Origin of the sequence: Nostoc sp. (genome assembly GCF_036917415.1) — a bacterium.
Taxonomy (GTDB): Bacteria; Cyanobacteriota; Cyanobacteriia; order Cyanobacteriales; family Nostocaceae; genus Nostoc.
In genome coordinates this window covers 1-40917 of record NZ_JBALDJ010000072.1, presented here as the reverse complement: position 1 = coordinate 40917, position 40917 = coordinate 1, and the positions used below count along the sequence as shown (strand labels likewise).

34 protein-coding genes and 1 tRNA gene are annotated in these 40917 nt (G+C 42.0%); 21 read left to right on the top strand and 14 right to left on the bottom strand.

From position 1 onward, the window contains the following. On the bottom strand, nt 1–292 hold a 292-nt coding region (locus V7K41_RS14355), incomplete at its 3' end, for a hypothetical protein (RefSeq protein WP_334849117.1). Between the two features lie 17 nt (nt 293–309). Here V7K41_RS14355 and V7K41_RS14350 point away from each other — a divergent pair. The 4 genes from V7K41_RS14350 to V7K41_RS14335 all read left to right on the top strand — a co-directional run bounded on the left by V7K41_RS14350 (nt 310) and on the right by V7K41_RS14335 (nt 3938). Beyond that, on the top strand, nt 310–525 hold the full coding sequence (locus V7K41_RS14350) for a hypothetical protein (RefSeq protein WP_334849116.1): 216 nt from the start codon (nt 310–312) through the stop codon (nt 523–525). A 41-nt stretch (nt 526–566) separates the two neighbouring features. After that, the gene (gene gor / locus V7K41_RS14345; RefSeq protein ID WP_334849114.1) at nt 567–1943 is read left to right on the top strand and encodes a glutathione-disulfide reductase; all 1377 of its coding nucleotides are present in this window, start codon (nt 567–569) and stop codon (nt 1941–1943) included. A gap of 112 nt (nt 1944–2055) precedes the next feature. Next, entirely contained in the window at nt 2056–2691 is a 636-nt protein-coding gene (locus V7K41_RS14340; protein WP_334849112.1) for a YqiA/YcfP family alpha/beta fold hydrolase, read from the top strand. A 98-nt stretch (nt 2692–2789) separates the two neighbouring features. Next, the gene (locus tag V7K41_RS14335) at nt 2790–3938 is read left to right on the top strand and encodes a histidinol-phosphate transaminase (RefSeq protein WP_334849121.1); all 1149 of its coding nucleotides are present in this window, start codon (nt 2790–2792) and stop codon (nt 3936–3938) included. A gap of 8 nt (nt 3939–3946) precedes the next feature. On the opposite strand, the gene V7K41_RS14330 is transcribed toward V7K41_RS14335, so the two are convergent. Both V7K41_RS14330 and V7K41_RS14325 read right to left on the bottom strand, forming a co-directional pair. After that, nucleotides 3947–4501 carry a hypothetical protein gene (locus V7K41_RS14330; protein ID WP_334849110.1) on the bottom strand — a complete coding sequence of 185 codons (555 nt, stop codon included), beginning with the start codon at nt 4499–4501 and terminating at the stop codon, nt 3947–3949. An 893-nt stretch (nt 4502–5394) separates the two neighbouring features. After that, entirely contained in the window at nt 5395–6033 is a 639-nt protein-coding gene (locus tag V7K41_RS14325; protein ID WP_334849109.1) for a GNAT family N-acetyltransferase, read from the bottom strand. A 1029-nt stretch (nt 6034–7062) separates the two neighbouring features. Between V7K41_RS14325 and V7K41_RS14320 the strand changes: the two genes are divergently transcribed. The 3 genes from V7K41_RS14320 (at nt 7063) to V7K41_RS14310 (ending at nt 11943) form a co-directional block, all read left to right on the top strand. Next, a complete protein-coding gene (locus tag V7K41_RS14320; RefSeq protein WP_334849108.1) occupies nt 7063–10611 on the top strand; it encodes a response regulator in 3549 nt (1182 codons plus the stop codon). Nucleotides 10612–10679: 68 nt separating this feature from the next. Beyond that, nucleotides 10680–11822, top strand: coding sequence for a hypothetical protein (locus V7K41_RS14315; RefSeq protein WP_334849106.1), 1143 nt, complete (start codon nt 10680–10682; stop codon nt 11820–11822). A gap of 50 nt (nt 11823–11872) precedes the next feature. Further along, nucleotides 11873–11943, top strand: a tRNA-Gly gene (locus tag V7K41_RS14310). Nucleotides 11944–12207: 264 nt separating this feature from the next. On the opposite strand, the gene V7K41_RS14305 is transcribed toward V7K41_RS14310, so the two are convergent. Together V7K41_RS14305 and V7K41_RS14300 are read right to left on the bottom strand one after the other, a co-directional pair. Further along, nucleotides 12208–13254, bottom strand: a complete 1047-nt coding sequence (locus V7K41_RS14305) for an ABC transporter permease (RefSeq protein WP_334849104.1) — start codon at nt 13252–13254, stop codon at nt 12208–12210. Nucleotides 13255–13348: 94 nt separating this feature from the next. Beyond that, nucleotides 13349–13867 carry an adenine phosphoribosyltransferase gene (locus V7K41_RS14300; RefSeq protein ID WP_334849103.1) on the bottom strand — a complete coding sequence of 173 codons (519 nt, stop codon included), beginning with the start codon at nt 13865–13867 and terminating at the stop codon, nt 13349–13351. A gap of 427 nt (nt 13868–14294) precedes the next feature. On the opposite strand from V7K41_RS14300, the gene V7K41_RS14295 reads away from it, so the two are divergent. The 3 genes from V7K41_RS14295 (at nt 14295) to V7K41_RS14285 (ending at nt 16737) form a co-directional block, all read left to right on the top strand. Beyond that, nucleotides 14295–14921, top strand: coding sequence for a DUF3038 domain-containing protein (locus V7K41_RS14295; protein ID WP_334849102.1), 627 nt, complete (start codon nt 14295–14297; stop codon nt 14919–14921). Next, nucleotides 14918–16348, top strand: a complete 1431-nt coding sequence (locus tag V7K41_RS14290) for a DUF4335 domain-containing protein (protein WP_334849101.1) — start codon at nt 14918–14920, stop codon at nt 16346–16348. The genes V7K41_RS14295 and V7K41_RS14290 overlap by 4 nt, the downstream gene beginning before the upstream one ends. A gap of 92 nt (nt 16349–16440) precedes the next feature. Beyond that, the gene (locus tag V7K41_RS14285) at nt 16441–16737 is read left to right on the top strand and encodes a tetratricopeptide repeat protein (RefSeq protein WP_334849119.1); all 297 of its coding nucleotides are present in this window, start codon (nt 16441–16443) and stop codon (nt 16735–16737) included. A 28-nt stretch (nt 16738–16765) separates the two neighbouring features. Here the strand turns inward: V7K41_RS14285 and V7K41_RS14280 are convergent, their stop codons facing one another. Continuing rightward, complete coding sequence (locus V7K41_RS14280) at nt 16766–19036, bottom strand: transglycosylase domain-containing protein (RefSeq protein WP_334849100.1); 2271 nt, start codon at nt 19034–19036, stop codon at nt 16766–16768. Nucleotides 19037–19474: 438 nt separating this feature from the next. Here V7K41_RS14280 and V7K41_RS14275 point away from each other — a divergent pair, with 438 nt between their 5' ends. Beyond that, entirely contained in the window at nt 19475–20182 is a 708-nt protein-coding gene (locus V7K41_RS14275) for a hypothetical protein (RefSeq protein WP_334849098.1), read from the top strand. Between the two features lie 208 nt (nt 20183–20390). Here V7K41_RS14275 and lspA read toward each other — a convergent pair whose 3' ends face one another. Then, nucleotides 20391–20867, bottom strand: coding sequence for a signal peptidase II (gene lspA, locus V7K41_RS14270; RefSeq protein WP_334849097.1), 477 nt, complete (start codon nt 20865–20867; stop codon nt 20391–20393). Nucleotides 20868–20968: 101 nt separating this feature from the next. Next, the gene (locus V7K41_RS14265) at nt 20969–21556 is read right to left on the bottom strand and encodes a biotin transporter BioY (protein ID WP_334849096.1); all 588 of its coding nucleotides are present in this window, start codon (nt 21554–21556) and stop codon (nt 20969–20971) included. Between the two features lie 593 nt (nt 21557–22149). Here V7K41_RS14265 and pstS point away from each other — a divergent pair. From pstS to V7K41_RS14240, 5 genes are all read left to right on the top strand, one after another. Beyond that, nucleotides 22150–23331, top strand: coding sequence for a phosphate ABC transporter substrate-binding protein PstS (pstS, locus tag V7K41_RS14260; protein WP_334849094.1), 1182 nt, complete (start codon nt 22150–22152; stop codon nt 23329–23331). A 142-nt stretch (nt 23332–23473) separates the two neighbouring features. Beyond that, nucleotides 23474–24424: a phosphate ABC transporter permease subunit PstC gene (gene pstC / locus V7K41_RS14255; protein ID WP_334849092.1), complete on the top strand. Its 951-nt coding sequence runs from the start codon at nt 23474–23476 to the stop codon at nt 24422–24424. A gap of 19 nt (nt 24425–24443) precedes the next feature. After that, nucleotides 24444–25325 (top strand): phosphate ABC transporter permease PstA, encoded by an 882-nt coding sequence (gene pstA / locus V7K41_RS14250; protein WP_104909557.1) that lies wholly within the window; start codon nt 24444–24446, stop codon nt 25323–25325. Nucleotides 25326–25382: 57 nt separating this feature from the next. Continuing rightward, a complete protein-coding gene (pstB, locus tag V7K41_RS14245) occupies nt 25383–26189 on the top strand; it encodes a phosphate ABC transporter ATP-binding protein PstB (RefSeq protein ID WP_104909556.1) in 807 nt (268 codons plus the stop codon). A 120-nt stretch (nt 26190–26309) separates the two neighbouring features. Beyond that, complete coding sequence (locus V7K41_RS14240) at nt 26310–26591, top strand: hypothetical protein (protein ID WP_292774530.1); 282 nt, start codon at nt 26310–26312, stop codon at nt 26589–26591. Nucleotides 26592–26760: 169 nt separating this feature from the next. On the opposite strand, the gene V7K41_RS14235 is transcribed toward V7K41_RS14240, so the two are convergent. Continuing rightward, on the bottom strand, nt 26761–27357 hold the full coding sequence (locus tag V7K41_RS14235) for a glyoxalase-like domain protein (protein ID WP_334849089.1): 597 nt from the start codon (nt 27355–27357) through the stop codon (nt 26761–26763). A 196-nt stretch (nt 27358–27553) separates the two neighbouring features. On the opposite strand from V7K41_RS14235, the gene V7K41_RS14230 reads away from it, so the two are divergent. Together V7K41_RS14230 and V7K41_RS14225 are read left to right on the top strand one after the other, a co-directional pair. Next, nucleotides 27554–28189, top strand: coding sequence for a sigma-70 family RNA polymerase sigma factor (locus V7K41_RS14230; RefSeq protein ID WP_334849087.1), 636 nt, complete (start codon nt 27554–27556; stop codon nt 28187–28189). A 92-nt stretch (nt 28190–28281) separates the two neighbouring features. Beyond that, complete coding sequence (locus tag V7K41_RS14225) at nt 28282–29361, top strand: tetratricopeptide repeat protein (protein ID WP_334849085.1); 1080 nt, start codon at nt 28282–28284, stop codon at nt 29359–29361. Between the two features lie 269 nt (nt 29362–29630). On the opposite strand, the gene V7K41_RS14220 is transcribed toward V7K41_RS14225, so the two are convergent. The 3 genes from V7K41_RS14220 to hisG form a co-directional block, all read right to left on the bottom strand. Beyond that, a complete protein-coding gene (locus V7K41_RS14220) occupies nt 29631–30332 on the bottom strand; it encodes a hypothetical protein (RefSeq protein WP_334849083.1) in 702 nt (233 codons plus the stop codon). 338 nt (nt 30333–30670) lie between these two features. Beyond that, entirely contained in the window at nt 30671–32125 is a 1455-nt protein-coding gene (locus V7K41_RS14215) for a sensor histidine kinase (protein ID WP_334849081.1), read from the bottom strand. Nucleotides 32126–32481: 356 nt separating this feature from the next. Next, a complete protein-coding gene (hisG, locus tag V7K41_RS14210; protein WP_334849078.1) occupies nt 32482–33126 on the bottom strand; it encodes an ATP phosphoribosyltransferase in 645 nt (214 codons plus the stop codon). 76 nt (nt 33127–33202) lie between these two features. On the opposite strand from hisG, the gene rppA reads away from it, so the two are divergent. Beyond that, on the top strand, nt 33203–33901 hold the full coding sequence (rppA, locus tag V7K41_RS14205; RefSeq protein WP_292864580.1) for a two-component system response regulator RppA: 699 nt from the start codon (nt 33203–33205) through the stop codon (nt 33899–33901). Nucleotides 33902–34468: 567 nt separating this feature from the next. Here the strand turns inward: rppA and V7K41_RS14200 are convergent. Continuing rightward, nucleotides 34469–35500, bottom strand: a complete 1032-nt coding sequence (locus V7K41_RS14200) for a 1-acyl-sn-glycerol-3-phosphate acyltransferase (RefSeq protein WP_334849074.1) — start codon at nt 35498–35500, stop codon at nt 34469–34471. A gap of 693 nt (nt 35501–36193) precedes the next feature. Between V7K41_RS14200 and V7K41_RS14195 the strand changes: the two genes are divergently transcribed. Then, on the top strand, nt 36194–36448 hold the full coding sequence (locus V7K41_RS14195) for a helix-turn-helix domain-containing protein (protein WP_334849072.1): 255 nt from the start codon (nt 36194–36196) through the stop codon (nt 36446–36448). Between the two features lies 1 nt (nt 36449). Beyond that, nucleotides 36450–40235, top strand: a complete 3786-nt coding sequence (locus V7K41_RS14190; protein ID WP_334849070.1) for a PAS domain S-box protein — start codon at nt 36450–36452, stop codon at nt 40233–40235. A gap of 57 nt (nt 40236–40292) precedes the next feature. Here the strand turns inward: V7K41_RS14190 and V7K41_RS14185 are convergent, their stop codons facing one another. Beyond that, nucleotides 40293–40544 carry a hypothetical protein gene (locus V7K41_RS14185; RefSeq protein WP_334849068.1) on the bottom strand — a complete coding sequence of 84 codons (252 nt, stop codon included), beginning with the start codon at nt 40542–40544 and terminating at the stop codon, nt 40293–40295. Between the last annotated feature and the right edge of the window lie 373 nt (nt 40545–40917).

The following is a 40917-nucleotide window of genomic DNA, read 5'->3' as shown; positions in this document are numbered from 1 at the left end:
GTAACACCCGTAACTCCAACACCTGTAACCTCAACAGAACCAACACCCATAACGCCAACAGATCCAACGCCCGTAACACCCGTAACACCCGTAACACCCGTAACACCCGTAACACCTGTAACTCCAACACCCGTAACACCTGTAACTCCAACACCCGTAACACCTGTAACTCCAACACCCGTAACACCTGTAACTCCAACACCTGTAACCCCAACTGACTCTCCAAGTACATAAAAATTGCTAATGGGGGTAAAAATGCTATGCGAAAGCCGAAGACAGTACGTTTTGTCATAATTTTGCGTAATTCCTGTGGAACTTAGCTGCTCCAATGCGGTAGCACAGACTTATGCTCGATTAGGGGCAGAACTATCACAACTGTTAACTACTGCCTTTACTGCCGCCAAAGCAAAAAGTGATATTCCCTACGACCAGATAGCATCTGCTAACGCTAGATTAAATCAAGGACAGGACTTACACAGCGTTCACCGGATATCCTTATATAGTTCAATCACGTTCTGTGTGTAAGTTCCCAGGAATTAACTTGTTGCGAAAGAGAACATAAACTTATGACTTTTGATTACGACCTGTTTGTAATTGGTGCGGGTTCTGGAGGTTTGGCGGCTTCCAAACGAGCGGCTAGCTACGGCGCAAAAGTGGCGATCGCTGAATATGATTTAGTTGGTGGCACTTGTGTGATTCGCGGTTGTGTTCCCAAAAAACTCATGGTCTATGGCTCTCACTTTCCTGCACTGTTCAGTGAAGCTTCAGGCTATGGCTGGAAAGTGGGTAATGCTGAGTTTGACTGGGAATATTTCATTACATCTATAGATAAGGAAGTTCGACGACTATCACAACTACACATCAGCTTGTTAGAAAAAGCTGGAGTAGAACTATTTTCCGGTCGCGCCACATTGGTAGACCCCCACACTGTAGAAGTTGATGGACGTAAAGTTACAGCAGACAAAATTTTAATTGCTGTTGGTGGACGTCCCATCAAGCCAGATTTACCAGGGATGGAACATGGCATTACCTCTAACGAAATCTTTCATCTAAAAGAACAACCGAAACACATCGTCATTCTTGGCGCTGGTTATATTGGCACAGAATTTGCCTGTATCATGCGCGGTTTGGGTTCTGAGGTGACACAAATTACCAGAGGTGAAAAGATTTTAAATGGGTTTGATGAAGATGTCCGCACAGAAATTGAAGAGGGTATGACAAACCACGGAATTCGGCTGATTAAGAATCATGTGGTGAAAGCAATTGAACGTGTACCAGAAGGGTTTAAACTGACTTTATCAGGGGAAGACCAAGAACCACTAATTGCCGACGTGTTTTTAGTGGCGACTGGTCGAACTCCCAATATAGATGGACTAGGTTTAGAAAACGCTGGGGTTGATGTTGCCGCTACTTCTATAGAAGGGCCTGGGTATGCTACCACAAATGCGATCGCAGTCAATGAATATAGTCAAACTAGTCAACCGAATATTTTTGCTGTTGGCGATGTCACAGACCGAATCAATTTAACTCCCGTAGCTATTGGCGAAGGTCGCGCCTTTGCTGATAGTGAATTTGGGGATAATCGCCGCGAATTCAGTCACGAAACTGTGCCCACAGCCATATTTTCTAACCCAGAAGCCGCGACAGTCGGCTGCACAGAAGTCGAAGCACGGGAAAAACTCGGTGATGCCGTCAAAATTTTTCACACTCGCTTCCGCCCCATGTACCACAGTTTGACTGGTAAGCAAGAGAAGACAATGATGAAGTTGGTAGTTGATAGCAACACCGACAAAGTTCTGGGCGCTCACATGGTAGGTGAAAATGCCGCTGAGATTATCCAAGGTGTGGCGATCGCACTCAAGATGGGCGCAACTAAAAAAGACTTTGATGCCACTGTGGGTATCCATCCCTCAACCGCAGAGGAATTTGTCACAATGCGGTAATAAAACTTAGGAGTAAAAAGTTGTGAGTTATGAATTATAAGTGAGCCACAACAAATGATAAATCTTTATTTATCAACACTCAATAATTTTTAACTCCTAACTATTTACAACCTTGGACTACATATATCTTCACGGATTTGCTTCCAGCCCTAAATCTGCCAAAGCGCGGGATATAGGCGATCGCTTTACCCAAATTCAGACAAAGCTAAAAATCCCTGATCTCAATGCTGGCGATTTTTCTCAATTGACAATCACTCGTCAGCTTACTCAAGTTGCCGCAGAATTCAACAATAATTCTACGCCAGTAACGCTCATTGGCTCAAGTTTGGGTGGTTTGACTGCTGCCCACTTGGGACAACAAAATTTGCAAGTACAACGCTTAGTTTTGCTAGCACCAGCTTTTGGGTTTTTATCCCATTGGTTGCCTAAGCTAGGAGATGAAGAAGTACAGCGTTGGCAGCAAGAAAAATATATTATGGTCTACCACTATGGAGAGCAGCGATCGCTTTCCTTAAGTTACGATTTTGTGACAGATGCTGCCCAATATCAAGAAAAGCTTTTGCAACGCCCTATCTCCACACTGATTTTGCATGGTAAAAAGGATGAAGTCATTCCGATCAAAGCTAGTCGTGACTTTGCACGTTCGCGTCCTTGGGTGGAGTTAGTCGAACTCGACAGTGACCACACTTTGGGTAATGTTATAGAAGAAATTTGGCAGGCAATTCGCCTCTTTTGCCAATTACCTTAAGGCTGTAAAATATTAAACTTACACATAATTAATATCCTTAGTCATTTGTCCTTTGTTAGTTACCAATGACCAATGACCAATGACCAATGACCAAAACTATGCTTCCCTTCATCCGGTCAGATTTAGCCCAATTTACCGCGTATAAACCTCATCCTAGCAGCGATACAGCCGATTCTGTCGCCACACAGTTTGATCGGTTAGATACAAATGAAAGCCCCTACGATTTACCACCTGAGTTAAAAGAGAAGCTGGCGTGGACGTATCAGCAAGTAATTGAAACAAATCGTTATCCTGATGGCGGGCATGAAACACTTAAGGATGCGATCGCCGAGTACGTCAATCAATCAGCCGCCCTCTCATCATCCTTATTTACTGCTGCCAATATTTCTGTTGGTAATGGTTCAGATGAAATTATCCGCTCTTTATTAATCGCCACCTGTCTAGGAGGAGAAGGGTCAATTCTCGTTGCCAATCCTACTTTCTCAATGTACGGGATTTTGGCGCAAACTTTAGGGATTCCTGTAGTGGCGGTGGGTAGAAATGAAACAAATTTTGAAATTGACATAAGCGCCGCACAGTCTGCGATCGAACAAACTCAAAATCCCCCGATTCGCGTAGTTTTCGTAGTACATCCCAATTCGCCGACTGCCAACAGTTTAACTGGCGCAGAGTTAGCCTGGTTAAGAAGTTTGCCACAGCATATTTTGGTAGTAATTGATGAAGCTTACTTTGAATTCAGTCAAACTACTTTAGTGGGTGAATTAGCACAACGTCCTAATTGGGTAATATTACGTACTTTTTCTAAAGCTTTCCGATTAGCATCTCTCCGTATTGGTTATTGCGTCGCTCATCCCGAAGCGATCGCCATTTTAGAAAAAGTTCGCTTACCCTACAATCTCCCCAGTTTTTCCATAGCAGCAGCATTAGTTGGTTTACAAAATCGTACACTCTTGCTGGAATCAATTTCTCAAACCCTGAGTGAACGAGCCAAACTCATCGAAATTTTATCCCAGCAATCAGAACTACAAATTACTCCAAGCGCTGCCAACTTTATTTACCTGCGTCTTAAACCAAATGGCTTTAATTCACAAGAAACTGCTTTAAAAACTTTCCACCAGAAACTTAGAACACTGGGCACTCTGGTGCGATACATTAGCGGAGGATTGCGAATTACTGTCGGAACGATAGAGGAAAACGCCCGCACCGTTAATCGAGTAAAAGCTGCTTTGGCCAATTTGTCATCTTAGCAATTTACTCAATAATTAAACCTGCTATTTACCTCACTACCCAAACGGCGTACTATTCCCACTGTTTGTGGCAGCACACCCACTAAAAGAGCAAAAGCAACATCTGGCAAAAGAGCCACTATTTCTGGTGGAAAGTATTGTTCAAATTGATCGAGAATCTTTTGGACTCGCTGCCCAGGCAGTGGGTTTTCTGTAATTTGTTTGATCAATCGAATCCACTGTCGCCTAATCAAGTAAGCCTTCTGGCGTTCTTCATTAGATTCAGGAGTTAATAAAGAAAGATTACCTATAGGCAATGCCCTTTGGCAATCACAATCGTAATCCCCACCCACAGCAGCCCCAGGCCCAGCAAACTCTGCATGGTAGCGTTTAAACAGTATTAATCCATTTCGCCTACGACTATTGACGATGAAAACTTCTCCACTGTGCAAACGTGTAAGGATATCCGAGCCTTGCGATTGCTCAGTTCCGTCGGACATGACAACAGAGTCAAGGAAAGTTGTTTCAGGGTAATAAGTTGATACCATAGAGGTTTGATAGCGTTGATGCTGTTCGCTATCCATGTTTTTTAAACTTTTAATGAATGTTGTTGTAGTATGCACTTCAAAACGGAATTAGCTGTTATACCAAATCAAGTTTTTGAATTCTTTTATTATCAAGATTTTCTGGTCAATCTAACTAAAAATAGCAATATAAAGGCATTGTTTCAGTAATTGAGTGATTATATTTTAAGAGATATAACTAGATTTGTCTGTAAACTATACTAATGTTTTCTTAAAGTTTTTATAAAGATAAATATATAAATTACAAAGTTATTATGAGGAAATAATGATTTCTTTCAACGCGATTTCGTGTATGTTCCCATTATAGTCCATTTTCATCTATATCGAATCCTTTAAAAAAATTGTTAACCATAAATCCCAAAAGATAAATTTAACATTTTTTAATATTAAAACTATTTACCAAAAAGATAATTTGTTTATACGGACGAGGGGATTTTTTGTGAAAATTTTAAATCAAATATTCTTTTGATAAAAAATTATCAAAAGCTATTTACTCGTTTCGGAGATTAACAAATATGTTTTAGTTTTGATCTATAGGACTCTTATTTGATTGTGTGAAAAAACTCAGTATAACTGAAAGAACCTTCTTTATCGTTAGCTCTTGCGTGCTAAACCAAGTAAGTCCTCCAAATTAAAGCGGATTTACATGGAGATTTAGCTAAGATTGGCTAGATTTATCATTAAACCTCGTCTATTTGAAAACCTAGAGTTCTTAAAAAAAGTATATTATTTAGTCTTGGTTTGAGTTTTGAGCTTTCTCTAAGTCAAAAGAACTATAATTCTCAAGGTAGACGTGGTTTAACTTAGTTTGTGTTTGATTACCGCTATAAGTTATAGATTTTATCGAATTAATTGGAATGGAACACAAAACTTGACAATTGCCAAAACAAAATTCAGATAATGGAATCAGCACTCAGGTGCTTGTGCAATAACATCTGGCTTGACCGTCTTAGAAGAAATGTATTCCAATCAGATTCGACTTTATGCACTCGATATCCCAGCTTGAAATAAAGCTGTCGTGCTTGATGGTTATTTTCTAAAACATGGAGATATAAGTCTTGAAATCCCCACTCGCGAGAGATTTTTTCACAGCTAGTAAGCAATCCTGAAGCCACACCATGTCTACGGTATTTTGGGTGAACCGCTAAATTAGATAAGTAAGGAAAACCTACATTAACTTGGCTCCATGAATCACTACTATAACGTATACCCAGTTCCACACTTCCCATTAAGTTATTAGCCTCACCAGTAGTAGATTCAAGGGCAACTAAGCAAATATGACGGGGCGTGGGTGATGCCAGCCGATGCCTTAAGTCTTCGTAAATACCCAGACGTAGCAACGGGAAAGCCCATCCCCATATACCGTTGTGGGAGTGAAAGCTTTCAGTAATAATTTGGGCAACATCAATCAAATCAGCCGATGTAGCTGTACGAATTTGGAATTGGTAGGAAGCTGGATCGATTGGCTGTTGGTGGTATGGGTGAAAAAACCGATATTTCAAGGCTAGTTTAGTATTGATTTTATTCAACAAAAATTTTCTCAAATATCCTAAAACAAGATTTAAACTAAATCAGAACTTTAGAGTTGCCCAGGAGATTTAACTGAACCAGTATTGCTAATTCACTTTTACTTGTCGATTAAACAAATTTTTACACTTTAGTTTGGAGTTTTATGACCTGCATTTATGAAAGAGTATTAGGAGTTACAACTTCATAAATCTATAACCTTAAATTCAGTAGATTCATTGCATCCCTTGTTTTAGGTAGCCAGAATATCAAACTGATTGCCCCAAAAGCATCTGTAAAGTGATAGAGCTTTGAATGAGTGGGCAGAGGAATAGCATAACTTGTCCGTAAGTAGCATCTTTGAAATTGTTAAGTAAGTACACTATTGGCAAACTCTGGTTTCAAACCACCCTTGCTTGCAGTACTGAACTTGTTTTTGCAGTTGCCGCTACACTGACACTACTTTGCTACCAAGTCATCCAAATAGGCTGTACAGTTACTGTGACAAGAATCTGCAAGGTTCTCTAATCGCTAATCTCTAACTCCTCAACGACTACCACTTGTCTTAATGATAGTTCTGATTGCTAAATTAGAAAGAGGTATTTGTCTAATAGTATACTTTGGCTTTAAATCTTATTGTTTTAATTTGGCTGACTCTACCATGACTACCATAAATAAAATTTACCTGCAAGTGTTATTACAACAGCTGCAAAGGGAAAACTTAATATGCAGCTTTATCTGGATTTTTCAGCTGGCTATGAGCGCTGTATGTATTATCAGACATTGCTCACAGGAGGTGAAAAAAGATTTGGCAAGCAAGCGTCGACTCTGTAAAACTAAAACTGATAATGAAAGCAATTACACTGCACCAACGCAAACGGTAATCGGTACAAGCAATTGAGACGAATTACTGTGAGTAAACGCTTCTACACTCAGCAGTCATGTAGCCAAACAGCCTTATTGGTCGAAATGCTCTGCTCTTACCTGACTCAGAAAAATCCTTACCTGATCAGATTATTCTTTATCCGACTGCCGTTGCAGCAGGAAAGCGGTGCATGAAATCCCAAGCAAACAGTAAGCCTAAAATTTTGGTTGTCGATGATGAACCAGACAACCTTGACTTGCTTTACCGCACTTTCTATCGCGATTATAAGGTGCTAAGGGCAACCTCTGGCCCTGCGGCCCTCGATCTGCTGGCTCAAGAAGGAGAGGTCGCGGTGATCATCTCCGATCAGCGGATGCCAATGATGAGCGGTACAGAATTTTTGAGCCTGACAGCAACTCAATATCCAGATATTATCCGGATTATTTTAACTGGCTACACCGATGTCGAAGACCTGGTGGAAGCAATCAACGCTGGTAAGGTCTTTAAATATGTCACTAAACCGTGGGAAGCGGAGGAACTCAAAGCAGTGGTACGCCAAGCTTTGGATACCCACAATGTTCTCAAAGCCAGAACCCGCGAACTTACCCGCACACTCCGTCAAGAATCGCTGCTGAATACCGTTACCAATACGATTCGCAGTGCTTTAGACTACAGACAAATTTTGCAAGCAATTGTAGATACAGTCGGTCATATGTTGGAAGTGGATGTCTGTCTGTTGCGTCCCTTCCAAGATGAGCAGTTGGCGGATAAAGGGTTTATTTATCAGAAGCCTCCTTCTGAAGAAGTAGAGGTGCAGCAGAACGCAGGGGAACTAGCAGTAGGTCTTTCATCTCTACCCGCCTCCTCTGCTCCGCCTCTGTCTCTTTTGGCTCAGACGGTGTGGGAAACCCGCGAAGTTCAGGTGATTCACGATGCGATCGACGATCGGCGCATTCACGGTAACACTCCCGAACTGCGCGAACGTGGGCAAGCTTTTGCTGCTGCTAACATTTGTTCTAGTTTAGTTGTGCCATTGATCTGCCAACAAGAACTGATGGCAGTGCTAGCACTGCACCAGTGTTCTCTGCCTCGCTTTTGGGGAGATGATGAGGTGCAGTTAGTGTTGATGGTAGCGGATCAGGCAGCCTTAGCTTTGTCTCAAGCTTATGCTTACGAACAAGTACGTGCCCTTGCCAAGCGAGAGAGCTTGATTAATACGATTACTAGCGCAATTCGCTCTAGCTTAGATCCTCAAGATATTTTTGCGGCAATTACCCAGCAATTAGGACAAGCTTTACAAGTCGATGGCTGCGTCTTGTCTTTATGGACAGAGGAAGATGAGTTTGTTGAGTGTGTGGGCTTGTATGACAGTTTTCAACATCTAGAAAGTTTCAGTAGGCACAGCCCGCCGCAGGCATCGCCAGCCCTAGAAAATAGATTAAGTAGCAATAATCACCTACCAACTCAGAGATTACCCTATTCTCAAGCATCTATTCAGGAAAATCCCATCCTCCAACAAATGCTACAGACACATGAACCTGTGGTAATTGGTAATGTGAGTCATTCTCCCTCTGATGTGCAGGGTTTTGATTTGCCTTTAAAAATGCCAGCGCGATCGCTAATGTTTGTGCCATTATTAGCTGATGGTAAATGTATTGGTAGTATTACCTTGCATGAAGGTAAAAAAGTACGCCAATGGTTGCCATCTGATATTGATTTGGCCAAAGCAGTCGCAGCGCAAGCAGCGATCGCTGTGCAGCAGTCACATTTGTATCAAAAAACTCGCCAACAAGCTGAACGTTTACTGGAATTAGACAAACAAAAAACCGAATTTTTCCAAAATATTTCCCATGAGTTTCGCACACCGATCACCTTGATTCAAGGGCCTTTAGAGTCGGCTGTGGCAGCTGGTGAAGGATTATCTTACTCCCAAAGTGCGATCGCCCTACGTAACTCCCGCCGTCTGCTGCGACTGGTAAATCAACTTCTGGATTTACAACGCCTGAATGCCGGGAGAATGCAGCCTAGCTTCCATCCCTGCGATTTAGTCGAATTTGTCAGCCAAATAGTGGAATCTTTTCGTCCCTACTGCGAGAAAAAGAGACTGCATCTCGTTACCCAGCTAGATGAATGTTCGACGGTGTACTTAGACATGGAAAAATTTGACAAGGTGGTTTATAACCTCTTGTCAAATGCCATGAAGTTTACTCCTGAAGGTGGCACGATTGGTGTTCGACTAAAATCTGAGCGCGATCATTGCATCTTGCAAGTACAAGATACTGGAATTGGCATTGTTAAAGAACAAATTCCTCACCTATTTGAGCGCTTTCGCCAAGCTGAAGGTTCAGCAAATCGCTCCTATGAAGGCAGTGGTTTGGGTTTAGCTTTAGTTAAAGAATTAGTAGAATTACATGGTGGTCAAGTCACTGTGGAATCAGTTTATGGTGAAGGTACTACCTTTAGTTTATGGCTGGTGACTGGAAATGCTCATTTACCTGCACAGCAAATACTAGAAACGCCTATCGAACTAAATACCAGCCGCGCTAGCGTAGAATTGGCTGATTTAGAACTAGTAGAGTCAACAACAGACAATATTGAAGATATTACAATAAATCTTTCTTCCAGTGTTGAGACTAAAGACTCAGCACTTAAGACTCAGCACTCAATTTTAGTTGTAGATGACAATCCCGATTTGCGAACCTATGTATCTGAGATTTTCCGCCGTAACGGCTATCATGTACAGACAGCTCGTAATGGTCATGAAGGGCACAGTAAAGCTAAGGAAATTATACCCAGCTTGATTGTGACTGACTTAATGATGCCCTTAGTCAGCGGACTTGAGATGATTCAGATAATCCGCAATGAGGAGACGTTGAAGGGAACACCAATCATTTTGCTGACAGCGAAAGTAGATGAAGAAACCCGCATCGAAGGTACAGAACATGGCGCGGACGCTTATTTAGCAAAACCATTCAACGATCGGGAACTTTTGGCGGAAGTTCGCAATCTTTTAGCGTTGAAAGAAAATGAACGGCGAATTGTGGAGTTAAATACTTATTTAACGGAATCGGTGCTAAAGCGCTTTTTGCCTGCTGTGTTGGTGCAAAAAGCCGCAACCGGAGATTTAACGTTAGATTTGCGCCCAGAACCACGCTTAATTACAGTTTTGTTTAGCGACATTGTGGGTTTTACACAGCTAGCCAATACTCTCAGATCCCGACGAGTCGCAGAGTTGCTAAATGAATATTTAGAAGCCATGACTAAAGTTGTCTTTAGCAATGGTGGCACTGTAGATAAATTTATGGGAGATGCTATCTTAGCTTTATATGGAGCGCCAGAAGAACTAACTCCTAATGAACAAGTACGTCGTGCCATTAATACAGCAAGAGCAATGCACCGCTCACTGGCTGACTTAAACCAGCGCTGGCGAGAGCAAGGTGTATTCGATAGCGACAAACTTACTAGCGTACAGTTCCGGTGCGGTATTCACCAAGGTACTGCTGTTGTGGGGATGTTTGGTAGCGCTGAACGTGCCGATTATACAGCTATTGGCCCAAGTGTGAATATTGCTGCAAGGTTGCAAGCTGCCGCTGTTCCCGGTACAATCCTGGTTTCTGCTGCCGTAGCAGATTATTTGCAGGAAGGAGAAATTACTAAAGGTAGGCCACTAGAACTTAAAGGAGTAGATGAAACAGTTTTGACTTTCGCTGTTACACCAGAGGTAATGGTTAATCGCTAAAATTTAGACTGGTATTTTAAAGCATTACCAATGAGTAAAAGTGCATAATCATATCCAGTTTATATAATATGACACCATCGGTTGCAGATAAAACTCCAATTCCAGCCAAGGTCTGGAGGCGACACGTTGACCCACCAGGTTTGTGGATTTCCGTCGTGGTAGGTTCAGTCTCTCTGCACTTGCTGGCGTTCTGGCTGATGCGCTCATCTAATGCATTTAGTCTGTGGTTTCCCCAGCACAATCAATCTGTTGTTCCCATTGAATTGATAGACATTGCTCCTAAAACAAAATCAATAGTCAAATCAAAATCAATAGCCAAAATAGTTTCGTCAAAGCCACTATCCTCAACTCAAAAGTCTGTACCAACACGTTCATCACAAACAGCACGAACTACGCCTAAAAATGAAGATTTTGGCGCAATAAATTCCCCTGATAATCTCCAGAAAAACAGCCGAATTTACGCCTCTCAACCTAATAGTCAACCCTCTAGACAACAGATAGTCCCCACGCCAACACCGAAACCTACACCTAAAGCCACACCGAAACCTATAGCTAAAGCCACACCGAAACCTACACCTAAAGCCACACCAAAACCTATAGCTAAAGTCATACCGACACCTACAGTTCCAGTCGTGAATTTACCTTGGAAGCGTCGTCAAGAAATTAAACTGGGAAAGGGAACGCAACTACCAACAGGTATTCCATCAAATCGACCAGTTTCAGAACCTGAAAATAGAGAAACTCCAGCAACTTCAACTAGAGAAACTCCAGCAACTTCGACTAGGGAAACTCCAGCAACTTCAACTGGGGGAGCATCGGTAGCAATAGTAGCTCCCTTATCTAGGGATGAAGTGATTAGCTTGATTCAATCAAAAGGATTTCGACAAGATGCTTTACCCGACGTTATTGCTTTATACAGAGGAAGCAACACAAAACAATTAGACCCAAGTTTTCTTGTCCACAATTCGGGACTTGAGCCAGCACAACTCTTGGCTAGTTTAATAATCGATAACAATGGTAATTTTAAACAAGCTGTAGTTCTAGAAATAGAACCAGCAGCACTGCAAAGTGAAAAAAGCATATACGAGCAAGTCCTCAATGAAGTTTTCAAAACAGAAAACTTTATTGCTGCCCACAATAACGATCGCACAAAACCAGAATTAAGCAATCTGTATGTCAGGATCAAAATCCAACCTGCCAATTCCAACTAAATACTTGAATTTTGGCAGAAACTGTGTTAAGTTTATAGGGTTGGAAATTTGCGGGCGTAGTTTAGTGGTAAAACTATAGCCTTCCAAGCTATTAATGCGGGTTCGATTCCCGCCGCCCGCTTAGAAAAAAACTATTAAATATAGAAGTGCGAAAACTAAGTCTGAATCTTGGTAAAATAACTAGTTAAACAGCGATTCTAAATTTTGCAGTATGCAGAAGTAGCTTGACACTGAGAGTAACCAAATTCAAGAAGGGATGAGGAATCAGGAACACTTTCTTCAACGACATCTGCACTCTAGCTACCTACTTATTGTTTGTTTTATAGTTGGCAGTACTCTGGAAACCGCCCAATACGTTTTGATTTTTTGGATTTTTGAATTGCTGCTAATTGAGATTTTCTAAGCGAATGCGTGGATCGGCTGCTTTGAGCATCAAGTCGGCGATTAAATTGCCAACAATCAACAGTACTGCGCCCATTACCAAGCTTGCCATTAATAAATATAAATCTTGAGCTTGTAAAGCCTGTAGAGTCAACCTCCCTAAACCGGGCCAGTTGAAGAAAAATTCGGCGATGAAGGCACCATTTAATAAACCAGCTAATTCAAAACCTAATAAGGTGATTAAGGGATTTATGGCGTTGCGGAGTGCATGAACGTAGATGACCCGGTTTTCTGGCAAACCTTTGGCACGAGCCGTTTGGATATAATCTTGACGCAGAACATCCAATAATTCGCCGCGAGTGATGCGTTGCAAACCAGCAAAACTAGTAATTGAGAGTGCGATTGTGGGTAAAATCATGTGCCAGCCGATATCTAAGATTCTGCCAAACCACGACAGTTCTGAGTGATTGATGCTAGTCATGCTACCCACTGGGAACAGCGGCGAGGTGATTTGGGCTAAAACCAGCAGCGCTAAGGCAGTGATGAAACTGGGAAAGCCTTGTCCAGCGTAACTAATTACCTGTAAAATCCGGTCTGCTGGCTTATTTTGTTTAACAGCGGCAAAGATCCCTAAAGGGATGGCGATCGCCCATGTGACAATTAAAGATGCGATCGCTAATAGCAAGGTCGCTGGTACTCGTTCCCATAACAGCGATGCCACTGAACGTTGATAAATAAAACTCGTGCCAAAATCCCCTTTTGTCAAGATTCGCCATAGCCACAGCCCAAATTGCTCTGGCCAAGACTTATCCAGACCAAACTGCCGCTTGATTTCCTCAATTCTTTCTGGAGATATCTTCGGGTTTTGCCGTAGCGTATCTACATAATCACCGGGAGCGAGTTGAATAATGAAAAACGACAACGCTGACGCCAACAACAAAGTTAGTAGTGCCTGCAATAGCCGCTTTGCCACATAAACAAAAGTTTCACTCGTGACTAACGTTATTAGCCAATCCCGACCTGTCTCAAAGGGAATTTTCGTAGATGTCATTTGTCTTTTGTCCTTTGTCCTTTGTCATCTGTCCTTAGTTATTTGTCATTTGTTGTTTGCTAATGACCAATGACCAATGACCAATGACAAATAACTAATATTCAATTAGGGAGACAATCGGCACGTCCGGCAAATGTGTACGCCCTTGTAAATCCCGTAGCTCGATAATAAACCCAAAACCTACTAGTTCGCAGCCAATTTTCTGCACCAATTTGGCTGTGGCACTTGCAGTTCCACCTGTGGCAATCAAATCGTCCACAATCAAAACTCGGCTACCTTGATGTAAAGCGTCTTGATGCACTTCTAGGCAGTCTGTACCATACTCTAGTTGATATTCAATTGAGTGAACAGCTGCTGGTAACTTCCCTTTTTTGCGGATGGGAATAAAACCAGCTCCTAATTTATAAGCTAGAAGTGAACCAAAAATGAATCCTCTCGACTCCATACCAATGACATAATCAGCTGTTATTCCAGCTTCATTGCATTTTTGTGTTAAAAAGTCAATAGTATAGCGCAGTCCCTCTGGATCGCGCAGTAACGTAGTAATATCCCGAAATAAAATTCCGGGTTTCGGGAAATCTGGAATGTCGCGAACGAGAGACTTTAAATCCATAAAATGGGGAATAGGGAGTAGGGAATGGGGAATGGGGCATGGGGAATGAGGGAGATAAATTAATAAGCAATGCCCAATGCCCAATGCTCAATGCCCAATTTCAGATACCTGAAAAATCGTACACTATAATGTCATACGCTGGGGGTCTAATGGGGGTAAAGGCTGAAGCTTCGCCCTTCATTGACGATAATTAGAATCTAAACCAAGCTAGACAAGGTATCGCACTAATAAATGAGGTTAAATGAGGTGAATTTAGTTATGTTTTAAAATTTTGATTTTAATATAGGGAAAACTTTGAGTAGAAAGAGTTAAGTAATGTATATCTCAGGTAGTCATGCTAGTGCCACAAGTCTAGCGCTCAAGTCTTGGCTACCGAGCTTAAATTTGTTTTATCTAGTCTGTTGGAACCGCACAAGGTATTTATAGAATGAATGTTTCAGCAAGTTTAACGCCGTTCAACAGTCCAACCCAAGACTCACTGCCGATGATTTTGGACACTTTACCAGATCCTGCGATCGCTTCCAAAACGTGTCCTCGCAGAACCAGGCTGCAAATTGACCTGATTTTACTGGCAATTGAAGCTTTAGAACTTGGTGGTTCGGAAGCAATTCTGGCTTTTGCTCAAGAGTTGGATCTTAAAGGAATTGTTAAAGACAGGGTGAATTTATGGCGGATGCGTAGCTCTAACCCGCTACGAAGAGCGCATATACGCCGTCCCTTAACTATTATGGAAGCAAAAGCTCTGGTGGTCATTGCTTGCTACATAGCACGGCGCTTAACTGTTGTCATCCGCCAGTTATTAATGATATGTCAACAAATGGAAGAAAAACAGATTCCATTAGAACAGAATTTGCGGTTATCTAATTACCTAGAGCGGTTTAGAGCGCATTTTAAAAGCCGGATGAATGCTCGACGTTCTGGCATACTAGCATTAACTTCTGATGAAAAATTAGATGCGCTAGCGATAAATTTGTTAGGACAATTACTCTTTTGTACTGGTACTGCTGGAATGCAGCGGTTCTGGATTAGTCTTTTTGACGGTGAAGTGGAATGAATATTCAACGTAAGTACAGTCTACCTAATTGTACTCTTCTTTTAGAAGGGTTAAGTGATGTTACTAGGGCTGCACAGTTCCAGGAAATGCGCCCAGAATTATCAATATTGGTAAATGCAGAATGCTATTTATCTGGTTACAATCAACCCCTAACCGGAGGGCGGGAATTTTTTGAAAGTTTGGTGAGGGCTGTTAGTGGTTACGCCCAAGAATTTTTGAGTAGTGTACCCAATCCGCAAGCACACAACCAGGAATCCGAGCTAGTAGAGTTTCAAAAAATTGACGGCAACCTCCACAGGTTAATCATACATTCAGAAAGTGCTCCAGAGGGGTTCGATCGCTCTAATAATTCTAAACGTCCGCCGATTGAAATAGATTTGAATACGGTGCAGCTGTTTGATTTAGTAGAAGCAGTGGATCAGTTTTTTGCTGATACCCAGACTTTACCAGAATTATCCCTAGAACTACAACCAGTTACTAGACGCTATGGCGGTGCTAGTCAGGCTGTAATCAGGCAGGCTGTTCCTGCTGCCGTGGGAGTATCGAGTTTAGCAGTAGCAGCGATCGCATTTAACTTGATTCCACCTCCTCAAATTCGTCCAGTGCAGCCTAAGCCAGATGAGCAAACTAGCTCTACAACAAAAAACCTTACTCCTCCAGCATCAGCGGCTGCAACACCTATTGCAGCTTCAACACCAACACCACCACCCACAGCTAATCCAAAGCCAGTAGTTAAAGATTTAGAAGCACTTTTAAATACAGTTCCAGAAATTACCGATCCATCCCAGTTGCGTGCATTGAATCGTCAAGTGTATAACCAAGTTCATCCAGCTTGGACTAAACGCTCAGGATTGCAACAAGATTTGATCTATCGTTTGGGTGTAGCTGCGGATGGCGCGATCGTTGGTTATAAAGCGGTGAATAAAGAGGCCAATCAAGGAGTCGGGCAAACTCCTCTGCCTAACCTACTTTACAATCCTGCTAACCGCGCTCCCATTTCCAATGAACCAATTGCTCAATTCCGAATAGTGTTTACTACAAATGGTGTGCTGCAAGTTAGCCCTTGGCGAGGATATGCTAAGACACCAGAGGTAATCGGTGCAAAAATTACTGACTCTAATATCACTAAAGGTTTAAATCAAAAGCTTTATAATACAGTTCGCCAAACCTGGAGTGGCACTCCTACCTTTACACGAGATTTGAAATATCGGGTAGCAGTCAACAAAGATGGTGTAATTGCTGACTATGAACCACTCAATCAAGTCGCCTTTGATTATTTCCGAGAAACACCTCTTCCTAAGATGTTCAACGCTATCTATGGTTCTAATGTAGCTCCTCCCAATGACAAAGAACCTCTAGCCCACTTCCAAGTGATATTCAAGCCTAACGGCAAGCTCGAAGTCACTCCTTGGAAGGGTTATCAGTAATTGGGCATTGGGCATTGGGAAGAGAATTAAGTTACTATTCCCCATTCCCTATTTCCTATAGCTTTGAGATAAGCATTAAGCTTGAATAGTTCATCAAGAATTGGTTTAAATCTGTTTACCTGTTCATTTGCGACCAAGCACTAAAAATTAACTCAGATGATTACTATGCTTGGAAGAGTCGGGGTATTACATTGGAAAAATTGGGTAGATATGAAGAAGCGATCGCATCCTATGACCAAGCACTAAAAATTAAACCTGATGACTACGAGGTTTGGAATGACCGGGGCAATGCGCTATCTAATTTAGGACGCAATGAAGAAGCGATCGCATCCTTCGATAAGGCACTGGCAATTCAACCTGATTTCACTCGTGAGAAAATTGATCAATAGTTCCCAATCCGCAATGCCCAATGCTCAATTACCGTGTAATTCTCCGCATATAATTCCCCCATAATTGAGCTGCTTGAGCACTGCTGCCAGATGTGGGGGAATTATTGTCGTTTCCCAGCCAAACGCCAGTTACAAGTCGCTGACTGGGGATAAAACCAATAAACCACAAGTCAACGTTTTTATCAGTCGTACCAGTTTTTCCAGCTTCCCCTAGTCCAATGGCAGCACTACGACCAGTACCTCTTGCGATTACACCGCGCATCAAACCAGTCATTTCATCAGCGACATCATCTGTCAGCACCCGTTTGTTAGCACCTGGATCTTGATCGAAAGAGTAGATCACACGGCAGGTTTTGATATCCTTGCGATCGCGACAATCACCACTGTCTAAAATTCGGTTAATCGCATGGGGAGGATTCGACACACCGCGATTGCCAATAGCGCCAAAAGCACCAGTCATTTCCAAAACATTGACTACGCTTTGACCCAGTACTAAGCCAGGAACCGGATCGAGGTTTGATTTTATCCCCAAACGCTGCGCCATTGCTACTACTTTATCCAGCCCGACTTCTTTAGCAACTCGCAAGGCGATAGGATTTTCTGAAAGCGCCAGCCCGGTGGCAATATCGAAGCTAGTGTCAGCACCAGCACGACAGGGTTTATAAGTAAAGCCTTGCCAAGTTAAAGGGGCGCAGGAATAACTCTTGGATGGCGAAATTCCCTGTTGAATGGCGGCAGTGTAAGCAAAGATTTTGAAGGTGGAACCTGGTTGTCTTTTGGCTTGAACAGCACGATTGAACTGACTTTTTTTGTAATCAGTCCCGCCTACCATTGCGAGGATACTGCCTGTACTAGAGTCAAGAGTGACTAATGCCCCTTGAGAAAAATTAAAAGTTCTACCAGAGTTGTTGACCGAATTACTTAATGCTGCTTCTGCTTGTTTCTGTATGCCTAGATCGAGCTTGGTTTCAATGATATAGTTTCCCTCTCTTGCAGCTCCCTCCCCCAAAATTGATTCGAGTTCAGAGAAGACGTAACTGTAAAAATAAGGTGCGATCGTTTTAGCTTGCTGTTCGCAGACTTTAGGACTAATTTGGACAGTCGAGCGTCTAGCTCGATTCGCATCCTCTGGTTTAATTTTGCCCATCTCCAGCAACCGCTTAATTACGCGATTACGGTATTCAGCCGCTTCTAGCTTATTTGGTCCATCACCACAAAAATCGAAAGCGTTGGGAGCAGGTAAAATTCCTACCAATGTGGCTGCTTCTGCCAAAGTTAATTCTTTAGCCGGTTTCTCAAAATAATACCGGGCTGCATCCTCAAAGCCAGAGGTATCTCCTCCCAAAAAAACCCGATTTAAGTACATCAGCAAAATATCATCTTTGCTGTAAAAGGTTTCGAGCTTTAGGGCGACAACTGCCTCCCGCAACTTGCGGCCAAGGGTATCTTGTCTACCTACATACTCACGGAACAAACTGCGGGCAACTTGCTGGGTTACAGTGCTGGCTCCTTGTTGCACATCTCCGGTGCGACTATTAATCAACACAGCTCGTAAAATCCCCAGAGGATCAACTCCAAAGTGCCAGTAATAACGACTATCTTCTGAAGCCACTACCGCAGCAGGCAAATAAGGGCCAAATTCCTCTAATCGCTTCATGTCAACATGAGAGATTGTCCGAGGTTCTCTCAGGGGAGTGGCTCCATCACGCGCGTAAACAACTACTGGGGCGCGTGTCGCTGTCGGTAGAGGTTTGACTGTAAATTTCAGCCATTCGACACCAATCACTAATGTTAACAGGGCACTGACACCACCAACTCCATAAGCTGTCCAACTTGCAGCTTTGACATACCATGCTGGTGGATCGACATATTGCAACCGCACAGAAGCGGCGAGTTCTGGAGGGCCCAGAGTCAGAATATCGCCGTGACGCAGTTCTAGGGAGCTAACACGACGCTTACCCCGATAAATGCCATTGGTGGAGTTTTCGTCTTTGATCGTGAAAACTGGTGTGCGCTGAGTAGAATTCCGCGATAGTGACAGGTGAATTTGACTGACAACAGGGTTACGGATGACGATATCGCTGGATTTGGAGCTACGACCGAGAATATAGCGATCGCCCAACAGTGGATATACCTCTGCTTTATCCGCCCCCGCATCCTGCACCCAAAGTTCCGGTACTTTGGCATTAGGCTTGAGCGCCAATTTAGAAAAATCGACCCTAGCTTGAATCGTATGTACTGCTTGAGTCAGTTGACCTAGTAACGTTTGTGGCTTGTGAGGGGGTTGGGGAGAACTCATCGGCTATTCACATCACAGTTTTTAATGAAGAATCGGGCGAATTACAATTAATGTCAGATGTTAGTCTTTCATCATTTTACTCATAAGCCAAAGCATAAATTGACTATACGGAACTTTTTGATCTAATTTATACTTTAATTTATATTAAAGCTAGAATTATTTTGTGATTTTAATCACCTATTCTATATTAAGTAAAGATTTTTAATCTATTCTCAAAGGCTCATCTAAGTTAGCGTTACTAGTTCAATAACTACAACTATAATTTTCCCTTTTGTCTTTTTAAACACTAGTTTTCAATAAATAACTGATTTAATTTTTACCAATTTTACATATCCACATATTCCGAAACAAACCTAAATATCTTCATTTAGGAGGATTTTCTAAATCTTAATTATCTGCTTTAATAGGGCGAGTATTCCGTTGAGGTTAATTACAGTAATGTTGGGAAAATCTCTGACCCTGATTGGTACAGCTTTATCTTTGGCACTTACCACTAATATTGCTGTAGCCGAATCCAGTAAATCCCCCATAGCCCAGTCTAGTAGCGACTCCACTAGCACACCAACGGAAATCAAGATGTCGCCAGAAGGTATGAAAATTCTGTGCGATCATTTTCCGCTAAACTCCCGCTGTTCCGGCGGCACAGCAACCACCCCTAGTGCTCCTGCGCCTAGCGCTCCTGATAGCACTACAGCACCAGCACAAACAACGCCAGATAGGACCAGCACTCCTGATAGTACAACTACACCAGGAATCACCCCTCCTGAATCTGGCACTCCCGAAACAACTCCAGCACCAGGAAGCGTTACTCCAACCACACCTGAAGGCGCACCTAGCAACTTAACTCCAGCACCAGGAAGCGTTACTCCAACCACACCTGAAGGCGCACCTAGCAACTTAACTCCAGCACCAGGAAGCTCTACCACTCCTGAGGGCGCACCTAGCAACTTAACTCCAGCACCAGGAAGCGTTACTCCAACCACACCCGAACAACCTGGCACTCCTGGCAGCACTACCGAACCAGGTAGCTCTACCACGCCTGCACAACCTGGCACTCCTGGCACTCCTGGCAGCAGTATCGAACCAGGTAGCTCTCCCAGTACTCCTGGCTCTAGTTTGCCAAAAACTCCTACCACAGGTAATTAAATAAAAAGCTGCGGCATAATCTAAATACTAGTTTGCCATCAGCGATCGTTGGTGCATCTTTCTTGAACTCTTGCACCAGTTATGCAAACTGGTGTCAGATGACAAATAAAAATTGATAAAACCTTATACGTAAAGTCTTCGTATATAAGACTGAGCAAGGGTTTCACTAAGTTAATAGCCTGGGGTTAATCATCCCAGGCTTAATAGTTTAATGGGATCTGCCAGTTGGAGTTGGTGTTTTTTGCAAAGAAGCAATTAACAGGCAAACAATACCGATACTAATAAATGAATCTGCCACATTAAATACAGCAAAATTAATTAAGCGAAAATCAAGAAAATCAACAACGTAGCCTAAAACAAAACGATCGATACCGTTGCCCATAGCTCCACCTAAAATTAAGCCATAGCCTAACTGATCCCACAAATTTAATGTTGGGCCAATTAACGCCAACGCTATCAAGACTAAACTCACTCCTAAAGATAGCCAGCGCAACCACTCTACTTTTCCACTTAAGAGACTAAAAGCCGCACCAGTGTTAGTGACATAGGTGAAGTGAAATATCCCAGGTAAGAGTGGTAGTGTCTGCCCCAAGCTAAAGCTTTGTACTACCCAATACTTTGTTATTTGGTCTAAGAAAAAAGCGATGAAGGCAGCGATCCAGAAAAGACGATTTTTTAAACGCATGGCAAATTAGTCATTGGTCATTGGTCATCGGTCATTAGTCATTGGTCATTGGTCATTGGTCATGAGCTTTTGACAAATGACAAAGGACAAATAACAATGAACTAATAAAACATTAAGTGACGCAATATATATGCTATTACAGTAACTGCACAGACTACAGTTAGTTGACCTGGTAGTGCAAACCAGGAATATCTAAGGATTGCTTGCATCAAGGATAGATTTTCTGTGTCTTTCCAATGAAAAAGATAGCTAATAATCAAATAAGTAATACCGCAGATGTGGAGAGTTAACAAGCCACAGACGCAACTAAAGGCAAGAGTTTCTAGTCGAGGTCTGGCTTTAAAGGCAACTAAGCCACAAATCCAAGCTCCAGGAACAAAACCTAGTAGATAGCCAAACCAAGATAGCTTGACATAACCAATACCGCCGCCATCGGCAAATACTGGTAATAAGGTTAACCCCATAACTAAATAGGCAATTTGCGAAAGTGCACCCGCATTTTTGCCCCCTAAACAACCCACCAACAATACTGCGCCAATTTGAAAAGTGACACCTAAAGGAAAAGTCTGAATTCCGTGCTGACTCCAAGTCCAAGGTAAGGTGATGCCATAAACTTCTAAGAAGGTACCACCCATTGTCAGGAGTAAGCCAATCATAGACCATAGTAATTGATTGGAAGCAGCAAACATTTATTAGGCAACCAAGGAAAAGCAAAAGGGAAAACCAACAGCAACTAATATATTCATTAATATTGAAATGAAATTTGTGCTTACATCTTAAGAACTAGCATATTTTCTTTTGCCTTTTTGGTATGTAATTTTTCAGTTCTACGAATTGCAGCTGAGTTGTCTATTATCTAATTTTATTAGCTGAGGCTTACTGTGAATTCTGGTGTTTAACCTAAAACATGGTAAAATTAACATTCATTATTTATATTAGTATTTATACTAGTTTTGCAAAGCAGTGTCTAAATTTGGCTACAAAGTGTTTAATGCTTAATCTTAATTAATATTAATCTATTTTTTTTATAACTTGACCAACGAAATTACACTAACAATAAAGTTTTGTAAATGAGTACAACAAACTTACTGTAGTCATATTTCTATCTTAAACCTAAAATAAGAGTATAAAATTTATCAATAAAATCTATAAACAAGGGTTTGCTCTTCATCAAAAAAACAAGTATCTTTTTGTTTTGTTAACCTTTCGTTAATCTCTATTGTTGTTCTTTGGGAGTATCTTAGAAACGCTCACCTGAAAAGTTACTAAAAAATTGATAGCGATGCTCTCACGTCTTAGTGCAACAAAAACTCATCGCCTCACAGGTTCAATTTCAGTGTTAGCACTGACAATCAGCCTAGCAGCTTGTGGCGGACAGCAAACACCAGATAGTACAGCCACCAAAGATACACCTTCTGGTACTGCTACAGATACTACTGCCTCTAGCCCAGCTAAATTAGACCTTGGCGGAACCGTAAAGTTAAGCGGGGCTGGTGCGTCTTTTCCGGCACCACTGTACGATACTTGGTTCACAGATTTAAACAAAAAATATCCCAATCTGCAAGTTGACTATGCATCAGTTGGTAGCGGTTCTGGAGTTGAACAATTTATCAAAGGTACTGTAGACTTTGGTGCCAGCGATGTCGCAATGAAGGATGAAGAAATCCAGAAAGTACCAGCAGATAGAGGTGTTGTTTTACTGCCTGTGACTGCTGGTAGCATCGTGTTGGCTTACAACTTGCCTGATGTTCCAGAACTCAAGCTCCCACGAGCCGTTTACGCCGATATTCTACTAGGCAAAATCACGTCTTGGGATGATGCCCAAATTGCCAAGGCTAACCCAGGTGCAAAGCTTCCGAAAGAGTCAATCACAGTTGTTTATCGTTCCGATGGTAGCGGAACTACAGGTGTGTTCACAAAACACCTCAGCGCTATCAGCCCTGAGTGGAAGAGTAAAGTTGGTGAAGGTAAAACTGTCAACTGGCCTAAGGGAGTAGGTGCTAAAGGTAACGAGGGTGTTACTGCCCAAATCCAACAAACTCAAGGTTCCATTGGTTATGTCGAGTACGGCTATGCCAAACAAAATAGTCTCAAGTTTGCTGCTTTGGAAAACAAAGGCGGTAAGTTTGTTGTAGCTAGTGAGGAGTCAGCTTCTAAAACTCTTGAATCAGTACCTCTACCCGCAAATCTCCGCTCCTTCATTTCCGATCCCGAAGGGGCTGATTCCTATCCCATCGTCACTTACACCTGGATTTTAGCTTACAAGAAATATCCCAATGCGGCAAAAGCCAAGGCGATTGAAGCTGCGATCGAATACGCTTTAACTGATGGACAGAAGCAGGCTAGTGCATTAGGATATGTTCCTCTACCGCCAAATGTGATTACAAAGGTGGCTGCTGCTGCTGACCAAATCAGCCCAGAATATAAAATTTCTGTCGCCAGTGGTAGTAGCGCTAGCAAGTAAGCAATCAAACACGCTTATTCAGTAGTAACTTTGAATATGGAGTTATTATTGTATCAGTTTAAATAGATGATGAGGCAACAATTTTACTAATCTAGATTGCCTCCCATATTTTTCTCTGATTTAATTCTGAAAGTCGGTATTCATGACTACAAATTCTCAAAATCTGTCATCAGCGATGAAAAATCGCTCTGACGCCGAAAAATCCTTGGATTTGGGTTTTATTTGGCTAACTAAAATTTTCGCTTTTGGGGTTGCTGGGACTTTATTATGGATCGGGTCGCAGGTTGCAATTGCCTCTTGGCCTGCTATCCAAAAGTTTGGTGCTGGCTTTTTAGTCAACACCACTTGGAACCCAGTTAATGATAGCTACGGAGTTCTACCTCAAATCTATGGAACTCTCTTAAGTTCTTTTATTGGTCTGCTGATAGCAGTACCAATTGGGGTTGGTACTGCTATTGTACTGAGCGAGGATTTTTTGCCCGCTAAAGTGAAGCTGGTATTAGTTTTTGCAGTAGAACTGCTCGCAGCTATTCCCAGCGTTGTCTACGGGGTGTGGGGTATTTTCGTTTTAGTGCCAATCTTAACCAACTTGGGAAAATGGCTCAATGGTTACTTTGGCTGGCTGCCATTTTTTAGCACTTCTCCTACAGGCCCTGGAATGTTGCCGGCGGGAGTCATCTTAGCGATTATGACTTTGCCCATCATCACAGCCTTATCCCGCGATGCCTTGATTTCTGTACCCCCAAGTTTGCGCCAAGCCTCTATCGGACTAGGAGCAACACGCTGGGAAACGATTTTACAAGTTCTTATCCCAGCAGCCTTTTCGGGCATAGTGAGTGCTGTGATGCTGGGACTTGGGCGGGCAATGGGAGAAACAATGGCTGTAACGATGTTAATCGGAAACTCCAACAACATCAGTCTTTCTCTTTTAGCACCAGCCAATACCATTTCTTCTCTACTGGCAAATCAATTCTCAGAAGCGAGTGGTTTGCAAGTTGCGGCTTTGATGTACGCGGCTTTAATTCTATTTTTTTTGACATTGGTAGTCAATATTCTGGCAGAGTTGATCGTTCTTAGAGTCAAGCGAATATAGCTTAGTTTTGGGTTAAATTATGACTTCTAATTTTCCAGAGCGCAGTTTAACTCGCTCCCCAACGTCTCAAAGGACACTGTTCAATACAGTGATGACTGTAGTCGCATTTATCTGCGGAGTATTGGCACTTTTACCTTTGCTAGCAGTGCTTTCTTACGTGATTATTAAAGGCTTTAGCAGTCTGAATCTGGCCGTGTTTGTTGAATTGCCACCCAAAGCTCTCCAAAAGGGAGGAGGCTTTGGTAATGCAATTTTAGGCACGCTGCTGATGGTAGGAATTGCTGCCTTGATTAGTATCCCCTTTGGAGTTTTAGGGGCGATTTACATCACAGAATTTAGTTCGGCGAAAGTAGCTAGATGGGTGCGTTTTGCGGCTAACGTCCTTAGTGGAGTCCCCTCAATTATTGCTGGGGTATTTGCCTATGGGATTGTAGTTTTGACAATGGTAAAGTTGAACTTAGGATCGTATTCAGCTCTAGCTGGAGGGTTTGCACTGGCAATTTTGATGTTGCCAATTATTCTGCGAACTACTGATGAAGCCTTGCAGTTAGTATCCCAAGATTTGCGACAAGCATCTGTAGGGTTGGGAGCAACTAACTTTCAAACGGTGAGTCAAGTAGTCTTACCAGCAGCTTTACCAGCTATTGTAACCGGGGCAACGCTAGCGATCGCCAGAGCATCTGGAGAAACCGCACCTTTGCTATTTACTGCTCTATTTTCTAACTTTTGGCCAGATGGTTTATTCCAACCAACAGCTTCCTTGGCTGTTTTAGTTTACAAATATGCCATTTCTCCGTTTAAAAATTGGCAATCTCTAGCTTGGGCAGCATCTTTAATTTTGGTATTGATGGTTCTAATCACAAGTATCATCGCTCGCTGGGCAACTCGCAAAAAAGCTTAGTAAACAACTATACACAGTGCAAATTCCCATCGCTTAAACTAACACTAGATTTAATTTATGGCTACCAACACTAGGACAGTGAATGACACTGAAACCGTTTTACGCACTGAAAATCTCAACGTTTACTATGGTAAGTTTTTAGCCTTACAGAATATTTGGCTAGATATACCGAAAAATCAGGTGACTGCTTTTATCGGCCCTTCTGGTTGTGGTAAAAGTACGTTGTTACGATGCTATAACCGTCTTAATGACCTGATTGAGTCATTTCGGGCAGAAGGTAAAATACTTTTTTACGATAAAAATTTGTATGCATCCGACATCGACCCTGTAGAAGTGCGTCGGAGAATTGGGATGGTGTTTCAAAGACCAAACCCATTTCCCAAATCAATTTATGACAATATTACTTTTGGAGCCAAAATCAACGGCTATAAAGGTAATTTGGATGAATTGGTAGAAAGCAGTCTCAGAAAAGCAGCTTTATGGGATGAAGTCAAAGATAAACTACAGCAAAGTGGTTCGTCTTTATCTGGTGGACAACAACAACGGTTATGTATTGCTCGTGCGATCGCAGTACAACCTGAAATTATACTGATGGATGAACCTTGCTCCGCTCTTGACCCTATTTCCACCTTGCGTGTTGAAGAACTGATTCACGAACTTAAAGAGCAATATACTATTGTCATTGTCACCCATAACATGCAGCAAGCAGCGCGTGTTTCTGATAAGACAGCCTTTTTTAATGTTCGGACTTCAGAAACAGGAACCCGTAATGGCTATATGGTAGAGTATGATGCAACAGAAGTAATTTTCAACAATCCTCAGCAGGAAGATACCAGAGATTACGTCAGTGGCAAATTTGGATAAATAAATATTTTACATTTTTGATGTTAAAGCAATGAGGGATACTCGAAAATTAAAGTTGTGCGATATTCCTCTATGTTTTTTATTTGAAGGACTTTTTTCTCCCCAACAAACTTCATTTCCATGCTGTCTGATGTCTATTACTTAGTGCGCTCAAAAACTGACGGGAATTATCTTATAGCTCGTCCTGATGCTGAAACATCGGGTTATTTATTGCTGTTTCAGGAAAACTTTGACGCCCTTAGCTATCTCAACACCCATGCAGCAGAAGTGGCAAATCGTTTTGCTGTGGAATCTATTGCGCGTACACAGTTAGGAAATTTGCTCAAACGCTGGGGTTTTAACGGTGTGGGTATTGTGACTGACCCGTTGTTGCCCAAAGTTGAATTTTTACAGCACAATTAACTAATTCGTAATTTTTTTAATTAAATAGTTGTGCGTACAGGGAGGGGTTGGGGGTGGGGTGTTAGGGGACTTTTGCAAGAGGTCTAATCTAAAATCCAAAATCTAAATTCCAAAAATATTGGGTGGAGCGCACGCCCCACCCAACCTAAAATAATCTAATTATTAACTACTAATTCGCTACCTCAGCCACCTCAATGACTCGCCCTTCATAGTCCTTGACCAAAAAGTTCAGGGGTTTGTGGTTACGAATCTTCAATTTCAAACCGCGCATTTCGACTCGCATTAAAATCATTTCCAGGCAGTCATGGTCAAAACAAACGTGGCGTTGCTGATTTTTGCTACCTAAACTTGCACCAGTAATGACGTGTAGCTGAGTGTTTTTCTTCAATTGATACCACAGCCCATCGTTAGCATTATTCATCATTTTGCTAGACAAGCTCGGCCCAGTAGACATATATAACGGATCGATCCCAGTTGCGCCTATAGTTTGTTCGTAGTTGTAGTAGTAGTGCAATGGCACCTCAGCTGCTGGCAAATCTAGCAGTCCTTCATACAACTGTCGGGCAATCTCCAAATCTGACACCATTACGGTGTGTACTTTTGGAGCACTGGTGAGAAACATCCACATAGCACCAGCGTAAGCTGCTAGCAGCATCACCATAATGCCTTGAGTGGAGAACAGGCTATCTAAGGGCAGGGAAGGCAGAAAGGAGCCTAAAGTAAGGGGACTGAGCAGGAACGATACCACACTAACTGCTATAACCATGAACAAATAAGGATTCTTTAAGAGAGTTGATTTTATGATTATCGATTAAGACTAAAATTAAGTCCTTGTTTCTAGTTTATCAATACTCAAGTAGTCTGAGTTTCATCTACAAACTGAGCAACACCAAGATATTATGCGATTAACTAGGGGAGTGCAATTCCCAAAACTATTTTAACAACTATCAACTCCAAGATTTGTGCAAATTCCTCATTTTCCCGAAGCTAATCACCCGCTGGTGAAGTCGCTGTTCCATCACAGTGACCATGAACTAGTGACTCTGTTTCAGCGCTATCCAGATGCCGGAAAGTACTTTACAGTGATTTTTTGTCGCTATAGCCCCATAGTCTACACCTTAATTCGGCATTCGGCGCGATCGCCTGTGCAAGCAGATTATCTGTTTGCCCTCACCTGGCGACATATTTATTATGAACTCGGTGGACTAAAGTTAACTGACTCTGAATCAGGTGAGGAAGCTTTGACCATGCAGAATTGGTTAATTAATATGACAGCTTTCTGTATAAATGAGATTAAACTACCACCCACAGAAGCAATTCATTATTCTCTGCAAGCGACTTCGCCACCGCTATGGTGCTATGTAGAACAGGCGTTAGACCAACTACCACCAGTTTTACGATTAATTGTGTTGATGGCTCAAACTTTCCATTGGAGTGAAACTAGAATCGCTGCCTATCTACAAGCTGAAGGAGAAGCGATCGCTCCTAATGAAGTAGCCAATTTTCTCCAAGAAGGCTATCGTATGCTAGAGGACAAATTGCCCACAGATATCCGCACCATATACTTTGGGGAAGATTTAGCTCAATCAAAAACTTAAGTATAAACGCGTATACTGATTGTCTTCAACTTAAAAACTAAAACTTCTTCTTAGACCTTCTACTTAAACCCGCAACTTTACAAGTAATTTTTATGAAACAACGGCTTGTATCTCCCTGGCAAAAGGTAGGCTTAATTTGTGTAGGTGCGATTTCTTGTCCCCAGGTACTTTTACACAGCTTTTTACTGTTAGCTTTTTTGCTGAGTCCTGTAGCGGGTGCGGTTGATATTACCGAACAACTCCATCGCCCTTTAAATAATTCTGTTGGGCGACAATCAAGAGATGAAGCAGACGGTTTGCTGCGTATTGCTGAACAAGAATACGCTTCAGGACATGGCGACAAAACAATTGCGTCTTGTTTGCGGGCATTAGAACTATATCATTCCATTGGCGACCTGAAAGCACAAGGTCTGACATACAATTTGCTTGCTAAAGCTTATGTGCAGCTTGGTAGTTCAAAAGAGGCAGAAGATGCTTTTAGAAGAGGATTAGCGATCGCTCGTGATACTAAAGACTTGCAATCTCAAATTTTTGTGCTGAATAATATCGGTACATATCTGCTGCAACAAGGCGAATCTGCCGCCGCTGGTAAAATAGTTGAAGATGCACTCGCAATTGCTCACGGGGTCAAAAATATTGAAGGTGAAGGACTGTCTTTGAGTAATTTGGGTTTGGTAAGTGCCAGGTTGGGAGATTATAACAAGGCGATTAAACTGTACGAAAATGCTTTAATTTTCCGCCGTCAGACTGGCGATGCCATCGGTGAAGCAAATACCTTGAATAATTTAGGAGATGCTTATTTAGCATCTGGAAATTATCAAGATACCATTGCTACTTATGGTGAAGCAATGCAGACAGCTAAAACCAACCGCGATCGCACTAATCAATTACGGGCAATTGACGGTTTAGTTACGGCTCACACTGCTGTAGGACGTTACGAACGCGCCTTTGACTTACTAGAGCAGCGTTTAGCACTCGCTAAAGAATTACAAAATTTACGCGAAGAATTAAAATCTTTTGAATCTTATGCTCAGTTATATAAGCAACAAGGTAATTATTTAACTGCCCGCAATTTTTACGAAAGGGCAATTATACTGGCGCGGACATTGCAAGACAGCAAGCAAGAAGTGCAATTGCTAGATCAGTTAACTAAAATGCTTCAGCGAAAGTAGTTAAAAGGGCGGTTGAAAACCACGTCTACACAGGCAAAATCGACCTATGTGGGTTATAAAAGCTTGATTTTCTCTTACCCAGGTCAGTGTAAGTAGGTCGGCGTAAATAATTATTGTTGGGATAAGGCAGGGGGCAGGGGGCAGGGAGCAGGGGGAGAAAGAGTTTGAGCATTATTTACTTTTCTTCACACAGTTTGGTTTTATTGCACCGACTTACTTAGCTCTTATTTATGTAGCCGTGAATGACCTTCGCCCTAATTCTAAATTAATTAATTCAAGAACACTGAACCATTCCGTTCGATTCTCATTGTACTTCTACCCTGTGTTGCATTGGTGGCTTCCTTAAATGTAACTTCCAAATTTCCTGGCTCTGAAGCAGCTTGTGGAGTCACTATCAACTGTCCGCCATCTTCTCGTTCAAATGTTACTGTTACTGGTGCTTTTAAAGCTTGGAGTGTTACATCTGACTTACCTTGTAGCGATCGCGGTGCCGTATCGCCAATCACTTGGAAAGTTATTTTAGCCGCAGTATTATTAACTAACTTGATATTAACCGTACCATTAGTAATTGCGATCGTCGCAGTGGGGGTTTGCCGTGGTTCTACCATTGGTTGTTGGTCAGTAGAAACCGCAGGTGGTGAAGGCTGTTGAGTTCGATCGCCAGGAATTGGGCGTGCTGGTCTAGCACCTGGTTGTGATGGTACGGGAGACACTTGCCCTTCAGTCGGAGGAACTGGTTGTGATGGTGTGACACCTGATTCTGGTGATACGGGAGCTTGAGAGCGGTTGTAGGGTGGTTCGCTAAAAATGCTGGGACTTGGGTTTAGTGTTGAAGAAGTAGCTCCTGGCTGTTTAACATTGGGAGTAGATTCTTGTGCGAAAGCTTGAGGAATTGCTGGCAGGCTAATCAACAATCCCCCACAAAGAGCGCCAAATAACTTGCTAGACTTGCGGAAATTTTTAAACTTCATATTTGTTCTTAACTCCTAAAAAAACTTCAACTTTTTTTGATTACAAAAATTTCTCCAACCGGAAATTAAATTAGGTTTTATCGGTCGTTGAGTATATCTAAATATTTAACAAATGACTCAATTTATCGCATCTAGCTAAGGACACGGAAATCATCTAAAAAAAATGAAAATATTTCATTCTCAAGATTTAAAGTCTTAATCATTGTCATTAAGCACATTTCTATAGTAGTCAACTTCAATATACTGCTAAAAAATTAATTTTCTCGCTAATAACTAAAGTCAATTTGAATAGACTCAAATCTTACATCTATCACAGGAAATAAAAATTTATTAGCGAATTAAGACTCAAGAGTTATTGGTAAAGTGATAGTAAAGGTAGTGCCAATGCCTTGGCTACTTTCAACTTGAATATGACCGTGATGATGTTCGACAATAGCTTGAGCGATCGCTAATCCCAATCCTGAACTAGTAGCGCTAGCTGTCGCTGTATTCCCCGTCCTATGAGTACGCGCCGGATCTACTCGATAAAAGCGGTCAAACAAGCGTGGTAGCGCTTCGGCTGGAATTCCAATTCCGGTATCACTCACCTTAACTTGCAACTGGGCACTGGTGTTACGTAGTCCAGAAACACGATTTATTCCTTCTATCCGCGCCAATTCCACTTTCACTCGTCCACCAGCTGGAGTGTAATGCAAAGCGTTAGCAATTAAATTTGTGAATAGCCGCACCAATTGATCCCAATTACCTACAAGAGTAAACCAATTTTCCAGTAATTCGGGGCTAGTTTCAGAAATAGGAGGATCAACTAAGTCTAGAGAAAGGGCGATTTCTTTCTCAGGGACTAACAATTGTTGTTCTTCAACCACCTCTATTAGCAAAGCATCCAACGGACAGGGTGAAAAAGTATCTTTGCTAATACCACTATCCTGTCGTGCTAGGAAAAGTAAGTCATCGACTAACTTACCCAAGCGCTGCGTTAACCGTTCCACCACCTTTAACTGTTGTCGATATTGCAAAGAAGTAGTCGTTTCTGTCTCTGCTAAATCCAAGTCAGCAAGCGTAACTTGCACATTAGTTTGAATCAAAGTGATAGGACTTCTAAGTTCGTGGGAAGCATCAGCAGTAAATTGTTTAAGACGTTGATAAGATTCACCCACCGGTTCCATCGCTTTACCCGAAAGAAACCAACCACTTGCGCCTACGGAAAGCACCATTAATCCAATACCTAATGCCAAATCAAAAATTAACTGGCGACTAGGTTTAGTAACTTCAAACCAGGGATGACTAACACGCAGATATCCTAATACTTTTCGTCTCATTTCTACGCGTTGGGTGACTTGTCGCAATAAGAGTGGGGAGTTAGGAATTTTAAATTTTGAATTTTCACTCTCTCCCTTGACTATGCGCACAGTTTCACCAGTGCGATTGATACGAATGGGAATATTTAGGGGTTCAGATAGCGTTGACCAAAGTAATCTACCAGTTGGACTAAACCATTCTAGGTCGATGTGGTCATCTTCTACAGTGTCGGTACGATCGCCAAAACTGGCTTCTACATTAATGCGAATTTTATCTGCATCAGTATTAATTGGCTCAAATATGAGCGTAGATGCACAACCACTATTTATGAGGCAACGCTCCACTATTTCCACTACATGGTTAAGGGTGTCATCAATCCGCTCAATCAGTGTAGTACGAACGTATAAATAAACGCCACTGGCAAACAATAGCAGTAATACAGCAGTGACGGCAGTGTACCAAATTGCAAGACGGCGGCGAGTAGCCTGAAACATACAGCAGTTTTCTTTTACATGAAGTAGAAAGCTACGGGTTTAAAGGCAGGAGGTAGGAAGTAGAAACTCTTTATGTCTGATGCGTGAGTCTTGCATTTTGTACCTTATCTACTTGAAAACTGTTGTATTTACCCCACAAGCAACAGTTGAGTATTTTTTATCTGCAAGTCACTTGAATACAAGATGCTGTAAGAACGAATAGTACAGCGTTAGCTAGAAACGAGCATCTAAAGAAGCGTTATCAGGACTTACGCACAGGTAACGAAAAATCAAACCACAGAGGACGCAGAGGACACGGAGGAATAAGAGTTTGAGGTTTTTTTGCGTAAGTCCTAGTTATTACAAATTACATGATATTAAACCCCTACCAAAACGGCCTCCCGCAGCTTGCCAATCACATCACTCAGATTACCCGTATTCAGGCGGTAACTCAGAGGATGGGCAATCAACCGCGCCGTGCTTTGATATAGACTAGCAATTTCAATCAAACCATTTTCGCGCAAAGTTCGCCCTGTAGAAACCAAATCTACGATCGCTTCTGACATTCCAGTAATTGGACCTAATTCCACTGAACCATACAACGGCACTATTTCCACAGGTAAATCCAGACTATGGAAATATTCACGAGCGCAATTCACATATTTTGAAGCAACTCTACCATGCGGTGGTAAATCTAAAGGCGATCGGTAAGAACTTGATGCTTTTACTGCTACTGACATTCGACAATGACCAAACTGCAAATCTACCAAGTGGGCAACTTGCGGCTGCTTCTCTCGTAACACATCGTAACCAACAACCCCCAGTTGTGCTTGACCATATTCCACATAAACAGGCACATCTTGCGCCCGCACCAGTAAAGCTTTCGCAACTCCTTTAGTATCAGGAATTTGAAGTTGGCGAGTTCCTGAATCTAAAAAAGCACTAAAATCTAATCCGACAGCTTGTAGCAAGCGGATGCTATTTTTAAGTAGTTCCCCTTTTGGCAATGCAACAGTCAGCATTTTTTTTATTGGTATCCTTAGCGTTTTGGCAGTTGAATAATATTGAGAATATCTCTATATGCTTACCACAAGCAGTATGAGAATTTTATTAGTTGATGATGAAGTTGAACTAACTCAACCCTTGAGCCGCTTATTAACTCGTGAGGGTTATGCTGTAGATGCCGTTTATGATGGTACATCTGGCAGCGAACTTGCACAAGCAGGCAGTTATGACCTACTTATTTTAGATTGGATGCTGCCAGGAAAAACGGGGTTAGAGATTTGTCAAGAATTGCGACGCCAAAGCAAAACCACTCCCGTTCTGTTTCTTACAGCTAAAGATACTCTTGATGACCGCGTACAAGGTTTAGATGCTGGTGCTGATGACTATTTGGTTAAACCTTTTGAACTGCGGGAGTTATTAGCAAGAGTCCGTGCTTTATTGCGTCGTTCCGGTTCCCAAACCTATGAAACCACTACTGGACGTTTAACCGTTGCTGATTTAGAACTCGATAGTGAAAATCAAGTAGCTTATCGCCAAGGACGAATAATTGAGTTATCGCAAAAAGAAAGCCAGTTGTTGCAATACTTTATGGAACACACTGGACAACTTCTGACTCATGCCCAGATTATGCAAAATTTGTGGCAAGAGTCAGAACAACCCAGTAGTAATGTAATTGCGGCATTAATTCGTTTGTTGCGGCGTAAGATTGAGGTAGGTAGAGAAACTACGCTGATTCACACAGTCTACGGCAAAGGCTATCGTTTCGGTGCTTCTTCAGTGGAGTCAGTTTAGCGGACTGTTTCGACTCACAAAGATTTGGTTAATTGTTTAGGAATTTTGCGGTTGATTGATAAGTTTTTAGGACTTACGCAAAAACATCTCTAAAACTCTTGTTCCTTTGTGTCTTTTGCGTCCTTCTCTAACGAGACGCTACGCGAATGCAGTTCGTTTTTTCATGATTTTGCGTAAGTCCTGGTTTTGCTTAAGTATTGATAACGAAACAGGTTGTGTTGATAACGAACGCATAAGTGTCGTTACTAACAGATAAGCATTGGTAACAAAACAGGTTGTGTTAGTAACGAACGCATAATTTGTCTTAATAACGGATAAGCATTGGTAACAAAACAGGTTGTGTTGGTAACAAAGGGACAAGCTGCGGTAGGAACAATAACTTCATTCCTAACAACACGTCAATACAGCATTATCAATGTTTTCAACGATTTTCTCTATTATTGGCTTAGTCAACAGTATAGTGGCGATCGCACTCACAACAGTCATCAGCGTCCCAGGTTCCATAGCTTTCATTTAATTGAACCATATTGTAAACCTGTTATAATCAACCAATTTCAGCTTGTAATATTAAGATTTACCCAAAAATTGATTAATTTGAAGTTGCAGTTTTTCTCGTAATTGTTGTGCCTGCTGATAGGCTGCTGCACGCCCTTTCTTTGAATGGTTATCCAATCCTGCTGGTTGTAAAGGGCCAATAAAGTAACGCAAACGAGTTCTCATTGCCCAAACTCCCATTGAGGGAAACAGAAGTAAGGCAAACATTAAAGGCGACAAAGGTAGGAATGGTAGTTTGACTAGTCGTTGCAATTTGGTGAAATTAACAGCCCAAGGATGCAAAAATTCACTACCGATGCAAACTACTGGCAGAATGGGAATATGATAGCGATCGCTCAACTGAACAAAACTCACATCAAACTTTTCTAGTTGATAGCATCTTCTCCAACCTTTCAAAGGCCCGCGAATACCTTCGGGTGCATATAAAAGAATTTTACCTTGAGCAAGCGCCCCCTCAAAATCATCTAATTTGGCTCGCACACCACCTAAAACCTGCGACCATTGAGGTGGTAGCCACCAAATCACCCAAGGATGCTCAAATAATGCTGGATTTGCTATGGGTTGTACTACCCATCCTTTGGCTTCACTTAATAAATAACCCAAGGTTAAAAAGTCCCAAGGAAAACACATCCCGGCATGATTCATTGCCACAATCAATGGCTCTGTTGGTGGCAAGTTTTCAACTTGTTGCAACTCTCCCCGAAAATAGTATTTAACTATAGGGTTCAGAAGTTCTTTACGAAAAGCTTGTTGATATTTGGGATCGAATTCACCAACTTCTTTTCGAGGTGAACGAAAACCCAGACGCAACCAGCGACTCAACAACGCTAGATAAAATCCACCAGGAATTAAAAATAATCCATATTCTAGCCAATTCCAACCATCTCGATCTGTGTGATAGTGCTGCCAATGGCGATTGAATAAAATTAGCCACCCTGGAGGATACCAAAGACAAAACCAATCAAACCAGTTAAATATATAGCCTTCATCTGGTGCATTTTCCTGTTGACTGTTTAATAAGTTTTCGGAGTGTTGATTAATCAAAACAGTTAAAGATTAGGATTAGGCAAAAGTTTTATTAATAGGGGATTTTCAGGAGGCAGGAGGAACCGATGTTTAAAAACATGGGATTGTAGCAAATACGCTTTGTATTTCACGGCACTTTCTGCTCGATACAATTCTTTTTTTTGATTGGGCACTGAATCAGAACTAAAGTTTTTACTTCTGCTTGGTTGTTGAGCCTAGTCGAAACACTACTTTCTGCCCCCGCCTTTCTTTGTAACTTGCTAGTTTTATGACTGGCATCTTACCATAGAAGTAAAAGTAACTACATATTTTGGAATCTATTTTAGCTTTAGTTGCTACACTAGCGATGATTTAAAAGCTTTTATCAAATACAAAAGGAACTTTTTCTATATAGATAGTTTATATTTAACAAATTAATTTCGATATGAATCATGAAAGTATGACGCACCACAAGTTTTTTAGTTGTGTGCAATGTCTGATAATAACTAATTAAATTGCTTTAGATAATACTTTTGTAACATAGCAGATAGTACAACAATTAATGTTTCTTCTAGATATACCTTGTACAGCGAACAGTCAGGCGCGAACATTGATAACTGAATATTGATGTTTCGCCAAAAGATGAAATTGATAACGACTAATGATTATTTAAATTCTTCCTGAAGCTGGAGTGGAGACGAATGGCGAGACATCTGTCTTACTCTTCATACTATGGAACTAGGAAAACCACTTAAAATTTCAGATTTAATCCGTCAACTTCGGCAGCAACTCAATCTCTCTCAAGAAAAGTTTGCAGCTAAGTTAGGAGTTTCCCTACGAACAATCAATCGCTGGGAGAACGGATCTACAGTGCCTTCACAGATGGCACTAAAGCTGATTGAAGAAATGTTAGAGAAGATGGGCCAAGCAGGCAAAAGATTAGTGAATGAGTATCTCCCAAAATCGGAGCAACGGGAGGACTCTTAAGATGATGGTGAAAGTACCTGAAAAAATTTTGATGATGCGTTCTTGGTTCATAGCTTTTAGTGTGATGATTTTGGCAGTCATAGCGGCACTGCTGTTGACGAAAGTCTTACTACCAGTTTTCGATCCGAGCATATTTACATTATTTTATGCTGCTGTGGCAGTTAGTGCTTGGTATGGCGGTATGAGGCTTGGAGTGTTAGCGATCGCTTTATCTGTGACAACTGCGCTCTATTTTTTAATCGATCCAGTCTACTCCTTCGATTTCCTCAGTTTGAAAGTTCTGGTACGATTAACCACGTTCTCACTAGTATCCTTTTTAATTACTGCGCTCTCTTCGGAGTTGCGAACTGCTAGACGCAAGGCAGAGACAAGCTTCAAATTGTTGCAAAATAGCGAAATGCGGTTTAGCCGACTGGCAGAATCCAACATCATTGGAGTCATCTTCACTGATTTGAACAACGGCTGTATTATCGAAGCCAATGATGCTTTTCTGAAAATGATCGGTTATACGCGAGAAGATTTGTCTGCTAACCAAATAAACTGGCGCGAGATTACCCCACCAGAGTATCTTCTTTTGAGTGAACGTTCGGTGGAAGAAGTGAAAACTACTGGAGTATGTAAGCCTTTTGAGAAAGAATACATTCGTAAAGATGGCGATCGCATTCCTGTTCTGCTCGGTTCTGTGACGCTGGGAAATACTCAAGAAACGGTCATTGCCTTTGTTGTTGATTTGAGCGAACAGCAAGCAGCGCTACGCAATCGCAAACAAGTAGAACGAACTTTGCAAGAGAAAGAGGAGCGTCTGAGGTTAGCTAACGAACGGTTTGAGTTAGCAGCATCTGCGGTAAACTGTCTGATTTATGACTGGAATATAGAACAGGATAGTGTTGAAAGAACTGATGGGTTAACCCGAATTTTGGGTTATTCCCTCGCAGAATCTGAATCAACTGGTAGTTGGTGGCGTGAGCTTATCCATCCAGAGGATTTGCAATATGTACAAGAAGAGGCGGGAGTTGCTTTGGCAAATAGCGATCGCTATGCTGCCGAGTACCGAATTCGCAACAAAAACAATCAGTACATCTATGTTTTGGATCAAGGGATAGTAGTACAGCGAGATGCTGACGGAAACCCGGTACGTTTAGTTGGCAGCACTACAGATATTAGCAAACGCAAACAGGCAGAAGCAGCAATCCAAGCAAGTGAGGAGCGGCTCAGGAGTTTTGTGAAAGCGAATATAGTTGGTATTCTCTTTGGTGATGTGAATGGCAGCATCATTGAAGCCAATGACGAGTTTCTGCGAATTGTCGGCTATACCCAAGAGGATATCCAAGCAGGTAGATTACGGTGGGCTGATATTACGCCATCTGAGTACCAATATTTAGACGAACTGGCTATTGCCGAAGCAACAGCGAAGGGAACCTGTACTCCTTATGAGAAGGAATTTATTCGCAAAGATGGTTCCAGCGTACCAGTTGTAATTGGCTACTCCCTTTTAGGAGAATTTCGGCATAAATCAGTTGCATTCATTCTGGATATTAGCGATCTCAAACAAGCTAAAAAAGCGCTGAGTCAGAGTCAAGAGCAATTTCAAGCTTTTATGGACAATATTCCCGCCGCCGCATGGATTACGAATGCAGAGGGACGCGTACTTTACCTCAGTCCAACTTATTTCAGCACGTTCAATGTAGCAACAAATAAGGCGATCAATAAAAACATTTTTGACCTATACCCAATCCAAATCGCTCAACCCCTCCTGGATAAGATTAGAATAGTTGCCGAGACGAATCAGGTTGTTCAAACGATTGAGTCTGCTCCACGCACAGATGGCACCCTTGGCGAATTTTTAGTCTATAAGTTTCCCATTGCCGATGCCTCTGGCCAACGCCTGGTAGGAGGGGTTGCAATTGACATTACCGAACGCGAACGTGCCCTTCGCGAACGTCAGCTTGCAGAACAAGCCTTACAAGAGCGCAGTGAAAGACTTAAACTGCTTTCGGAAACGACCAGTGATTTGCTTTCAACCGAGCGCCCCTTGGATCTAATGAACAGCTTGTTTAGCAAACTCTCGGCGCAAATGGATTTGCATTTTTACTTTCACTATTTAATCGATACACACGAAAATAAGCCAAAACTTCGGTTAGTAGCTTGGAATGGTATTACTGATGAAGTATTTCAAACAATTGAATACGTTGACTTTAATGAAGGGATATGGGGACTAGTGGTGCAAGAACGCCGTCAAATCGTCGTCAATAATGTGCCGCACTCTACCCATCCCCATGCCCAGATTCTCCATGCTTTAGGAATCACAGCATATACAGGTCAACCGTTAATTGCTCAAGGAAAGCTGCTTGGTGTCCTCTCCTTTGCCAGTCGCACTCGTACCCATTTCACTTCTGAGGAAATAGCTCTATTACAAGCAACTTCCGATCAGGTGGCGGTTGCTCTGGAACGCGCTCAGTTAATGGCTTCGTTACAGCGACGGAAAGAAGAATTAATCCAAGCTAATCGAATCAAAGATGAGTTTTTGGCGGTGCTTTCCCACGAACTTCGCACGCCGCTAAACCCGATTTTAGGATGGTCAAAGTTACTGCAAACGAAAAAGTACGATCGAGCAACCACTACTCGCGCTCTCGAAACCATTGAGCGCAATGCCAAGCTTCAAACCCAATTAATCGAAGATTTACTGGATGTCTCTCGTATTCTGCAAGGTAAGCTGAGTCTGAATATTGCTCTTGTGAATCTAGAAACTGCGATCGCTGCAGCAATAGAAACTGTACGTCTAGCCGCTGAAGCCAAATCGATCGATTTGCGATTTACGATTTTAGACTTCGACGCAAACACTCAGTCCTTCCCTGCGGGACGCTACGCGAACGACAAGGCTCAGAAACCATCAAAGGATTTTGGATTAAAAAATTCTCAAATAAATTTAGACTCTATCGATTTTAATAAGCAACCTAACAAATTAAAATGCCAAACTTCAAATTCTAAATTTTCAGTCACAGGTGATTCCAGTCGCTTGCAGCAAGTTATCTTGAATCTACTTTCCAATGCTATTAAGTTTACACCCCAAGGTGGAGAGATAGAAATCAGTTTAGAGTCTGTTGGTTCTCAGGTTCAGTTGCGAGTCAGTGATACAGGTAAGGGAATTAGCCCTGACTTTTTACCATTCGTCTTTGACTACTTTCGACAAGCTGATGGCGCAACCACTAGAAAATTTGGAGGACTGGGCTTAGGATTAGCTATTGTTCGTCACATTGTCGAGCTACATCGCGGCACAGTTAAGGCAGAAAGTTTGGGTGAAGAACAGGGAGCAACTTTTACAGTCATGCTACCGTTAATCGAGGTCGATTTAAATAGTCATCAGATTGCCTCTCAAGTTGATAATTTGCCCGATTTCAATGGGTTGAAAGTTTTGCTTGTAGATGATGAGCGTGATACGCGAGAGTTAATTGCTTTTATTTTGGAGCAATCTGGTGCGGTAGTAATCCAGGCTGCATCTGCGATGGAAGCACTACGAATTATGCCTCAGTTCCAGCCAAATCTGCTGTTAAGCGACATTGGAATGCCAGAAATAGACGGGTATATGCTGATACGTCAAATTAGAGCTATGTCACCAGAACTTGGAAGAAACATTCCCGCGATCGCCCTTACAGCTTATGCTGGTGAGGTTGATTATCAACAGGCAATTGCCGCCGGATTTGGGCAGCATATCACCAAACCAGTGGAGCCAGCTAAATTACTGCGAGCGATCGCCAACCTAATTTATAGTTGTAGCAATCTGCGTTAACTCCGTAACTTTTTTGAGAAGTCACGGATTGGTGTTAATTGAAAGACTTCATTAATTTTACAACTCGTTCCTTAACTTCATCTCGAACGCGGCGAAAAGTTTCAATTGATTGCCCTGCTGGATTGTCATTTTCTTGCAAGCTTCCATCTTTGCCTTCAAAATCGGTCGGGAAGCATTGCTAATATCTGTTTCTCCAGCACAGAATTTTTCAAATCCGCCACTGGTACCAGAAATATTAACTGCAACTAGTGCCTTATTCTTGGGGTCGCCTTGAAACTCTCTAGCGATCGCCTGCACAATCGCATACACTATGCTATAACCATCAATTTTAATCGTCGCTACCTTTATCGAATCATTTACCTGTGTAACCTTTGGCGATTGCTAAGTTTCAATTGATGAATTAGGTGTGGTTGTGCAACTGCTCACAAAAGCCAACACTCCAAATAAGAGAGCTAATTTTTTTGCCATTGCGTTCATTGACTTCACCGTTATCGGTAATTTTGAAAGTATGCTTACATCATTTCAAAAAAAATTGATGTGTCAATACCAAGCGGTTATTATTACATTACCCAACAAGTCTAATAAAGAAAAAGCCCGAAGCTGTGAAGAGAGCTAGGGGCTTTTTGAGTTTGAAATATAAACCTGGCATCGAGCTATTTTTGCGTAGGGCAACCCCTAAACT

Bases quoted from the DNA above. Each gene is read 5' to 3' on its own strand.
- rppA (WP_292864580.1), top strand. From the start codon at position 33,203: ATGAGAATTTTATTAGTTGATGATGAAGTTGAACTAACTCAACCCTTG.
- pstA (WP_104909557.1), top strand. From the start codon at position 24,444: ATGACTTCTAATTTTCCAGAGCGCAGTTTAACTCGCTCCCCAACGTCT.
- V7K41_RS14335 (WP_334849121.1), top strand. From the start codon at position 2,790: ATGCTTCCCTTCATCCGGTCAGATTTAGCCCAATTTACCGCGTATAAA.
- pstS (WP_334849094.1), top strand. From the start codon at position 22,150: ATGCTCTCACGTCTTAGTGCAACAAAAACTCATCGCCTCACAGGTTCA.
- V7K41_RS14215 (WP_334849081.1), bottom strand. From the start codon at position 32,125: ATGTTTCAGGCTACTCGCCGCCGTCTTGCAATTTGGTACACTGCCGTC.
- V7K41_RS14330 (WP_334849110.1), bottom strand. From the start codon at position 4,501: ATGGATAGCGAACAGCATCAACGCTATCAAACCTCTATGGTATCAACT.
- V7K41_RS14195 (WP_334849072.1), top strand. From the start codon at position 36,194: ATGGAACTAGGAAAACCACTTAAAATTTCAGATTTAATCCGTCAACTT.
- lspA (WP_334849097.1), bottom strand. From the start codon at position 20,867: ATGCGTTTAAAAAATCGTCTTTTCTGGATCGCTGCCTTCATCGCTTTT.
- V7K41_RS14240 (WP_292774530.1), top strand. From the start codon at position 26,310: ATGCTGTCTGATGTCTATTACTTAGTGCGCTCAAAAACTGACGGGAAT.
- pstB (WP_104909556.1), top strand. From the start codon at position 25,383: ATGGCTACCAACACTAGGACAGTGAATGACACTGAAACCGTTTTACGC.
- V7K41_RS14275 (WP_334849098.1), top strand. From the start codon at position 19,475: ATGTTGGGAAAATCTCTGACCCTGATTGGTACAGCTTTATCTTTGGCA.
- V7K41_RS14300 (WP_334849103.1), bottom strand. From the start codon at position 13,867: ATGGATTTAAAGTCTCTCGTTCGCGACATTCCAGATTTCCCGAAACCC.
- V7K41_RS14315 (WP_334849106.1), top strand. From the start codon at position 10,680: ATGACACCATCGGTTGCAGATAAAACTCCAATTCCAGCCAAGGTCTGG.
- V7K41_RS14320 (WP_334849108.1), top strand. From the start codon at position 7,063: ATGAAATCCCAAGCAAACAGTAAGCCTAAAATTTTGGTTGTCGATGAT.
- hisG (WP_334849078.1), bottom strand. From the start codon at position 33,126: ATGCTGACTGTTGCATTGCCAAAAGGGGAACTACTTAAAAATAGCATC.
- V7K41_RS14220 (WP_334849083.1), bottom strand. From the start codon at position 30,332: ATGAAGTTTAAAAATTTCCGCAAGTCTAGCAAGTTATTTGGCGCTCTT.
- V7K41_RS14225 (WP_334849085.1), top strand. From the start codon at position 28,282: ATGAAACAACGGCTTGTATCTCCCTGGCAAAAGGTAGGCTTAATTTGT.
- V7K41_RS14190 (WP_334849070.1), top strand. From the start codon at position 36,450: ATGATGGTGAAAGTACCTGAAAAAATTTTGATGATGCGTTCTTGGTTC.
- V7K41_RS14235 (WP_334849089.1), bottom strand. From the start codon at position 27,357: ATGGTTATAGCAGTTAGTGTGGTATCGTTCCTGCTCAGTCCCCTTACT.
- V7K41_RS14290 (WP_334849101.1), top strand. From the start codon at position 14,918: ATGAATATTCAACGTAAGTACAGTCTACCTAATTGTACTCTTCTTTTA.
- V7K41_RS14295 (WP_334849102.1), top strand. From the start codon at position 14,295: ATGAATGTTTCAGCAAGTTTAACGCCGTTCAACAGTCCAACCCAAGAC.
- V7K41_RS14265 (WP_334849096.1), bottom strand. From the start codon at position 21,556: ATGTTTGCTGCTTCCAATCAATTACTATGGTCTATGATTGGCTTACTC.
- V7K41_RS14280 (WP_334849100.1), bottom strand. From the start codon at position 19,036: ATGAGTTCTCCCCAACCCCCTCACAAGCCACAAACGTTACTAGGTCAA.
- pstC (WP_334849092.1), top strand. From the start codon at position 23,474: ATGACTACAAATTCTCAAAATCTGTCATCAGCGATGAAAAATCGCTCT.
- gor (WP_334849114.1), top strand. From the start codon at position 567: ATGACTTTTGATTACGACCTGTTTGTAATTGGTGCGGGTTCTGGAGGT.
- V7K41_RS14305 (WP_334849104.1), bottom strand. From the start codon at position 13,254: ATGACATCTACGAAAATTCCCTTTGAGACAGGTCGGGATTGGCTAATA.